The sequence below is a fragment of the Actinomadura sp. 1N219 genome (genome assembly GCF_044326405.1).
Lineage (GTDB): Bacteria > Actinomycetota > Actinomycetes > Streptosporangiales > Streptosporangiaceae > Spirillospora.
The window spans coordinates 173,015-229,206 of sequence record NZ_JBIRAY010000011.1 but is presented as its reverse complement, the minus strand read 5'-3'; the positions used below and the strand labels follow the sequence as shown (position 1 = coordinate 229,206).

Genomic DNA, 56,192 nt, shown 5'->3' with positions numbered 1-56,192 from the left:
ACCTGTATGCCCACGGCCTGGACGACGGCGAGGCCCATGTCCGCGTCCAGGCCGTGACCGGTCTCATCGCGCTGCACGCCGTCGGCCGGGTGGTCGAGGCCGCCGACGACCCGGCCCGCGAGGTCCGGGTGGCCGTGGCCGAGGGGCTGGCGCGGCTCGCGCGGCCCGAGGGGCTGCCCGCGCTGGCGTACCTGCTCACCGACCACGACCCGGTCGTCCGCATGGCCGCGCTGGACGCCGCCGCCGAGCTCGGCGTCCCGGAGGACCTGGAGCTCCGGGTGGTGGCCGCCCTCCTCGACGACACGAGCCGGCAGGTGCGCCGGACCGCCGCCGTCGCGCTGGCGCAGGGCGACCCGGACGGCGCCGTCCCGCCGCTCATCAGGGCCCTGCGCGACCGGACGGTGGACGTCCGGCGGGCCGCGGTCCGGTCGCTGGAGCAGTGGGCGGCCGAGCGCCCGGAGGTCCTCGCCGCGCTGACCGAGGCTCTGGCCGATCCGGACCCGGGCGTCCGCACGCAGATCCGCTGGGCACTCGCCTGACGCCTGCCGCCTGACGCTTGACGACACCGAATGGCAACAGCCCAGCTCGTCACGCCGTTTTCATACTTTTCCAATCTGGTTAATCGAGTAAGGAAGGTGCACGGAATGGGAGAACGGCGTGACGCCGGCGGGGCGGGTCTCAGCAGGAGGGAACTAGCCGCGGCCGGGGCCGTGGCGGCCGGGGTCGCGGCGGGCGCGGCGCTGCCGGGCGGCACCGCCTCGGCACAGGCGGCCGAGCGGGAGTTCCGGGCCGACCCCGGCCGCGGCCGGCCCGCCCGGCCCAACATCCTGGTCGTCATCGGCGACGACCTGGGCTGGGCCGATCTGAGCAGCTACGGCTCGCCCCACATCAGGACGCCCCATCTCGACCGGCTGGCCCGCGAGGGCGTGCGCTTCACCCAGGGCTACTCGGCGGCGGCCGTCTGCTCGCCCACCCGGTTCGCGCTCTACACCGGCCGCTATCCGGGACGGCTCCGCGGCGGCCTGGAAGAACCCATCGCCCGTCCGGACAAGCTCACCGGGATCCCGCCCGAGCATCCCACCCTGGGGTCGCTGCTGAAGGGCGCCGGATACGCCACAGCCATGTTCGGCAAATGGCACTGCGGCTTCCTGCCCTGGTACAGCCCCGTCAAGTCCGGCTGGGACGTGTTCTTCGGCAACCTCTCCGGAGCCGTCGACTACTACTCCAAGGTCTCCGGCACGGGCGTGGACCTGTACGAGGGGGAGGTGCCCGCCGAATCGCTCGACTACTACACCGACACCCTCGCCGACCGCGCCGCCGACTTCATCCGCCGCGACCACGACGGGCCGTGGCTGCTGAACCTCAACTTCACCGCCGCGCACTGGCCGTGGGAGGCGCCCGGCGACCGGGAGGTGAGCGCGCAGATCACCGCACGCGTCAAGGCGGGCGACTCGCGGGCGCTGTGGCACGACGACGGCGGCTCCCTGGACACCTACCGCAAGATGGTCGAGAGCCTGGACGGCGCAGTAGGGCGCGTCCTGCGCGCCCTCCGCGCCACGGGTCAGGACAGGGACACGATCGTCCTGTTCAGCAGCGACAACGGCGGCGAGCGCTTCTCCTACCAGTGGCCGCTGTCCGGCGGGAAGGGCGGGCTGAACGAGGGCGGCATCCGGGTCCCGAACATCCTGCGCTGGCCCGCCGCGATCCGTCCTGGCCAGGTCAGCCACGTGCCCGTCATCACCCACGACTGGACCGCCACCCTGCTGGACGCCGCCGGCGTGCGTCCGGGCGACGGGCATCCGCTCGACGGGCACAGCCTCGTCCCGTACCTGCGGCAGGGGGCCGGGCCGCCGCGGCGCGACCTGTTCTGGCGGACCAAGGAGGAGCGGGCGCTGCGCCGCGGCGACTGGAAGTACCTGCGCACCGCCTCCGGCGAGACGCTTCACAACCTGGCCGCCGACCCCCGCGAACAGGCCGACCTCGCCCGGCGGCACCCTTCCGTCCTCGCCGAGCTGCGCGCCTCCTGGGAGAACATCGACAGCGGCCTGCTGCCCTACCCCTAGTAGTAGCCCTCGCCCGCCAGGAGCACGCTGCTGAAGAAGGCGGCCCTGCCGACGTCGTCGACCCGGTCATGGTGTTCCCCGGCCCGCGAGAACTCCATGAACAGATCGGGCGCGATCACGGAATCGCCGTGCGCGTCCACCTCGGTCCCGGCGGTGAGCGTCTCGATGACGTCCTGGGCCGGGGTGCTGAAGACGTCGAGCCCGGAGTAGGCGACGGTGTCCCGCGCCTCTCCGGGCGCGTGGCGCGGATTGGGGTTGGCGATCTCGATCGCCACGACGCGTCCGTCCTCGTCGGCGTAGACGAACCCGGAGAGCCGTCCGGCGGGGCCGTTGAAGAACAGTGCGCCGGGCTCGTCGGGGGCGCGCCGGAAATCCTCCACGTCGAGGAAGCCCAGGCCCTGGAGCGCCGATCGAGTTTCCGCCAGGGTCGCTCCCAGCAACATGGGAGGAACCCCCTGTTCGGGACGCAGTTCGAACTCCATCGTGCTCCCCCTGTGGTCGAAGTCAAGAGCGTGGACGGGGCTCACGATAAACCGCCGCCGGTCCACGCGTGGCCTTCTTGGCGACAACCATTTCGAAACCGCCCCCACTCGCTCTGACCAGGCATTTCAAATCTCGGGCCCGGTATGGAACGGTCCTTGTCAAAAACGCGCATTGACCTGTGGTGATCAACGATTGACAGTGCTCGGGGGCGCGGTTACCATCCGGTCAGATGGTGATCTTCGTCCATTGAGCGGGCCGGAAAGGATCGGATCCGGGGCGCTCGCCTCTTTGGTCGCTCCCAATCCCCTAAGAGGAATTCGCATGCGCAAGGGCAGCGCAATTTCCGCCTTGGGTGCCGCAGCGCTCGCCGTCCTGGCCGCGGTGTCCCCCGCAGCCGCGTCCGCGCCGGGGCCCGTCCCCGGCCCCGACCCCATCTGGATCGAGATCGTGGCCATGAACGGCCCTGGCTGCCTGCCCGGTACCGCCAAGGCCGTCCTCTCGGACGACGTTGACGCCTTCACCATCACCTACGCGGACTTCACCGCCCGGGCGGGTGGCGCGTCGGCGCCGGCCGACGCACGCAAGATCTGCGCGCTGTCCCTGAAGATGAACGTCTCGCTGCGCTTCACCTACGCGATCTCGCGGACGGACTACCGGCTGGGCGCCGACCTGCAGCGTGGCGCGAAGGCCACCCAGAAGGCGGGCCGCTACTTCCATGGCTCCTCGTGGCCCTACGTCACCACGTTCGACCTGGCCGGCCCCCGGGACGGCGAGTTCCAGGTCACCGACCTGGTGCCGGAGGACCAGCTCGTGTGGAAGCCCTGCCACGTGGAGCGGAATCTCGGCATCACCACCGAGTTGCGCGTCGACCTCGGAACCTCGGACCCGTCGAAGGTCAGCTCCATCTCCATGAACGCCGACGGCGGCAGCAGGACGACGTACCACCTCGCCTGGAAGCTGTGCCCCGAGCGGCCATAGCGGCCGCCCGCGAGTAATTGGTTTGTGCCCGACGCGCTGATCACAAGCTTTTCCGCATACCTATCAGCGCTGAACACGGACCGTTGCGGCGCCAAGTCGCGGTCGGTCCCGGGACGCACGGCCACCACCCGGACGAGGTTATCCATCGGGTGGCGAAGGGCCATGTGTTCACCATGTGCATTCCGAGCCTGAACGGTCTGTTGGGGCGAATGGGTCGAGCGGGAACGGGATTCCGTCTAAGATCAAGCCGGTGTGCAGGCGGGCGGCGGATTCGCGAGTGGCGGCGGCCGGGTTCGATTGCGCGAGCCGCCGGCGGCGACCCGCGTCCACATCGGAGAACGGCCCGCTGACCAGGGATCCTTCCGTTCCCGGAGCCGGTTTAGGGGCCGGTTCGGAGGCCCCGGCACCCCGCTGGCCTGCCGGTTTGGCACGATGCAGAAAAGTTCGCGGGGCCGTGGGAGTGCGCAGGTCAATGAGGTGAAACAGTTTTCATCTGGGCTAACGGTAAGCCAGATGTTCCTTGCGCGTGGTGACCGGGCGATTAACTATGGCCTAGTCGTCCCAGAGGGAAGGGTTCCGGAGGTGGTCGACGGCTCGATCCCGCACTGGTGAATCGACATCGGCGTGCTCTTGATCGCCGGATCCTGACGACTTCCCCCGCAGTGCCAGGCCGACCTGTGAGAGCGGACACCATGACGAATGATCTCCTGTCCCTGTCGACGAACGAATTCATCGGCGGTATCGAGACGGTCGCCCCTCGATTCGATTCCGCGAGCTACCCTCAGCAGAACCTTCCCGCCGACGACTGGACGCTGCTCACGAAGGCCGGCGTGCTGCTGCCGACCCTGCCCAAGAAGTACGGCGGCCGGGACGATCACGCCGAGATGTGCGATGTCGTGGAGACCCTCTCCGAATGGAACCTGGCGCTCGGCGTCTACGTGATAGTGAACACGGCCTTGGCGCTCCTGCCCGTCGTGAAGTGGGCCGGAGAGGAGGTCAAACAGGAGATGCTGCCGCTGTTCGCCGGCAGCGATCCGATGAAGGCCGGGCTCGCCGCCACCGAACCGGGGGCCGGCTCGGCCCTGTCCGCCATGACGACCACGTTCGAGGAGGTCGACGGCGGCTACCGGATCCGCGGCCGCAAGCACTGGCAGGCCCTCAGCTCGTCCGCGCACTGGTGGCTGGTCGTCGCGAAGAACGCGCACCGCCACGAGTACGGCTACTTCGTCGTCAAGCGCAGCGAGGGGTTCCGCACCGTCGAGCTGTACGAGGCGCTCGGCCTGAAGCTGCTCGACTACGGGGTCAACGACATCGACGTGGTCGTCCCCCGGCATCGGCGGATCAACGCCGAGGAGGCGGGCCTGTCCTCCGTCGACCTGTTCATGGTGTCGCGGGCGCTGCTGGCGGCCGCGGGGTCGGGGTTCCTGCGCCGCATCAGCCGCGAGGCGCACGCCTACGCCGAGGGCCGCCGGATCGGGCGGAAGGCGCAGTCCAAGATCGGGTTCGTCGGGTACCGGCTCGCGGCCATCGACACCTCCGCCACCATCTGCGAGGCGCTCAACCACCACGTCCGGACGGCGCTGAACTTCAAGGCCGACATGACCCCCGCGTTCCCGGCGGTGCAGGCCCTCAAGACCGTCGCCACCGAGCGGATGGTCAGCGCGGCGCAGCACTACCAGCAACTGACCGGCGGCGAGGGGTACCGCTGCGGATCGCCCACCAACATCGCAGGTCAGGCCTTCCTGGACTCACGGGTCTTCACCGTTTTCGACGGCAACAACGACATGCTCAGCCAGCAGCTCGCCGCGTACTGCCTGACCCGGCGGGCCGGCCGCCCCCTCAGCGGATTCCTGGCCGAATGGCCGCTCACGGCGGCCGGCGTCGCGGCGCTCCGGGTGGACCTGCGCTTCCTCGACCAGCGCCTGGCCCAGGAACACCAGGTCCTGGCCGGCCGCGCCATCGCCTACCTGTTCGCGATCACCCGCGTCCTCGACTGGGCCGCGGCGACCGGCGCGGACCCGGGCCGGGTCTGGCCCGCCGTCGAGTTCCTCCGGAACGACATCGCCGGCGTCGCCGCGGAGTTCCGCCTGCTGGCCACCGGAATTCTCGACACCGGCGGCAACGGCGGCGGCACCGGCGGCACGGCGCGGTCGGCCGCCAACGGGCACGGCGCTCCGTCCAGGTTCCCGTTCCGGCGCGGCCAGGGCTGGGGCGAGGCGGCGGCCGCCGCCGTCGACTGACGGCGCGCCGCGCTACTGGCCCGGCAGGCCGTCGCGGAGATGGATCCGGTCGACCAGGTCGGCCGCCCGCCGCTTCATGAGGTCCAGCCCGGCCTTGCCCCACGGGCGCGGTTCGCTGTCCACGATGCAGATCGTGCCGAGAACCGTGCCCGTGCGGTCCGTCAGCGGGGCCCCGGCGTAGCTCCGGACCATGAGCTTGTCGACGATCGGGTTGCCGGCGAAACGCGGATAGTCGAGAACGTCGTCGAGGATCAGCGCCTTGCGCCGGACGACGACATGCGGGCAGTAACCGGCGTTGAGGGGGATCCGCGCCCCGAGGACCCCTTCCACGAGCGCCGCCGCGGCCGGGGGCGTGTACACGCCGCCGATGAACTGGTCGTCCCCGACGAGGTTCACGAAGGCCACCGGCGCGCTGGCCAGCCCGGCGAGTTCCTGCGCGTCCAGCGCGACCGCGTGGGCGAACTCGTCGAACTCGCTTTCCCGCGCCTGACCCAGACCGAGCTCTCGCAATCGCGCCGCGCGCTGGGGCGCCTCCTGGTCGGGCGGTACCAGGGAACGGGCGGGGAGCTCGTATGCCTGGTCACTGTACTGATACGTCACGGGGACCTCCCGGTATGGACGAGCGTGCGATGGCGAGCGTGAGCATTAGTGCGGTTCTGCGTCAGACGGAGTTGGAGGCGGCGGACGTGGCAGCGGCGGTGAGAAGGTGCCGCACCAGGGAGCGCAGCACCCTGATGGCGGAGGAGCGGTCCCGCGCGTCGCACAGCACGATCGGCACGCGCGGGTCGAGGCCGAGAGCGGAGCGCACCTCGTCGGAGTCGTAGCGGAAGGCGGCGTCGAACTCGTTCACGGCGACGAGGAAATGGGTGCCGCGGTTCTCGAAGAAGTCGACCGCCTCGAAGCAGTCTTCGAGGCGGCGGGTGTCGGCGAGCACGACGGCGCCCAGCGCGCCCGCGGACAGCTCGTTCCACAGGAACCAGAAACGCCGCTGACCGGGCGTCCCGAACAGGTAGAGGACGATCCCGTGCTGGTCGAACGTGATCCGGCCGAAGTCCAGCGCCACGGTGGTGGTGGTCTTCTCCGCCACGCCGCCCAGGTCGTCGATGCCGACGCTGGCCGAGGTGATGAGCTCCTCGGTGCTCAGCGGCTCGATCTCGCTCACCGCGCCGACGAACGTCGTCTTCCCGACGCCGAACCCGCCCGCGATGAGGATCTTGACCTGGGTGGAAGGCGCCACAGGCTCGTCGTAGGCCGGCTCGGGCTCGTTGTAGGCCGTCTCAGGCTCGTTGTAGGCCATCGAGCAGTTTCTCCAAAAGGGCTCGGTCGGTGGGATCTGCCGCGGTGTGCGCCGCCTGTCTGGTCATCGCCCGGTGGTCCATCAGATCGGCGAGCAGGATCTTGGTGACCGCGACGGGGAGCCGCAGATGCGCCGCGACCTCGGCGACGGACGTGGGGGTGCGGCACAGCTTCAGCGCCTCGGCGTGCTCCGGGTCGAGGGCCGGGGGGAGGACGCCGTCCGCCACCACCAGGGACAGCAGGTCCAGCTCGACGGTCGGGCGGGTGCGGCCGTCGGTCACCGTGTACGGGCGTACCAGCGGGCCGGCGTTGTCGTCGACCCATACCTCCTCGTCGCCCGCCGTCATGGCATTCGGTTCCGGTCGCCCGGCACGGTCGCCGCCGACCGCGCGGCGGTGTGCAGGAAGGGCCGGACGGCCTTGATCAGCCGCGCCATCTCGAAGCCGACGACGGACGGGTCGGCGTCCGCTCTCGCCAGCACCGCCAGCACCGAATTGAATCCGGCCCAGGAGATGAACAGCTGGCTGGACTTGAGCTCCGCCACCACCTGCCGCACCTCGTTGCTGTCGTCGAACTTCATTCCGGTGCTCCGCGCGATCGAGAAGAATCCCGACGCGAGCGCGGACAGCTGCTCCGCGCTGGCCCGGTCGAAGCCGTGGGCGGCTTTCAGCAGGCCATCGGAGGACAGCAGCACGCTGCCGCGTATGACCGGAACCTCCTCGCTCAGCCCCCGCAACAGCCAAGCAAGATCTTGAGCCTGGTTCGGGGAGACAGCACTCAATGGACGCTCCTTACCATTCGTGATGATTCGTCAGCTCGCGCTGTCCTGGCCGTCCGCAGTGCCGTCGTCCTCCTGGACGCTGCGGATGCCCTTCTGGAACGCCGCCATCAACCCGGGGTTGTGCTCGACTTCATCGTCCGGGTCGTCCTGCTGGAAGACCGGGGCGTCCGCCAGTTCGGGCGGGAGGTGCGTCTGCGCCTGCCGCCGCGGCAACGGCGGCCGCGCCCCGCCGTTCCCCGGAGCGGCGGGCTCGGCGGCGGCCGGAGTGGAGGCGGCCGGAGTGGGGGCGGCTGGAGTGGAGGCGGCGGGTCCGGTGGCGGTCGGTCCTGACGCGCCGGGGCCCGACTCGACGGCCGGGAGCGGGCCGGTCGAGGCGTCCGGCAGGTTCGGCACGTCCGACGCGTCCGGGGTGGGCGTGGACGGCCGCGCGTGCGCGGGACGGTGCGGGCGGCGGACCTGGCCGTCCACGGCGACCGGTCCGACCCCGAGGACGTCCCGGTCGTTCAGCGCCAGTTGCGGCCCGGTCCCTGCGCTCTGCAAGGAGCCGGCGCTCTGCGCGGTCCCGGCGTTCTGCATGGAGCCGGCGGCGGGCGCCGCCGCCCGCGCCGGAGTCGTGGCGGCCGGCGGGCGGGCGGCCCGCGCCCTCGCCGCCTCCGCCCGGCGCTGCTCCTCGGCGGCGGCCTCCTCGGCCTCGGCCGCCTCGGCCTGGCTGCCCTCCAGCTCATTGGGCACGACGACGACGGCCTGCGTCCCGCCGTAGACGTTGCCCTGGAGCTGGACGCGGACCTTGTGGCGGCGGGCGAGCGCGGACACCACGAGGAGCCCGATGCGCCCGTCCTTCAGCAGCTCGTCGGTGTCGGCGCGCTCCTGGTCGGCGAGCAGCTCGTTCAGCCGGCGCTGGTCCCCGCGCGGGATGCCGATGCCGCGGTCCTCGACCTCGATGGCCAGGCCGGCGCTGACCATCTCGACGCGGATCAGCACCTGCGTGTTCGGCGGGGAGAACTTGGTGGCGTTCTCGATGAGCTCGGCCAGCAGGTGGACGACGTCCGCGACGGCGCTGCCGTGCAGGCTGCCCTCGATGGGCGGCACGACCTTGACCCGGTTGTAGTGCTCCACCTCGGCGATGGACGAGCGCAGCACCTCGTAGACGCTCACCGGCTTCGTCCAGCGGCGGCGGGACGCGGCGCCGCCGATGACGGCGAGGCTCTCGGCCTGGCGGCGCGTCCGGGTGGTGAGGTGGTCGACCTTGAACAGGCCCTTGAGGAGGTCCGGGTCCTCGACCTGGTTCTCCAGCTCGTCCAGCCCCTGGATGGCGCGGTGCGACAGCGACTGCATCCGGCGGGCGAGGTTGACGAAGACGCCGACGCGCTGCCCGGCGCTGCCGGCGGGCTCGCGGGCCGCGGCGGCGACCACGGCGTTCCACGCCTCGCTCTGCGCCTTCCGCAGCTCGTACGCGAGCAGGATGACGGGATCGCCGGTGTCGGGCGCCGGGTAGTCCTCGCCGCGCGGCGCCGCCTTCTCGCCCGCGCTGAGCCCGGCGGAGAGTTTCTGCAGGTCACGTCGGCCGTGGGCGACCAGGGAGCCGAGCTCGCCCAGCCGCCACAGCACGTTGTCGCGGTCGCGGACGGCCGACTGCGCGTACTGCCGGTGCACCCGCCGGGTGGTGGCGTCGGCCGCCACGACGGCGGCCCCGATGGTGATCGCGGCCCCCACCGCCGCCGCGGCCAGCACCAGCCGTGTCTGCTCGGACACGGTGTGACCGCTGTACAGGACGATCACGGCGGCGACCCCGAGCAGCCCCACAATGGTCGCGGGAAGCACGGAAATGGACAGGTGATAGGTGCGTATACTTCCCTGCCGACGCGTGCCACGGGTCATTGACCTGCCGTTTTGCCGGGCACCTCGGTGCTCGGCGTCGGCAGCTGGTTCGAAGTAGTCAGGCATCGGCGTCCTCAGTGCCTCGACGGTGAAGATCACGCTACTGAGTAATACGTACTCGGATGGGTACAGTTCGTGTCTTAGGCTGGCACAACGCCTCAACCTGGAAGCGTGGATTGCAGAGATTCCCGCGACCCGAGGACGCTATCAGGGCGTCCATCCCGATATGTCCCATTCCTGGCCTATTCGCGTAAGTTGATCGTCAACACGCGTTCACCTGAGCCGGACATCAGAACTCTCTGAAAGATCCATGAGAAACGCCGGCCGGTGGTCAGGGCGCTGACCAGCGGTGCTTACGGTGAGCGCATGGAGTCTGGCATGCCGGGGCCGCCGCCCGCGCGGATACTGATCGTGGACGACGAGCCGGCCGTCCGCGAGTCGCTGGCCGGCAGCCTGGAGTTCGAGGGCTACCGCGTCACCGCCGCCGCCGACGGCGCCATGGCCCTGGAGCAGGTCGAGCGGGAGCCGCCCGACCTGGTCGTGCTGGACGTCCTCATGCCGCGGCTGGACGGCCTGACCACCTGCCGGCGGCTGCGCGCCCTCGGCGCCACCATGCCGGTCCTCATGCTCACCGCCCGCGACATGGTCGGCGACCGCGTCACCGGCCTGGACGCGGGCGCCGACGACTACCTCGCCAAGCCCTTCGACCTGGACGAGCTCCTCGCCCGCGTCCGGGCCCTGCTGCGCCGCGGCGCCATGACCGCCGCCGCGGCGTCCCGGCACGGCGAGGACGTGCTGGCCTTCGACGACCTGTCCATGAACACCCGCACCCGCGAGGTCACCCGCGCCGGCAAGCCCCTGGAACTGACCCGGACCGAGTACATGCTGCTGGAGATGTTCCTGGCCCACCCGCGCCAGGTCCTCACCCGCGAGCAGATCCTGGAGACGGTGTGGGGGTTCGACTTCGAGCCCGCCTCCAACTCCCTGGACGTCTACGTGATGTACCTGCGGCGCAAGACCGAGGCGGGCGGGCTGCCGAGGGTCGTGCACACCGTCCGCGGCGTCGGGTACGTCCTGCGGACGGCCTCCCCGTGACCGGCGCCCGGCCGTCGTCGGCGCCCGCGGCGCCCGCCGCCAGGGCGCCGGTGACCCGGCGGCTGACGCTGCGGGCCCGGCTGGCGCTGCTGACCGCGGCGGCCGTCGCGCTCGCCGTCGCCGCCTGCGCCCTCGCGAGCTGGTACCTCACCCGCGACCAGCTCTACCAGGAGCTCGACCGCCGTCTCGCCGCCCTGTCCAGCGGCCCGCCCGGCCCGGCGGACGGCGGCCCGGAGGGCGACCGGCCGCCCGGCGGCCCGTGGATGGCGCGGGAGGTCCAGGACGCGCTGGCCGCCTGCTCGCCCACCCCCACCGCCGACTACCAGAGCGTGCCGCCGCTGCCCTTCGAGATCTTTCAGGTCGTCAGCGCGCAGGGCCGGGCCTGCACCATTCCCGGCGCCGGCGTCCTCGACGTCACCGCCGAGGACGCCGCGGTGGCCCGGGGCGAACGCGACCGCGTCTCCCGCGACGGCACCGGCGTCACCGCCCGCGGGCAGGACGATCGCGTCCGCGTCCTCACCCGCTCCTTCCGCACCCGCGACGGCACCCGCGTGGCCCTGTCGTTCGCGATCTCCCTGGACGAGGTCGAGGGGCCGCTGGACAACCTCACCCTGCTGCTGGTCGCCGTCACCGCAGTCGGCGTCCTGGTCTCCGCCGGGGCGGGGCTCATGATCGCCCGCGCCGGGCTGCGCCCGGTGGACGAGCTGACCGGCGCCGTCGAGCACGTCGCCCGCACCGAGGACCTCGGCACCCGCATCCCGGAAGAGGGCACGGACGAGATCGCCCGGCTCAGCAGGTCCTTCAACAGCATGACCGCCGCGCTGGCCGCGTCCCGCGAGCGCCAGCGGCAGCTCATCGCCGACGCCGGGCACGAGCTGCGCACCCCGCTGACCAGCCTGCGCACCAACATCGACCTGCTGCTGCGCTCGGAGGCCGCCGGGCGCGACCTGCCCGAGGCCACCCACCGCAATCTGCTGGCGGGCGTCAAGGCGCAGATGCTGGAGCTGTCCACCCTGGTCGGCGACCTGCTGGAGCTCGCCCGCCCCGCCGACGCCGAACCGGTCCGCGAGACGGTCGCGCTGCACGACGTCGTCACCCGCGCCGTGGAGCGCGCCAGGCTCCGCGGCCCCGGCCTGACCGTCGAGGCCGCGACCGAACCCTGGTACGTGGAGGGCGACCCCGCGTCCCTGGAACGCGCGGTCGTGAACCTCCTCGACAACGCCGTCAAGTTCAGCCCGTCCGGCGGGACCGTCGCCGTCCGGCTCGCGGACGGCGAGCTCACCGTCCGCGACCACGGCCCCGGCATCACGCCCGAGGACCTCCCGCACGTCTTCGAGCGGTTCTGGCGGTCGCCGTCCGCGCGCAGCCTGCCGGGTTCCGGGCTCGGGCTGTCCATCGTCGCGCGGGTCGTCGCCGAATGCGGCGGACGTGTCGGCCTGGAGCCCGCTCCCGGCGGCGGCGCCCTCGCCCGCGTCCGCCTCCCCGGAACCCCGGCGCCCCGCGACTGAACCCCGCCGCATCCCGCCGCCCCGATTCTCATGCGGCGTTCATCGTCGGCTCAGGGCCCTCCCACGGACGCCGCCGAACGTCGTCACCATGAGTCACCTCACCACCGAACGGGGTGCGGGCGGCGCGCCGCCCCCGTCCCGCCCGCGGGGCCGGCTCGTCGAGGTCGTGGTCCCCGTCCACAACGAGGAACGCGTCCTGGCGGCGAGCACGGAACGCCTGCACGCCTACCTCGCCGGCACCTTCCCCTACCGGTTCAGGATCACCATCGCCGACAACGCCAGCACCGACGCGACCTGGCCGATCGCCGAGGAGCTGGCGGCGCGGCTGCCCGGCGTCCGCGCCGTCCACCTGGACGGCAAGGGGCGCGGCCGGGCGCTGCGGCACGTCTGGGGCGGCAGCGACGCCGACGTCGTCGCCTACATGGACGCCGACCTGTCCACCGACCTGGACGCGTTCCTGCCGCTGGTCGCGCCGCTGATCTCCGGGCACAGCGACCTGGCCATCGGGTCCCGGCTCACCCGCGGCTCCGCCGTCGTCCGCGGGCCGCGCCGCGAGGTCGTCTCCCGCTGCTACAACCTGCTGCTGCGCGCCGCGCTCGCCGCCCGGTTCACCGACGCGCAGTGCGGCTTCAAGGCCGCCCGCACCGAGGTCGTCCAGGCGCTGCTGCCGTCGGTCGAGGACGAGGAATGGTTCTTCGACACCGAGCTGCTGCTGCTCGCGGAGCACGGCGGGCTGCGCATCCACGAGGTCCCCGTCGACTGGGTGGACGACCCCGACAGCCGCGTCGACGTGCTGCGGACCGCTCTCGACGATCTGCGCGGCATGGCCCGCGTCGCGCGCCGCATGCTCACCGGCGCGTTCCGCGCCCCTGTCGGCGGACGGCCCCGGCCGCGGCTGCCCGCCGGGATGGCCCGGCAGCTCCCCGCGTTCGCCGTCATCGGCGCCGTCAGCACGGCCGCGCAGCTCGTCCTGTTCGTCCTGCTGCGCCTGGTCATGGGGCCGCTGTGGGCGAACGCGCTGTCCCTGGTGGTCACCACAGTCGGCAACACCGCCGCCAACCGCCGCTTCACCTTCGGCGTCACCGGCGCCCGCCACGCGTTCCGCCACCAGGTCGAGGGCGGCGCCGCGTTCCTGCTCGGCCTCGCCCTCAGCACCGGCGGCCTGGCCCTGCTGGACGCCGCCGCGCCCGGCGCCGGACGCGCCGTCGAGATCGCCGCGCTCGTCACCGCCAACGCGCTCGCCACCCTGCTGCGGTTCCTGCTGATGCGCGCGTGGATCTTCCACCCGCGCCGCGTCCCGGCGGCCGGGGAGACGGGAGGGACGCCGTCATGACCACCGTCACCGCGCCCGCCGGAACCCACCGTCCCGCCGCCCGCGACGGACGTGCCCGGCGGCTCCTCCTCGGCCCCGCCGACGATCCTCGCTGGGCCCGTCCCGCACTGTGGGCGATCATGGCCGCCGCGTGCGCCCTGTACGCGTGGGCGCTGCCGGACGCCGGACACGCCAATTCCTATTACTCCGCCGCCGTCAAGAGCGGCACCCAGAGCTGGACGGCGCTCTTCTTCGGCTCCCTGGACGCCGGGAACTACATCACCGTCGACAAGCCCCCGATGTCGCTGTGGGCGATGGGCCTGTTCGCCCGCGTCCTCGGGTTCAACAGCTGGAGCCTGCTGCTTCCGCAGGTCGTCGCGGGTGTCGCCGCCGTCGCCGTCCTGTATTCGACGGTCCGGTCGGCGTTCGGGCATGCGGCCGCGCTCATCGCGGCCGGTGTCCTCGCTCTCACCCCGATCACGGTCGCGATCAACCGCGACAACAACCCCGACACCCTGCTGGTCCTGCTGCTGGTCGCCGCCGCGTGGGCGGCCCAGCGCGCCATCGCCACCGGACGGCTGCGGCCGCTGCTGCTCGCCGCGTTCCTCGTCGGCTGCGGCTTCAACACGAAGATGCTGCAGGCGTTCCTGGCCGTCCCCGCGCTGGCCTTGGCCTACCTCATCGCCGCCCCGCCCCCGCTCGCGCGGCGCATCGGACACCTGCTCGCCGCGGGTGCCGTCCTCGCCGCGTCGTCGCTGTGGTGGGTGCTGGCCGTGGACGCGATCCCCGCCCGCGCCCGCCCCTACGTCGGCGGCAGCACCGACGGCACCGCCTGGGACCTGGTCATCGGCTACAACGGCCTCGGCCGCGTCTTCGGCGAGACCGGCGGCGGACCAGGCGGCCCCGGCGGCGGACCCGGCGGCGGACCCGGCGGCGGGCCGGGCGGGGCGGGCGGCTCTGGCGGCGGACCGGGCGGCCCCGGTGGCGGCGGCGGGTTCGGCGGGCAGCCCGGCGCGGGACGGCTGTTCAACGACGTCCTCGGCGGCCAGATCTCCTGGCTCGTCCCCGCCGCCGTCATCGCCCTCGCCGCGGGCCTGCTCCTGCTGCGGCGACGTCCCCGCGCCGACGCCGCACGCGCCGCCCTGCTGCTGTGGGGTGGATGGCTCGCCGTCCACTACGCCGTCTTCAGCTTCGCCCAGGGCATCTTCCACCCCTACTACTCCACCGCCCTGGCACCGGCGATCGCCGCGCTCATCGGCGCCGGAGCCGTCCTGCTGTACGGGGCGTACCGGCGCTCGGCGGCATGGTCGTGGGCGCCGCCCGCCGCCGTCTCCGTCACCGGGGCGTGGGCGTTCGTCCTGCTGGACCGCACCCCGTCCTGGCATCCGTGGCTGCGGTGGGTGATCGCCGCCGCCACCGTCGCAGCCGTCGCCGCCCTGCTGGGCGGACGGTTCGTCCGCCGCGCCGGTGCCCCCGCCGTCATCGCGGGGCTCGTACTCACGGCCGTCGCCGCGCTCGCCGGGCCGGGCGCCTATGCGGTCTCGGCCGCGTCCACCACGTCCAACCCCACCAACCCCCTCGCCGGACCCGCGGCGGCCCAGCGCGGCGGACCGCCCGGCATGCAGGCCCGTCCCGGCGCCATGCCGCCCTCCGCCAGGCTCGCGCCCCCGCCCGGAACCGCACCCGGCGGAGACCAGGACGGACGCGGGCGACGGCCCACCGGCCGGTCCGGACCCGGCGGCCGGGTCGACGCTCGGCTGATCTCCTACCTGGAGAAGAACCAGGGTGGGGCGACGTGGCTGGTCGCCGTTCCCAGCGCGATGTCCGCGGGCTCGATCATCCTGGAGACCGGACGTCCCGTCATCGCCATGGGCGGCTTCACCGGAGGCGACCCGGCGATGACCGTCGCCAAGCTCCAGCGCTATGTCGCGGAGGGCAAGCTCCGCCACATCCTCATCGAGGCAGGAGGCCGCATGGGGCCCGGCCGCACCGACGCGGGCGTCACCGCCTGGGTCCAGCGGAACGGGACGCCCGTCAACGCGCGCGAGTACGGCGGCTCCTCCTCCGGCTCCCTGCTCTACAGGCTCGGGTGAACAAGTATTAAGGGCCGTCAGACCGGTCGGTCTGACGGCCCTTTTCGGCCGGTTCATGGTCAGGACTTGTTGTAGGTCCGCTTGGCCCAGAGGTAGGACGCGACGCCGATGCCGGCGCACCAGGCGATGGCGATGACGGCGTTGTTGTCGATCGGGGTGCCGAGCATGAGGCCGCGGACGGTCTGCATGATCGGGGTGAAGGGCTGGTACTCGGCGAACCAGCGCAGGGCGGTGGGCATGGAGTCGGTGGGGACGAAGCCGCTGCCCAGGAAGGGCAGGAAGACCAGGGGCATCGGGGCGTTGCTCGCGGCCTCGGGCGTCGGGGACTTCAGGCCGAGCGCGACCGACAGCCAGGTGATGGCGACGACGAACAGGGTGAGCAGCCCGGCGGCGGCCAGCCACTCGACGGCCGTCGCGTTGGGGCGGAAGCCCATCGCCAGCGCGACGCCGACGACGACGGCCATGCTGAGCAGCTGCTGGACGACGCTGGCGACGACGTGCCCGGTCAGGACCGAGGCCCGGGAGATCCGCATGGTCCGGAACCGGGCGATGATCCCCTCGGTCATGTCGGTGGCGACCATGACGGCGGTTCCGGTCGCGGCCGTGGTCGCGGCCATCAGCAGGATGCCGGGGACGACGTAGTTCACATAGGTGCCGCGGTCGCCGCCGATGCCCGCGCCGAGGGTGCTGCCGAAGACGTAGACGAACAGGAACAGGAAGATCACGGGCATGGCGACCAGCTGCACGGTCATGGACGGGTAGCGGACCAGCCGCTTGAGCTGGCGCCGGACCATGGTGGAGGAGTCGCGGGCGTCGAGGGCGAGGGTGTTGGCGCTCATCGGGGGGTCTCCGTGTTCTGGTCGGCGGCGGTGTTCTGGCCGGTGAGGGTGAGGAAGACGTCGTCGAGGTCGGGGGTGTGGACGCCGAGGTCGGCGGGTTCGACGCCCGCCGCGTCCAGCCGGGCGAGCAGGTCGCGCAGTGCCGCGACGCCGCCGTCGGACGGGACCTGCAGCGTGAGCCGGTCGTCGTCGGACGGGTCCAGGAAGCCCTGGCCGAGGGCGGCGAGCGCGGTCTTGAGCGCGTCGTCGTCGGTGAACCGGAGGGAGACGTGGCCGCCGGGGATGAGCCGCTTGAGCTCGTCGGCGGTGCCTTCGGCGATCAGCCGTCCGTGGTCGAGGAGGGCGATGTGGTCGGCGAGCTGGTCGGCCTCCTCCAGGTACTGGGTGGTGAGGAAGATCGTGGTGCCGGCGGCGACGAGGTCGCGGACGATGCCCCACATGGTGCGGCGGCTGCGCGGGTCGAGTCCGGTGGTGGGCTCGTCCAGGAAGATCAGGCGGGGGTCGCCGACCAGCGTCATCGCGAGGTCGAGCCGCCGCTGCATCCCGCCGGAGTAGGTGCCGGCCGGCTTGCGGGCCGCGTCGACCAGGTCGAAGCGCTCCAGCAACTCGGCGGCCTTGCGCTTGCCCGCCCGCCGGGGCAGGTGCTTGAGGTCGGCCATGAGGAGCAGGTTCTCCTCGCCGGTGAGCAGCTTGTCGACGGCCGAGTACTGCCCGGTGACACCGATCGCGCCGCGCACGTCGTCGGCCTGGCGGTTCAGGTCGTGTCCCGCGACCCGGACCTCGCCGCCGTCGGCGCCGATCAGGGTGGACAGGATCTGGACGGTGGTCGTCTTGCCGGCGCCGTTGGGCCCCAGCAGCGAGAAGATCGTTCCTTCGGGGACGGCCAGGTCGATGCCGTCGAGCACGACCTTGTCGCCGTCCTTGCCGGGATAGGACTTGCGCAGCCCGGTCGCCGCGATGGCCAGGTTCGTCATGGTTCTGCTCCTTCAGAGGCTGCGGGCGGTGATGTCGCCGTGGGAGGTGGTGGCGCGGATGTCGAGGTCGTTGGCGCCGTCGTTCTTGAGGGCGTTGCTGACGCGTCCGTGGAAGGTGCCGGCGTCCAGGGCGGCCGAGACGCCCGCGGCGGCGGCGACCGAGATGTCGCCGGACTGGGTGCGCAGGACGATCGTCCCGCCCGTGGCCTCGGCGATCTGGATGTCGCCCCGCTGGGTGCTGATGTCCGCGGGGCCGTCCAGGCGGCCGATCTCGACGTCGCCGTCCATCGCGGTGAGGCGGACGCCCGCGGCCTCGTCGATCTTGATGTTGCGGTAGGCGCCGGCGAAGGCGACCTCGCCGAGGCGGCCGACGGTCCGGAGCTCGGCGCCGGACGTGGTCGCCTCGCCCCGGGAGCCGGCGGGCAGCTTGACCGTCACCGCGACGGCCCCGGACGGGCCGAAGGGTCCGCTCCCGGGCGGCGTCGTGATCCGCAGGACGCCGTCGCCGTAGTGGACCGCGGTCTGCTCCGCCGCCTTCACGTCGCGGCCCTTGGCGGCGTTCGCGGGCCGGACCTCGACCGCGGTGTCGGCCCGGTCCGCGGCGATGATCTCGACGCGTCCGGCGGGGATGTCCACGACGGCGGAGATCGGGGCCGGGGTGGGGAAGGTCTGCATCGTGCTCTCCTTTGCGTTCACTGTTTCTGACATTCGAAACGCTACGTTGCTTTCCAAATCTCTGCAACAAGTACGTTGCACTGGAGCAGCATCTACGCAGGTGAAAGCAGATAAATCATTGCAACGGTCTTCGCGAGTAATGCAACGACTGATGCTCACACATTGCAATGAAGGGAGGTCAACGCTATGGTGGGACGGGTCGCACACCGCCACGAGGACCATCGAGGAGATCGCGAATGCCCGGAGGCAGGCTCACCCAGCAGGACCGGAGGCAGATCGCGCTGGGGCTGGCCGACAACCTCCCCTACGCGGAGATCGCCCGCCGCCTCGACCGTCCGACCTCGACGATCACGCGCGAGGTGATGCGCAACGGGGGCCCGGTCGGGTACCGCGCCGACCTGGCCCACCGCACCACCGAACAGCGCGCCCACCGGCGGCGGCAGGCCGCCCCCCGCGGGGTGGAGGCGGAGCCGCAGCCCTACGGGCGCGACGCCGAGGCCGTGCGCGAGGCCGCGGAGAAGCTGACCACCGTCCTCATGGTCGGGGGGTTGCCCAAGATGATGGCCCGGGTGCTGGCCTGCCTGTACACCACCGACTCGGGCAGCCTCACCGCGTCCGAACTCGCGCAGCGGCTGCAGGTGAGCCCGGCCTCCATCTCCAAGGCGATCACGTACCTGGAGGGCCTGGAGCTCGTCCGCCGGCAGCGGGACGAACGCCGCCGCGAGCGCTACGTCGTCGACGACGACCTGTGGTACCAGTCGATGATCCGCAGCGTCCGCTCCAACGAGGAGTTCGCGCAGGCCGCGCGCCAGGGCGTCGCGGCCCTCCGGCCCGGCACCCCGGCCGCCGCCCGCCTTGAGAACGCCGCCCGCTTTCTCGACTTCGTCGGCGAGAGCCTCCTCCGCGCCGCCGAGCAGGCCCGCGACGTCCTCTACACCCCCACCGAGACCACCTCGGAAGCCACCGCCGAACCACCTCCCGCCCCCCAATAGCCAGCCGCCCACGCTTCGCCGCCGCTCAGGCGTCGTGGCTCAGGGGTCGTGGCTCAGGCGTCGCGGAGGAGGTTCGCGATCTCGGTCTGGCCCTTGCGCTCGGCGTGCCGCAGCGGCGTCACGCCCTCGCGGTCGGCGAGGGCGGGGTCGGCGCCCGCTTCGAGGAGGAGGGCGACGACCCGCTGGTGGTCCGCGCCGCCGTCGCCGAGGATGACCGCCTCCAGCAGCGCGGTCCAGCCGAGGTCGTTGACGTGGTCGACCTTGACGGACGTCGTCCGCAGCACCTCCCGCACGTACGCGGCGTGCCCGCGCTCGGCGGCCGGGATCAGGGACGTCCCGCCGAACCGGTTCACCACCGTGTAGTCGGGCTTCGCCGGGATCAGGATCCGGGCCATCTCGACGCTGCCGGTGACTCCGGTCACGAGCCAGGCGCTGTCCTTGGTGTCGTCCTGGGCGTCCGGGTCCGCGCCCGCCTTGACCAGGACCTTCGCGGCTTCGACGTGGTCGCCGCGTGCCGCGAGGAGCAGCGGGGTGCGGCCCTGACCGTCCCGCACGGACGGGACGGCCCCGGCGGCGAGCGCGGCCTTTACCGCCGTCGCGTCACCCCGTCCGGCGGCGTCCAGCAGATCCTTCCCCGCGCGGGATGTGCCGGCCGGGGCCGCCGGCGCCGACGCCGAACCGGACGGTGAGCCGGACGCCTTGGGCGGCGGGCCGGAGCCGCAGGCCGTCGCCACCGCCAGGCCCACGAGAAGGACGGCGGCCGCCGCACCCCGTCCGCCCCCGAGACCGTTCATGCTCTCCTCCTCGCCGATGGCCGTCGGATTCGCTCAGCCGAGCTGCCCCTGGACGGCGCGCAGCCCGGCCTGCGCGATGCTCTCGTCGATGTCGCCCTGCGGTGCGCCGCCGACGCCGATCCCCGCGATCGGCGAGCCGCCGGAGGCGACCGGGACCCCGCCCGCGAGGAACAGCGTGCCCGGGATGTCGCGGACGGTGGGCCCGTTGCCGGTCGCCCCGCCGGTGAGCCTGGACGTCGGCTGCCCGAACGACACCGCCGTGAACGCCTTGCGCTTGGCCGACTCCACGGTCTGCGGCCCGGCGCCGTCGCCCTTGACCAGGACGCGCAGGTCACCGGAGCGGTCCACGATCGCCACCGCGACGCGCTGCTTCTGCTTGGCGGCCTCCTTCTGCGCGGCGTCCGCGATGGCGGTCGCGGCGGCGGTGTTCAACGTCCGGACCTCCTGGACGGCCTGCGGCGCACGCCCCGCGGCCGAGGCGTCCGGGGCGGCGGACGCGGTGCCTGCCGAGAAGGCGACCGCCCCCGCGACCACGGCGAGCCCGGCCGCCGTCCCTGCGACCGTGCGAACCCGGATCCTCGGCCTGCGCTGCATGTCGTTCATCGTGTTCCTTCCCTGGTGATCGCCGATGTCTTCAAGCCTCGCGGGGGACGCGGCCCGCGCCATCGCGGGAGCGGTTGAGCCGGGCGAATCCATCGATGGACGGCCGGATCAACCGATCGGGCGATGCGCGGCGCGCCGGTGCGAGGAAGGCTTGCGCCGATGCGGTGAGGGGAGACAGCAGACGTGACCAGGACCGAAGGCCGGATCCGCCTGGCGATGCACGCGGGGTTCTTCCTGCTGCTCGCCGCGTCGGCGTCCCGCCTGGTGGTCAGGCACGGGCTGGACGGTTCGACCCCGGCGCTGCTCGCGCTGTGCGGGGTGCTCGGCGTCGGCTACGCGGTGGGCGTCGTCCTGTGGGACGTGCTCGGCCGCCGCGGCCGCCTCGCCTGGCTGGCCGCCGTGGTCGTGTGCTGGCTGGCCCTGGTGATCGCCGCCCCGAGCTTCGCCTGGTGCGCGGTGCCGCTGTTCTTCGTCGCGCTGCGGCTGCTGTCGCCGCGCGCCGCGCTCGCCGCCGTCGTGGTGCTCACCGGCGCGGTGATCTTCGCGGGCGTCTACCTGGCGGACCGGGTGGACCCGAGCCTGGTGCTCGCCCCCATCGCGGTCGCCGCGATGGCGGCCGTCATCTTCCTGGAGCTGCAGCGACTGATCGACGAGCTGGTCCGCACCCGCGGCGAGCTGGCGGACACGCAGCGCGCGGCCGGGGTGCTGGAGGAGCGCGAACGGCTGTCCCGCGAGATCCACGACACGCTCGCGCAGGGCCTGACCAGCATGGGGATCCTGCTCCAGGCGGCCGACCGGCAGTGGGACGCGGCGCCGGACGATGCCCGCCGCCATCTGCGGCAGGCCGCCGACGCCGCCGCGGCGAACCTCGACGAGGCGCGCCATTTCGTCCGGGCGCTGGCCCCTCCCGCGCTGGCGTCCGGGTCCCTGCCCGCGGCGCTCGCGGACCTGGCGGGCGAGGAGGCCGAGGGCCCGCGGGTACGGTTCCGGACGGAGGGGGACGAGTTCCCGGTGGACGCCGACGCACAGGCGGCGCTGCTCCGCGTCGCGCAGGCCGCCGTCGCCAACGCGCGCGAGCACGCCGCCGCGGCCACGGTGATGATCACGCTGACCTATCTCGACGACGCCGTGTCCCTGGACGTGGCCGACGACGGCTCCGGCTTCGACCCCGGGACCGCCACGTCCGCCCAAGGACGCGGGTACGGGCTCCGCGCCATGCAAGACCGGCTGGCCGAGGTCGGCGGCTCCCTCGCGGTCGAGAGCGCCCAGGGGTCCGGGACCGTCGTCGCCGCCACGGTCCCCCGGGAGACGGCGCCCGCGCCGGGGCCGGAGGACGGGAGGTGACCGTGGTACGCGTGACGATCGTGGACGACCATCCCGTCGTCCGGGCCGGGCTGCGCGCCCTGCTCGGCGGCGAGCCGGACATCGAGGTGGTCGCCGAGGCGGTGGACGGCGAGGACGCGGTCCGGCGGGTCGGGCTCGTCCCGACCGACCTCGTCCTGATGGACCTGCAGCTCGGCGAGGGCATCGACGGCGTCGAGGCCACCCGGCGGATCCTCGCGCTGCCGGACCCGCCGCGCGTCCTCGTCCTCACCACCTACGACTCCGACGCCGACATCTCCCGCGCGGTCGCGGCCGGCGCGGCCGGCTATCTGCTCAAGGCCGGCCCGCCGGACGAGCTGTTCCGCGGCATCCGCTCGGCCGCGCGCGGCGAGACGGCGCTGTCGCCGCGCGTCGCCACCCGCCTGATGGACCGGATGCGCGAGCCCGCCCCCGCGCTCAGCCCCCGGGAGATCGAGATCCTCGAACTGCTCGCCGAGGGCCTGTCCAACCAGCGGATCGCGCGGCGCCTGTTCATCAGCGAGGCCACCGTGAAGACCCATCTGGTGCACATCTTCGCCAAGCTCGGCGTCGACACCCGCACGGCCGCCGTCACCGCGGCCGTCGAGCGCCGCCTCATCCGCCTCCCCGGCTGACCCGGTCAGTCGCGTCCCCCGGCTGACCCGGCCGACCGCCTCGACGGCTGACCCGATCAACCGCCTCGACGGCTGACCCGGTCGACCGGCTCGACGGCGATGGTGACGCGGAGGCCGAGGACGTCCGCGACGCGTTCCAGCGCCGGCAGCGGCGGCAGCCGGGAGCCGGACTCCAGCCGGGAGATCACCGGCTGCTTCAGCCCGGTCAGCTCGGCCAGCCCGGCCTGCGTGAGCCCGAGGGCGCGGCGGCGGACGCGGATCGCCGCCCCGATCGTCTCGTCCACGGAACACCTCCTTCCACCTCACACGGTCGCCGCGCACCGCCCGCGTCCCATCGGCCGATCGTCGCGAAAGGACGCGCCGTCCGGCCGACCCCCGCATCAACCCATCGGTTGATGCCGCAGACCCGGCGCATGAGAACGGCGGCCCGCGAACCCCGTGCACGCCACGGAAAGCAGGCCGTCGGCCGCTCGCCTTACGCATAATTTATTTGCCATTCTGATTTGCCGCCGCTCATTTCCTGTGTTTAGTCTCCGCTGCACCGGTCGAAATCCGGCCGGACGCCGAATCCCCGAAAAGGGGAGCCGGGGACCCAGGTTCGTTAGGGGTGAATCCGCTGGACGCCAGCGGTAGGGCCGTCTCCTGGCCCGAACCCGTCAGCTAACCCGGCAGGCGAAAAAGGAGAGGTGGACGCCGGTGCGAACGGGCATCCAGAAAACGATCAGAACGCGCGGCCGCCGGAGAACGCTGCTGGTGGGCACGGTGGTCGCCGCCGGGGTGATCACACCCCTGGCCGTCACCGCCGGGACCGCGGACGCGCCCGAGACCAAGACCCCGGCCAGGACCGCCGCCGCGCCGGTGATCGAGAAGGCGCCCGCGGCCGAGGCGCCGCCCGCGGCCAAGTCCCGCCCCTACGGGGTGGACGTCTCGCACCACGACCGCGGCTTCGACTGGAGCCAGCGGAAGCTCGGCTTCGGCATCGCCAAGGCCACCGAGGGCACCGAGCACAAGGACACGACCTTCATCCGCAACTGGACGCAGATCAAGCAGAACGGCCTGGTCAGGGGCGCCTACCACTACGGGCGTCCGGAGAACGATCCCGTCCGGGAGGCCGACCACTACCTCCGGGTGGTGACGTCCGCCGGGCTGCAGAAGGGCGACCTGCTCATCCTCGACCTGGAGACCACCGACGGCCGCTCGACAGACCAGGTGAACGACTGGGCCAAGCGCTGGCTGGAACGCGTCCAGCAAAAGACCGGCGTCAAGCCGTTCTTCTACAGTTCGCGTTCATTCGCGGAGGAGCACGGCAAGGGCCTTGGCGAATATCCGCTGTGGGTCGCGCATTACGGAAGGGCCCCTGGCAAGGTAAGCGCGCCTTCGCCGTGGAAGCAGTGGGCCATTCACCAGTACGCGTCCACCGACCATGACCACAACGTGGCCCGCCTGTCGGGAGACCAGCTCCGCCGGCTCGGCTACAACGCCGCCTGAGCCTCTGAGGATGGACGCGGGCGGGGCTCGACTCACCGGACCAGTGGGCGCCTTCCCCGGGGTAGAGCCCCGCCGTCCTCCTCTTCGGCGGCCGTTGTCTGGAGGAGGCGGTAGCGGCCCGGCGGTTCGCCGTACTCGCGGCGGAACGCCTTGGCGAACGCGAAGTCCGAGGCGTAGCCGACCCGGTCCGCGACGGAGCGCAGCGGCAGGTCGGTGGTGCGCAGCAGCCGTGCCGCGCTGGTCATCCGCCACCAGGTCAAGTAGGACAGCGGCGGGGTTCCGGCGAGTTCGGCGAACCGGCGCGCGAACGCCGCGCGGGACAGCTGCGCCAGATCGGCCAGGGACTGGACGGTCCACGGCCGTTCCGGCTCGTGGTGGATGCCGCGCAGCGCCGCCGCGACGGCCGGATCCCGGAGCGCCGCCGTCCAGCCGGTCGCCTCGCCGGAGGGCCGGTCGTCGAACCAGGCGCGCAGCGTGTAGAGGAGCAGGATGTCCAGCAGGGCGGGCAGCGCCGCGCCGAAACCCGGCCGCTGCCCCGCGCCGAGTTCCCGTTCGAGCAGCTCGACCGCGCCGCGCAGGGACGGGTGCCCGCCGCCTCGCGCCGGGATGTGCACGACGTCCGGAAGCTCGGCGAGCAGCGGATGGGACCGTGACCGGTCGAGCAGATAAGCGCCGCAGAGCATGTCCGCGCGCCTGCCGTCCATGCACGGGTCGGTGCCGTCGCTCAGGACGTCCTGGAGCGGGAAGCGCGCGGCGGTCAACGATCTGTGCGGGACGTCGGCGACGCCATGGCTCATTCCGCGCGGCAGGAGCACCACGTCCCCGGTGTCGAGGACGACGGGCGTCCCGCCGGAGGGGATCAGCCAGCACGAGCCTCGCAGGATCATGTGGAGGCCCGCGCCCGGAAACGCGGGGAAACGGAGGCCGAACGGCGCCTCCAGGACGGTGCGGGACGAGTAGGGCCGCCCGAGCCGGACGCTGGCGATCGCGTCGCTCAGCACGTCCAGCGACCCCGGCCCCGGCCCCGGCGACGGCGACGGCGACGGAGACGGGGGCGCCCCGCTGAGGGACGCCCCCATGCCGGTCCGGTCTAGAGAAATGTGCATGGATGTGAGACAGGTGAGCGGCCGGAATCGTGACCGGAATCCGGGGTCTTCGGTCAGGTCGTACCGGACACGTGATGGCTGCAATCCAGGATCGTCCGCGGGTTCCAGATACCGGTGCAGACCTGCAGGTCGACCTTCAGCCCTTCGGGGAAGTCGAGGTACGAGGTATGTGAGGTACCGCTTCCGTTGAGGGCCCACGACTGGTAGAGCCTGCCGTTGACTCCGAGAAAGGCAACCACGGCCTTGCCGTCGGGGTAGCCGTCATAGGCCGTCAGGTTGTCGCCGTTCGTCCAGAATCGCGCCGAGCCGACCTGGTGGTCGTAGTTGTCCCAGATGTGGGTCACGGCGTCGGCCATCGCGGTGCCCATGGACGCCCCGAGCATCACGGTGGCGGCGGCCGCCACGGTCGCCGCCCGGCGTGCTGACTTCCAGCGCATCAAGCTCCTCCAGAATTCAGATGATCTTCCAGGTCACGGTAGGAGCGGGGCGTGCGGGCCTGCCATGTCCGAGAATCCACCCGCCATGTCCATCCGTCTCAACAGCCCCGGCGGCGTACTGCGATTTGAGTAGTCGGGTGTCAGCAGGCGCACGACGACGGGGACCGGGCGGAGGGACGAGGGTTGGGGGGAACCGATCCCGATGTGGAGGCCCTGTCCCGTGGCTCTGTTTCTCTACCGCCTAGGTCGCCTCGCCGCCCGGCTGCGCTGGTGGGTCGTCGTGGCGTGGGTGGCCGTCCTGTGCGGGGTGGGCTTCGCGTCGACGACCGCGTCCGCGCTGCCGGAGGACTCCGGGGCCATGCCCGGCATCGAGGCGAGCGACGCGCTGAACCTCATGGAGCAGCGGTTCCCGGGCGGCGCGGAGAACGCGACCGCACGGATCGTGTTCGTCGCGGACGACGGGCAGCGCGTCACCGATGCCGGCAACCGCGCGATCATCGACCGGCTGGTCGGCGAGGCGTCGAAGGGCGACCAGGTCGCCGCCGCGGTCGGGCCGTTCATGTCGAAGGCGGTGAGCAAGGACGGCTCCACCGCGTATGCGACCGTCCAGTACACGGCGTCGAAGAACGACCTCTCCGACGCCGCCAAGCAGGATCTGCGGGCGGCCGTCGGCAAGGCCCGGTCGGCGGGGCTGACGGTGGAGGTCGGCGGCCCGGTGCTGGCCGACAAGCCCAAGGTCGGTGGGCCGAGCGAGGTCGTCGGCGTCGGGCTCGCCGCGCTGGTGCTGCTGATCACGTTCGGTTCGCTGGTGGCCGCCGGGCTGCCGCTGCTGACCGCGATCCTCGGCGTCGGCATCAGCATGCTGGCGATCCTCACGGTCGGCGAGGGCTTCGGGCTGTCCACCACCAGCAGCACTCTGGCGATCATGCTCGGGCTCGCGGTCGGCATCGACTACGCCCTGTTCGTCGTGTCCCGCTATCGCGAGGAACGGGGCAAGGGGCATCCGGCCGACGAGGCCGCGGGCCTGGCCGTTGGGACGGCGGGCTCGGCGGTGGTCGTCGCCGGGCTGACCGTGGTGATCACGCTGGCCGGGCTCACGCTGGTCGGCATCCCGACGGCGGCGCGGATGGGCCTGAGCGCCGCCGGGGCGGTCGTGGTCGCCGTGCTCATCGCGTTGACCCTGGTACCCGCGCTCCTCGCCTTCTGCCCGGACGCCGTGCTCGCCCGCCGGGTGCGGCGTCCGAAAGTCCCGGCTGACCCGGCCGGGGCGGAGGAGGCGCCGGACAACGCGGGGACGCGGTGGGCACGGTTCGTCCGGCGGCGTCCGGTGGTGGTGCTGGTCGCCTCGGTCGCCTGCCTGGTGGTGCTCGCCGTCCCCGTGGCGAGCCTGCGGCTGGGCATGCCGGGCGACGAGGCCAAGTCCACCGAGACGACCGAGCGCCGCGCCTACGACGCGCTCGCCGAGGGCTTCGGGCCCGGCTTCAACGGCCCGTTGACGATCATCGTGGACGCCCGCGGCGCGGCCGATCCGCGGACGGCGGTGAAGACCATCGCGGGCCGGATCCGCGCGACGCCCGGAGTGGTGGCCGTGTCCCCGCCCCGGTTCAACCCGGCGCGGGACACCGCGCTGTTCACCGCGACGCCGTCCACCGCTCCCACGAGTGAGGAGACCAAGGACCTCGTCGGGCACATCCGGGACGGACGGTCCGCGACGCAGGCCGGCACCGGGGCGGCGTTCCTGGTCAGCGGGACCACGGCGGTGGACATCGACGTCGCGCAGAAGGTGCCGGGCGCGCTCATCCCGTATCTCGGGGTCGTGCTCGGCCTGGCCTTCCTGCTCCTTCTGGTGATCTTCCGTTCGCTGCTCGTGCCGCTCAAGGCCGTGTTCGGCTTCCTGCTGTCCGTCCTCGCCTCGCTCGGCGCGGTCGTCGCCGTGTTCCAGTGGGGCTGGGCCGCCGACCTGATCGGCCTCCAGCAGACCGGCCCGATCATCAGCATGATGCCGATCGTGCTGGTCGGCATCATCTTCGGACTGGCCATGGACTACGAGGTGTTCCTGGTCTCCCGGATGCGGGAGGCGCACACCCACGGCGAGTCCGCCGGGGACGCGGTCGTCACCGGCTTCCGGCACAGCGCCCGGGTCGTGGTCGCCGCCGCGCTGATCATGATGGCGGTGTTCGCCGGGTTCGTCGGCGCCGACCTGGCCATGATCAAGATGATCGGGTTCAGCCTGACGGCCGCCGTCCTCTTCGACGCCTTCGTCGTCCGCATGGCCCTCGTGCCGGCCTTCCTCGCCCTGCTCGGTGAGCGGGCGTGGTCGCTGCCGCGCTGGCTGGACCGGCTGCTGCCGCGCCTCGATCTCGAAGGCGAGGCCCTCACACGTCGGCACCACGGTATCGCTGCCCCCGTAGGTACCGTGGTGCCGACCGCCGGTCGACGGACGGGATGACGCCGCGACGCCCCGGAGCGTGCCATGACGATCAGCTGGCGCCACTACGCCAAGGACCACCCCGGCATCGTCGACGCGGCGATCACCCTCCTGATGATCTGCGCCGCGTCCGGCCCGGCGATGCTCAACAGCGACCTGTCCGACACCGACGCGCTGAGCTGGCGGTCGGCCGTCCCGCTGACGGTGGTCGGCGCGCTGGCGCTGCTGTGGCGGCGCAGCCATCCCCGCACCGTGGTCGTGCTCACGGTCGTCGGCGCGAGCGCGGCGGGCGGGTTCGGTTACCTCATCACGCCGGTGCTCCTCGCCCCGGTCATGGTCGCGCTCTACGAACTGGCCGTACGGGTGCCCGGGACGACGACCCGCGTGTACTACGCGGCGGCCACGGCGGCGGTCGCCGTGTCGGCCCTGGTCGGGGACGAGTACGGCTATCCGTGGCCGCTGGCCGTCCTGAACCCCGTCCTGTTCCTCCTGCTGCCGGTCGCGCTGGCCGAGTACACCCGCCTCCGGCACGACTACCTGGCCGCCGTTACGGCACGCGCGGAGTACGCCGAGCGGCACCGCGAGGAGGTGGCCCGCCAGCGCGTCACCGAGGAGCGCGCACGCATCGCCCGGGAACTGCACGACGTCGTCGCGCACCACATGTCCCTGGCCAACGCCCAGGCGGGGGCGGCCGCCTACCTGGCACGCGGCCATCATGACGATCTGGTCCAGAAGATCCTCGCCGACCTGACCGGCACGACGTCCGCCGCGTTGCGCGAGCTCAAGGCCACCGTCGGCCTCCTGCGGCAGCCCGACGACACGAACTCCCCGCTCGAACCGACCCCCGGGCTGGCGCGGCTGCCGGAGCTCACCGCCGCGTTCGCCTCCGCCGGGCTGGACGTCGACGTCACCGTCGAAGGAGAGGAGCGGCAGCTTTCACCGGGCGTGGACCTGACGGCGTTCCGCATCCTGCAAGAGGCCCTCACCAACGTCACCAAGCACGCCACCACTGGCAACGCCTCCGTCCGGCTCGCCTACGGCGAGGACCGGCTGACCATCACCGTCACCAACGCCGCCGGGCCCACGACGCCGGCCCCCAAGAGCCCGGACGACGGCTTCGGTATCGTCGGCATGCGGGAGCGCGCCCGGTCCGCCGGCGGCCGGTTCCACGCCGGGCCCCTCCCCGAAGGCGGGTTCACCGTCGTCGCCGAACTGCCGATCCGGCTCTGACCTCCGATCGAGAGCGACCGTGACCATCCGCATCCTCCTCGCCGACGATCAGGAGCTGCTGCGCGCGACCTTCCGGATGCTCATCGAGGCCAACCCGGACATGGAGGTGGTCGGCGAGGCCGCCGACGGCGACGAGGCGGTCGAGCTGACCCGCGCCCACAACCCCACGCTCGTCCTCATGGACATCCGGATGCCCCGCACCAACGGCCTCGACGCCACGACCGCCATCTGCGCCGATCCGGAATTGTCCGCCACCCGCGTCCTCATCCTCACGACCTTCGAGACCGATGAATACGTGGCCAGGGCGCTACGCGCGGGCGCCAGCGGGTTCCTCGGCAAGGACGTCTCCGCGGACGCGCTGCTCGACGGCATCCGCACCATCGCGGCCGGCGACGCGCTCCTGTCGCCCACGGCCACCCGCGCGCTGATCACCCGGTTCCTCGCCACCGCGGAACCCGACGTGCCCGCCGAGGACGTCGCGCGGCTGGACGCCCTCACCGCACGGGAACGCGAGGTCATGGTGCTGGCGGCCGAGGGCAGGTCCAACGCGGAGATCGCCCGCGAGCTGGTCATCAGCCCGCTGACCGCGCGCACCCACGTCCAGCGCGCCATGACCAAGCTGCAAGCCCGGGACCGCGCGCAGCTGGTCGTGATCGCCTACCAGACCGGGCTCGTCCGGCCCCGGCCGTCGTCCGCGTACTGACGGCCGTCAGGTGGCGGCCGTCAGGTGGCGGCCCGCGCTTCGGCGAGGGCGTCGATGTGGCCGGTCGTGTGCGTCGCCGAACGGAACTCGGGGGAGTCGATCAGCTCGTCGAGGAACCCGGCCGTGGTGTGGACGCCGTCGCCCCGCGCCGACGTCTCGCCCAGGGCGCGGCGCATGCGGGCGATCGCGGTGTCCCGGTCGGGCGCCCAGGAAATGATCTTGGCGATCATCGAGTCGTACTCGGGGGCGATCAGGTATCCGGGGTGGGCGTGCGTGTCGACCCGGACGAACGGGCCCGCGGGCAGGCTCAGCTCGGTGAGGACGCCGGGCGTCGGGGCGAACTGGCGGCGCGGGTCCTCGGCGTTGATGCGGCACTCGATCGCCGTCCCGTTCAGGACGACGTCCCGCTGGGTCAGGCGCAGCCGCTCGCCCGCCGCGACGCGGATCTGCTCCGCGACGAGGTCGATGCCGGTGACCATCTCCGTCACCGGATGCTCGACCTGGATCCGGCAGTTGACCTCCATGAAGTAGAACTCGCTCGCCTCCCCGGCGCTTTCCACGAGGAACTCGAACGTGCCCGCGCCCTCGTAGCCGGCGGCGCGCGCGCCCGTGACGGCGGCGTCCCGGATCCGGGCGACGAGGCCGTCCGGCAGCGCGGGCGCCGGGGACTCCTCGACGAGCTTCTGGTGGCGGCGCTGCAGGCTGCAGTCCCGCTCCCCGAGGTGCAGGACGTTCCCGTGCCGGTCGGCCAGGACCTGGACCTCGACGTGGCGGGCGCGGGTGAGGTAGCGCTCCGCGTAGACCCTCGGGTCGCCGAACAGCGTGGCGGCGGCGGCCTGCGTGGAGCGGAAGACGTCCGGCAGCGCGCCGGCGTTCCAGGCCACGCCCATGCCTCGTCCGCCGCCCCCGGCCGCCGCCTTGATCAGCAGCGGGAAGCCGATGCGCTCGCCGAGTTCGGCGGCGGCGGCCAGGTCGAGCGGCTCGGTGGCGCCCGGCAGCAGCGGCAGCCCGGCGTCCGACATGAGCCTCCGGGCGCTGACCTTGCTGCCGAGCACGGCCATGACGTCGGCCGGGGGGCCGATGAGGGTGATTCCGGTGGATCGGCATGCGTCGGCGAAGTCGGCGTCCTCGGAGAGGAAGCCGTAGCCGGGATGGACGGCCTGCGCGCCCGTGCCGACGGCGGCCTGCAAGATCGCCGCGGCGTTCAGGTAGCTGCGCCTGGCCGCGGGCGGTCCGACGCACACCGTCTCGTCGGCGAGCCGCGCCGGGAGGCTGTCGGCGTCGCGGGCCGAGTGCGCCAGGACGGTGCGGACGCCGAGGTCGCGGCAGGCACGGATCACCCGCAGCGCGATCTCGCCCCGGTTGGCGATGAGGATCTTGTCGAACACGCTCAGGCCTCCGGGTCGATCCCGAAGAGGGCCTGGCCGTACTCGACGGGCTGCCCGTCGTCGGCCAGCACCTCGGTGATCACCCCGTCGTGGTCGGCCTCGACGGGGATCATCAGCTTCATCACCTCGAGGATCGCCACCTGCTGACCGGGCTTCACCCGGTCGCCCACCTGGACGAACGGCTCCGCTCCCGGTTCGGGGGAGCGGTAGAACGTCCCGACGGTGGGCGCGGTGACGCGGGCACCGGCGGACGCCCCACTGTCGGCGGCGTTGCTGGATTCGGCCGGGTTCGCTCCGGGGCCGTACGGGGGCGGCCCCGGAGCAGGCGCGGGAGGAGCGGGGGACGGCGAGGCCCAGTCCAGCTCCAGTTCGATGTCCCCGGCCCTGATCCGCAGCCGTTCCGGGGCGCCGGGCAGATCGGCGAGGAGCGTCGCGACGGCGTCCCGCACCTGCTCAAGCCGAATGATTTCGCTGGGGCCGGGGCCGGGGTGGACGGTGGTCACGACGCCTCCCATTCCGGGGTGTACTCATCGGCGGAGGTGACGAACTCGCTCCCGTAGCGGGAGAAACGCGCGTGGCGGTCGGCGCGCAGCTTGGCGTCCCCGAGTCCGTCCAGGTCGTCGAGGAATGCCGAGATCGCGAGCCCGAGCCTCCGCGCGGCCTCCACCGGATCGGCGTCGACGCCGCCGGACGGTTCGAGCAGGACGCCGTCCACCACGCCGTGCTCCAGCAGATCCCGCGACCGCAGCTTGAGCGCCGCCGCCGCGCGTCCCGCTGCGGCGGGGTCCTGCCACAGGATCGCCGCGCACCCCTCGGGGCTGATCACGGAGTAGACCGCGTCCTGCCACATCAGGACCCGGTTGGCCACGGCGAGGGCGAGCGCGCCGCCGCTGCCGCCCTCACCGGTGACCACGGCGATCATCGGCACCGGCAGCTGCGCCATCAGCTTGAGGTTCTCCGCGATGGCGGTGGCCTGCCCCTGCTCTTCGGCCTGCCTGCCGGGATAGGCGCCGGGCGTGTCGATCAGCGTGACCACTGGCACGCGCAGCTTGGCGGCGAGCCGCATCAGCCGGGCCGCCTTGCGGTAGCCCGCCGGGAGCGGCATGCCGTAGTTCCGGCGGGCCAGCTCGGCCGGATCGTGGCCCTTCTGGTGGCCGATCAGCATGACGGGGCGTCCGTGGAGACGTCCGAGGCCGCCGACGATGGCCGGGCAGTCGCCGGACACCCGGTCGCCCGCCAGCTCGCGGAACTCGTCCAGCAGCAGGGCGGCGTAGTCCAGCGTGGTGGGCCTTTCGATCCGCCTGGCGCGCCGGACCATGCCGTGCGGGTCCTCGTCGGGCAGCCGCGCCGGGTCACGCACGACGAAACCGTCGATCTCGTGCGGGTCGCTCCTGTGGGCGCGCAGCCGCACCGGCTCCGGCCCGCGAGGACGTCCGGATCGCCCGGACCTCAGCAGCTTCGCCAGCTCGGCGCGGAGCGCGTCGCGCGGGGTGATGAGATCGACGAAGCCGCGCTCCAGCAGGAACTCCGCCGTCTGGAAGTTGGACGGCAGGGTCTCCTTGATGGTCTGCTCGATGACCCGGCGGCCCGCGAATCCCAGCCGGGCGCGCGGCTCGGCGATGGTGACGTCGCACAGCGTGGCGAACGAGGCCGCCACCCCGCCGAACGTCGGATCGGTGATCAGGGAGATCGTCAGGAGGCCGGCCTCGTCCAGCCGGGCGAGCATCGCGCTGGTCTTGGCCATCTGCATCAGGGACAGCGCGCCCTCCTGCATCCGCGCTCCGCCGGACGTGGTGACCAGCAGCAACGGTGTGCGGCGGGCCAGCGCGACGTCCCCGATCCTGGTGATGACCTCGCCGACGACCGAGCCGAGGCTGCCGCCGAGGAACCGGAAGTCCATGCACGCGACCACCACCGGGCCGCCGTCGATCTCACCGGCCGCGCCCACCACCGCCTCCGGCAGTCCCGTGCGGGTCCGGGCGTCGGACAGCCGGCGGCCGTAGGGCTTGCTGTCGGAGAAGCCGAGCGGGTCGGCCGGTGTGATCGTGAAGCGCAGCGGTTCGATCGAACCCGGGTCCAGCAGGAACCGCAGCCGCTCCATCGCGGTGAGGGTGTCGTGGCGGCCGCATTCCAGGCAGCATTTGAAGTTCCGCAGCCAGCGTTTCCCGTAGGTCGTCGCGCCGCAGCCGCTGCACGCCACCCATTCCGGAGCCGTCGCCTCCGGGATCGTGGCGGGGTAGGTGGCATTCTCGTGTGGCATTGCCGGCATCTCGTCGATACTCCCTGTCTCCTGCGGCCCCGGGGCGGTCAATTCGGCAGGCCCGCCTCCAGGAGGTGCAGGTAGGAGTTCACCGGCTGCATGTTCACGACCTTCAGCCCGGCGCGGCGCACCACCGCGGTGATGGTCTCCGTCGTGTGCTTCCTGCCGTCGGAGTTCAGCAGGAACAGCAGGTCCGTCCCGGTGGTGAACTTGATCTCCGGACTGCCGTCGATCATGTTGGTGATGATGAATATCCGGCTGTCCTTCCGGCCCGCCTTGGCGGCGTTCCGCAGCGCGGTCACGGATTTCTCGTCCGCCCATTCGAGAATGTTCTTGAAGAGGTAGACGTCGGCCTCGACGGGGATCTCGCGAAGGCAGTCTCCGCCGATGACCCGGGTCCGCGAGGCCAGCGATCCGCCGACCCGGAGGCGGCTGTCGGCCTCGGCGACGACGGGTGGCAGATCGAGCAGGATTCCCTGCAAATCCGGGTTCTTTTCCAGAAGGGTCGCCAGGGTGAAGCCGTGGCCGCCGGCGACGTCCGCGAGCGTGCCGACTCCCCGCAGATCGAGCGCCTCGGCCACCGCGTTCGTGGCCAATCGGCTCAGCTCGGTCTGCGCCCTGTTGAACACCTCCGCCGACTCCGGCCACACCTTGTGCAGGTGCGTGAAGAAGTCGGCGCCGTACTTCTCCTCGAATTTACCGCTCCCGTCCCGGGCGGCCTCGTCGAGGTTCGGCCACAGCTCCCAGGTCCACGGCTCGGTGACCCACAGGACGTAGTGCTTGAGGCTGTTGGGGTCGTCCTCCCTGAGCAGCCGGGACGTGGACGTGTGCGCGTGCCCCTCAGGCGCCGGGGTGAAGACGCCGTGCTGCGCGAGCGCGCGCATCAGCCGTCCCAGCACCTCCGCGTCGACCTTGAGCGCGCGGGCCAGCTCCTCCGTCGGCACCGGCCGGTCGCCGATCTCCTCGGCGATCCCGAGGCGCACCGCGGCCCGGAGCGCCGAGGCGCCCGCCGCGCTGAGGGCGAGCTCGCGCACACCGATGACCGCGTCATGATCGGCGATATCCTTTTCTTGAATCGTCATCGATAGCTCCGTTCAGGACGAGTTGGACAATTAGCGGCCGAGTTCGACGGCTACCAGGCTCAAGGTAGAGGTCCGGCTCTTGAGAACCGGTTGAGAAACTTTTGAGCAGTCGGCTTGAGACGCCTTCCACGATTGTTCGAGGCGCCGACCGGACGATTGACAGTCATGAGCCCGCGAAAGGCTCGCCGGCGGTTCTGAAGTCTTCTCGCGCCGAGCCGGCTCATGGGAATCGTCAACACGTTCGGAGGACGGGATGTCAAAGGAGCACGGCCGGGTCGCGCTGATCACGGGCGGGACGAGTGGAATCGGGCTCGCCTCGGCGGAACGCCTGGCCCGCAGCGGTCACCGGGTGTTCATCTGCGGCCGCGACCTCTCGGCGGTCGAGAAGACGGTGGAGGGTCTCCGGAGCGCGGGCCATCAGGCCGACGGCACCGGCTGCGACGTTTCCGACGTCGCGCAGATCGAGCACCTGGTGAATACGGTGAAGGACCGTTTCGGCCCCATCTCGGTTCTGGTCAACAATGCCGGACGCAGCGGCGGCGGCATCACCGCGGAGATTCCGGACGAGCTGTGGCTCGACGTCATCAACGTCAATCTCAACAGCGTTTTCCTGGTGACCAAGCGCGTCCTGTCGGACGGTGGAATGCTCGGCCTGGGCCACGGGCGCGTCATCAACATCGCGTCGACCGGCGGCAAGCAGGGCGTGGTTCTCGGCGCCCCGTACTCCGCGTCGAAACACGGCGTCGTCGGGTTCACGAAAGCGCTCGGGCTTGAGCTGGCGAAGACCGGTGTCACCGTCAACGCCGTCTGTCCCGGATATGTCGAGACCCCGATGGCGCAGCGGGTGCGCGAGACCTACGCGAACATCTGGAAGATGTCCGAGGACGAGGTGCTCGCCAAGTTCAACACGAAGATTCCGATGGGCCGCTACGGCAATCCCGAAGAGGTCGCCGCGATGGTGGACTATCTGGCGAGCGACGACGCGGCCGTGGTGACCGCTCAGGCGATGAACGTCTGCGGCGGGCTCGGCAACTACTAGCGTCGCAGGGAGAAAGACTGCCTTTGCGGCCGCGCCCGCAAAGGCAGTCGTCCCTGGGGAGACAGGCTCCGGTGTTCCTGGTGGACGTTGGTTTCGTCAGCATGGCCGCCGTGTGGTCGCCCGCCCGGCGCGCGGGGCCGACCGTGGTCTCGTGATGTCTGCGAGGGAGCGAGAAAGGGAGCGGTCGAGGACGGCATGCGGAGAAACTTTACGGCCACCCGGATCAGTACGGGCTCATCGGACGCTCATCGAACGCCGGTGGCCCGGCTCACCACGCGGCGAATTCGATCGATTGGAAATTCCTGAATGAGTCGCGCTGGCCGGCGGTTTCCTCTTCCCTGGCACTGGCCGTCCAACCGCCGCTGAGTTCGTCGAGCTCGGGAGCTCCGGTGAGCAGGGCATGGTGTAACTGCTGCAGGCGGGGGGACGGCTCGATTCCCAATTCTTCGATCATCCACGCGCGCAGCTCGCGGTAGATTTCCAGCGCCTTGCTCCGAAGGCCGGAACGGTAGAGCGCGAGCATGTAAAGCGCGTGCAGGTTCTCGTTGTAGCTGTAACGCGCGGTGAGCGACGTCAGCTCGCTCAGCGATTCGCGGTGCCGGCCGCGCCGCAGCTCCGCCTCGAGGCGGGACTCCACGATCGTCAGCCGGGACCGTTCGAGCCTCGCGACCTCGGGCTCCAGCACGCGGCCGAGCTCGACGTCGGCGAGCGCCCGGCCCCGCCACAACGCGAGGGCCTGGTCGAAGACGCGGACCGCCTGCTCGTCGTCCCGCATCTCCAGGGCGGTCATGCCGGCCCGCTCCAGCGACCTGTACTCGTACAGGTCGACGGTCGCGCCGTGCAGTTCGAGCGTGTACCCGCCGTTCCGGGTGATGAGGACCTCGCCGGCGATCTCGGCGGCGGGAGTCCGGAGCGCCCGCGAAAGGTGCTTGCGCACCTGCATCACATAGGTCTGCAATGTGGTCTGCACGCTTTTCGGCGGCCGGGTGTCCCAGATCTCGCTGATCAGCGCGTCCGTCGACACCACCTCGCCCTCGCTCAGCAGTAATGCCGAGAGCACTTGTCGCGGTTTCCGGGCCGATGGCACGGCGGTACGGTCGCGATGCGTCACCGCCAGCGGTCCCAGAATTCGGATGTCCATTCATGCTCCCCTAACTCGTGTGCGGGATCGAACCTTTCCTGCCGGAGGACGGCAGCCTCCTCGATTCGTCGAACGGAGAAAGGCGAGCAGGCCGCCGCCGCGGGGCGGCGAAGGCCGGCTCGACGTCAGGAGCTCACCTGGACAGAGTTGCCCCAAGAGTTCGCATAAGGACCTGATTCCCCCGGTTCTTGATCACTGTATTCGCGCCGTTGTGCGACCGTTCGCTGCTTGGAGCGGAGGGACGGTCGGCCCCGTTGGGTGGCCGCGTGGGGCCACGGTCGGCCAGATGCGTCGGAGCGGCGGAGAGGGGCGCCATAGCGGCGCCGGCCCTCTTGGCCGCAATCCCCGTCAACGCTGAAGATCTTGCCTTGAGATTCTCGAAACCCCCGTTTCGATCAATAGCCCTCAGTCACGACCATATCATCAGATCCACCGATGGATTTCACATAACAATACTTTTACCCGGCCGACTCGGAGGGGCGTCTCCGCCCTTCGCCGGAGGGACTCCTTCGGCCTTCGCGGGAGAGGCGCCCTCGCCCTTCGCGGGAGAGGCGCCCTCGCCCTTCGCGGGAGGGACGTTGAGGTTGCAGCGGAACATGTTCTCGGGATCGTGAACGGCCTTCAGCGCGGCCAGCCTGTCGAAGGTGGCCGGTGCGTAGTACTCCCGGGCTTGTGCGCCGGCGTCCCGCTCGCCTTGCAGGAAACTCGGCGAGCGACCCAGCGCCCACGGGGCCACGGTCTCCGTCACTGTTCGCGCGGTCTCGTGAGCCACATCACGGTCGGGCCCCTGGGGGAGCGTCACGACGCGCAGCACGTGGGAGGCGTCCCGGTGGTCCACGGCGTTCGGTGTCGCGGGCGGCCGCGCCAGCGCCGCGCCAAGGTGGTTGAACTGCACCACCGCGAACACGTCGGCGCCGGGCCCGACCAGGTCGAGCACGGCGCCCGGGACCGACGCGTCGAACTTGCCCATCATCGCGTTCGCGCAGTAGAAGTTGCGCGGCTGCTTCGGTTCGTTGTGGATCGTTCCCGATGCCGTATAGGGCATCTCGCCGACGTTCTCGACCAGACGCGGTCCCAGCGCCCGCAGCGGAGCGACCAGCTCCTCGCCGCTCTCGACCGTGCCGGCATAGGCGATGCGGACATGTGCGACGTGCCGCCCGCGCAGCGGCGCCGGCACGGCGGGCACGTCCGGCAGCGGGATCAGCCCGATGCTGGAGGACATCCGGTCCGGGACGGTCTCGGTCCACTCCCGGTAGGTCTCCAGGACGGACGGGATCAGGTCGGTGTCGAAGTACAGGCCGCCGCCGTAAAACCGGGCGACCGGGAACAGGTCGAACTCCAGCCCGGTGACGACGCCGAAGTTCCCGCCGGCACCGCGCAGGGCCCAGAAGAGATCGCGATGGCCGCCATCGTCGTCCGGCGTCACGGAACGGAACTCGCCGTCGGCGGTGACCAGGTCCACCCGCCGCACGTGGTCCGCGGCGAAGCCGAACGTCCGGCTCAGCAGCCCGAGCCCGCCGCTGAGGGTGTAGCCGACCACGCCGACGTCGGGGGACGACCCGCTCAGCGGCGCCAGGCCGTGCTCGGCCGCGGCGGCGATCACCTGCTCCCACCGCGTCCCCGCCGCCGCCCAGGCCGTGCGGGACGCCGGGTCCACGCGGACGCTCGCCATCGGCGTCGTGTCGATCAGCACTCCGCCCTCGGTGGGCGCGTTCAGGCCGTGTCCCGTGGCCTGCACCGCGACGGCGTGGCCGTGCTCGGCGGCGTACCGGACCGCGAGCCGCACGTCCTCCACCCCGCCGGCCCGCACCGCCACGGACGGCTCGTGCAGGTAGGCGCGCTGGACGCCGCTCCGGGCCTCCTCGTAACCGGCGTCCCCGGGACGCACCGCCACGCCGTCCAACCGCGCCGCCAGCGTCTGGAAGGAAGTCGTGCGCGTCACGACTTCGCCAGGAGGTCGTCGCGCGTGACGGTGCGGTGCCGCACCAGCAGGCCGTCGTCCGAACTGACCAGCTCGTCGCGCATGACGGTGCTCGTGGTGAGGTTCGTCACGCCGTCGATGGTGTCGAAAACCGGGACATAGCACGTCGTGCGCAGCACGCCTTCCGACGACGGCTCGACGATGACGTTGAACACGAAATGGCGGCGGATGGCGCCCTGGTCGTTGAGCCGCGCCACCGTCTTCTCGCCCAGTTCCGTCAACTCCTCCCTGCCCTCGACCGGGTCCGGGAGGCCGTTGGACGCGAAGACCCCGTCGGCGGTGAAGGTCTCGGCCCATATGGCGATATCGCCGTCATCCAGCGCCTGCATCTGCATCGCATAGAACTGGTCGACACGGCTGTAGATCTCTGCCGGCACGGCCGAACCCGCGGAGGTGACCGTTTTCCCCATGACTCTCTCCCTCTCTCATCTGTTTTCTCATCTGTGTTCTCTCAGCCGACCGGAAGGCTCGACATCTCGGTGTTCAGCCGGCCGAGGTCGTCGCGTTCTATCTCGCGGGATATCACCCGCCAGGTCGTCCCCGACCTCCGCAGCACGTCGTAGATCATCGCGGCCGACTGCAGGCAGGCGCCGCGCTCGGCGTCGATGACCAGGAAGAGCCCGTAGAACCTCGCGTGGACCAGGCCGCCGCGGGCGGTGAAGGTGAAACCGTGCACGCAATGGCGGCGCTGGATTCCCTTCTCCTGGAAGGAGGCGTCCAGTTTCCAGACCGCGGGCTCGAAGTCCGCCTTCTTCACCGGCGAACCGTGACCGAGCACCTTGGTCGTCATCGTCGCGTCCTCGTCGAAGACGTCCAGCCATTCCTGGGTGCGGCCCCGGTCGCGGGCGTCCAGCTGATCCAGGTAGAACCTTCTCAGCTCGTAATACCTCGCCGGGGACACCGTGCGCTCCTGCCGGGAGTCGACCGGCATCATCGTTCCCCTTCCTCGGAATACTGGGTTCAGGCTCGTCATTTCCCGGCTACGCCAGGCAGTCCGGCAGGCGCCCGCCGTTGAACTCGACCATTTCTCCGAACACGCCGGGAACGTCCATCTCCGCGCCGAGCGGCAGCTCAGGACGCTCGATCTCCAGATAGGCCCGGTGCAGGTTCCCGACCAGCCGCTCGGGGTCGAGCAGGCCGCCGAAGTCGCCGAGCCCGTGGGAGCGGGCGGTCTGGAGCGGGGAGATCCCCGCGGCGACGCCGTCGCGGGCAAGGTCGAGGATCCGCCGCAGGTAGCGCTCCGTCTCGTCGAAGACCTCGGGCCCGCTGACCTCGCCGTGCCCGCCCACGACGGTCTCCGCCCCGAAGGCGCGGAGCCGGTCCAGCGCCGCGAGGGAGCCGCGCACCGAGCCCATCAGGCAGAACGGGGTGCAGCCGGGGAGCGCCACGTCGCCGGTGAAGAGCACCCGCGCGTCCGGCACCCACACCACGACGTCGCCGGTGCTGTGCGCGGGGCCGACGTGGTGCAGCTCGACGGGCCGGTCGCCGAGCAGCAGCGTCATGCTCCGCGCGAACGTGACCGTCGGCGGCCGCAGGGTCAGCTCGCCCCACTCGACGTCCGGCCACAGCGACTGCAGCCCCATGCCGACCGCCGTCATCTCCGGCCCGGTCAGCTCGTGGGCGATGATCGTGGCGGACGGATCGAAGACGCAGTTCCCGAAGACGTGGTCGCCGTGGCTGTGGGTGTTGATCACGGTCCTGACCGGTCCCCGTCCGAGCCCCTCGGCCGCGGCCCGCAGCGCCTCGGCGCGCGACCTGGTCGCGGCCGTGTCCACCAGGACCGGTCCGTCGGGCCCGACGATCGCGCCGGCGTTGCTGAGGCACCAGCCGCCCGGCGGCTGGAGGAACGCGTGCACGCCGTCCGCCACCTCGTGGAGCCGCCCCAGCGGGGCCCGGAGCGCGCCGGCCCGGAGCGCGGCGGTGCTCACCGGGGCGCGCTGATCGACGCGGCGTGGCGGGACGCGTGCTCCATCGTGACCCGGCTGTTGGCCGACAGCGCGGCGCGGATGCGGTCCGCCGCCTCGTCCGGCTGGACGGACGGGCCGTACACGTCCGCCACCCCGGCGGGGTCCATCAGGAACGTGTGCGTGGACCGGATCGACGACCCCGACTGGTCGGCGTGGAACGCCCAGGAGCCGCTGTGCCCGAGCAGCACCCGGGGCGGCCGGGTCTGCTTGTAGACGATCGAGCCGTCGGGCATCGGCACCCGGATCGACCGCGTGGTGTGGGTCGAACCGTCCGGCGCGCGCGTCCGCATGGTCATGTCCTGCGTGCCGCCCGTCCCCTTGACCAGGTCGAGGCCGGCGACGTGGGGGAGGCGCTCCGGCCAGCGGTCCGCGTCCCAGATGAAGTCGCGTGCGGCCTCCGCCGGCCCCTCCAGCTCGATCGACTCGGTGAACGTCCGCAGCCAGGCGCGCACGCCGCCGGGGAGGGCCGCGACGGTCCGCAGCGCCTCCAGCTCCGCCGCCCCGTTGTGGTCCAGCTCCCGGGCGATCCGCTCGCGCGCGCCGGCCTGGTCCGGCGGCGGGTTGAAGCGGTGTTCGAGCACCACCCTCGTCCGGCCGCCGTCGAGCGGGTGGAAGGTCCAGCCGCCGCCCATCAGGCCGAACAGCGGGTTGTCGTGGTCCTGCCTGAACGAGACCCGCAGGCCGGCCGCGTCGAACTCGCGGCGGGACCGCCAGGTGTTCACCTCGCCGTCGGACACGGTCGCCCAGATGTGGAAGCGATCGCCCTCCGCCGAGCGCTCCAGCACCCGCGTGTGGACCGTGGGACGGAAGATCACCGGCCACAGCGAGACGTCCGTGATCAGCTCGTGAACCGTCGACGGCGGCGCGTCCACCACCGTCTCGTGATGGGCGTGAATCTCCGACGATGCCGTTCCCATCAGGCGGTCGCCTCGGTCGCCTCGGCCGCCTCGCTCGTGGAGTTCACGCGGTCGAGGATGTGGCGAAGGGTGCGCAGATCGGTCACCTCTTCGTCCGGGATGTCGACGTCGAACTGCTCCTTGATGCGCGCCGCCATCTCCATCAACGCGAGCGAGTCGTATCCGAGGTCGTACAGATCGGCGTCGATGATCTCCTGCCCGTCGTCCAGCTGCTGCACCGAGCCGGCCGCCTGGACGAGAATCGACTGCAGATCACCGTATTTCATTCGGTCGCCCATGATCTCCCCTCTTTCTCTCTACTGGGACACTGTCGGTGTATCGGCGTCAGGACGGCACGGCCACGACGACGCTCGACGGCGACGCCAGGCCGACCGTTTCGCTCAGCCGCAGACCGGCCTTTTCGAAGACCTCGACGAATTCCTCTTCCGTGCGGTCCCGGCCCTCGCTCAGCGCCATCATCGTGATGTCCATGAACTTCCCGGGATGGGGCGCGTCGCCCTCCGGGAGCAGCGGGTCGATCACCAGGACCCGGCCGGACGGGGACATCGCGCGGCGGACGTTCGTCAGCACGGTGATCGCGTCGGCGTCGCTCAGCTGATGCAGGACGTGGGAGATCGTGTAGACGTCCCCGCCCGCGGGCACCGACCGCCGGTAGTCGCCGCCGACGAGCTCGGCCCGGTCGAGGACGCCCGCGTCCTGGAGCACCTGCTCAGCGCCGGGCACCACGTGGGGCTGGTCGAACACCACGCCCTTCATGTCGGGGTACTTGGTCAGGATCGACGCGAGCAGATGCCCGTGCGCGCCGCCGATGTCGACCAGCTTGCGCGCCCCGGTGAGGTCGTATGCCTCGATGGCGGCCTGCTGCGTCTGCCCGGCCGCGTTCCCCATCGCACCGCTGAACAGTTCGTTCATTTCCGGATGCCGGGACAGATAGGTGAACAGCTCCTCACCGTTCACGTAGTCGAAAGCGGGCTTCCCGGTGCGAATGGAGTAGCCGATCTCCGCGTAGGCGTTCCGCATGAACGACTTGCCTTGCAGGCGGAACACGTCGCGTAGCGAATTCGACGTGTCCGACCGCAGGATCTCCGCCAGCGGGGTGAGCCCGAAAGTGCGTCGGGACGTCTCGGTGAAGACGCCCTTGCTCGCCATCGCCCGCAGGACCCTGTACAGGCCGCTCGGGTCGCTTCCGGTGCGCTGCGCCAATTCGTCGACGGAAAGGGGGCCGTCCACCAGTTCGTCGGCGATGCCGATCTCCGCGATCGCGGAGAGCATGAAGCCCATGCGCAATCCGCTGTGGAAGTCCCACATCTTGCTCAGCACGGCGTCCTCGCCATCGGCCCCGGCCGTGCCGCTCGCTGTCTTCTCGGGCATGTTCGATCCGTTCCGCTGCAGGGGGGAGATCGGCGAATCCGACCTTCGCCGATCACCTTCCGCGCCAGGTCGGTGGCGTCTTCCTCAGGCCGGCGTCGCGACGACCACGGCCGACGGCAACGCGCGTCCGTGCACGGCGTCCTGCCGCAGCCCGGCCTTCTCCAGGAGCCGGCCGAGCTCGGCCTCCGTCCGGTCCCTGATCGGGCCGAGCAGGAGCATGGTGGCGTCCAGGACCTTCGCCAGATGCGGGACGTCGCCCTCCGGCAGCACCGGGTCGATGATCAGCACCCGTCCGGTCGGCGGCATCACCCGCCGGATGCTCGTCAGCAGGGCGATCGCCTCCTCGTCCCCGATCCGGTGGAGGACCTGGGGGAGCAGGTACACGTCGGCGTCGCCCGGCAGTTCCGACTCCAGGTAGTTCGCGCCGACCAGCTCGGCCCTGTCGGCGACGCCGGCCTCGCCCAGCACCTGCTCCGCGCGCGGGACGATGAACGGCTGGTCGACGTACACGCCCTGCATTTCCGGGTACTTGCTCAGAATGGTCGCCAGCAGACGGCCGTGCATCTCCCCGATGTCGACCAGCTTGCGCACCCCGGTCAGGTCGTAACCCTCCAGGGCCGCGTGCTGCATTCGCCGGGCCGCCGTACCCGTGAAGCTCTCGAAAAGGTCCTTGGTCTCAGGACGGTGCGCGAAGTACTGGAACAGCGGCATGCCGTTCGCGTACTCGAACGCCGGTGTGCCGGTGCGCAGCGTGTGCCCGACCTCCGCGAAGGTGTCCCGCATGCACTTCTGGCCGTGCATCCGGAAGGCGTCGCGCAGCGAGTTCGGCAGGTCGGACCGCAGGATCTGCGCGAGCTGGGTGAGGCCGAACGTGCGGTGCGACGTCTCGGTGAACACGCCGCGGGTCGCCACGGCGCGGAGCATCCGGTAAAGGGCGTCCGGGTTGCTTCCGGTGCGCTCCGCCAGTTCGTCCACGGAGAGCGGGCCGTCCACCAGCTCGTCGGCGACGCCGATCTCGGCGATCGCCTGCAGCATGGCCGCGAGCGGCATGCCGCTGAGCAGCCAGATCATCTCGCTGAACAGCGAGTCGCTGTGCAGCTCCGCCCTGGCGCTCATCGTCGCCTGCCCCTGGACGCCGCCGGGAATGGTGCCCGTTGCCTGATCAGTCATGATGGTCCTCCATTTCCTGTCTGATTCGTCGCTGGTACCGAATGGCAGTGGCCCGTCGAAAAGCAGTGACCCGTCGAAAAGCAGTGCCCTGCCGATTAGGCGGTGACCTGTCGATTAGGCGGTGACCACCAATGCCGAATTGAAGCCGCCGCGGCCGCGCGCCAGCACGAGCGCGACGCCGACCTTCGCCTCCCGCGGTTCCGTGACCACGTCGACGGCGTACTCGTCCGGGACGGCCCGGGTGTGCGGGGTCGGCGGGATCACGCCGTCCCGAATGCTCAGCAGCGCGGTGACGACGTCCAGCGGCCCGCCGCCTGCGAGCAGCCGTCCGACTCCCGACTTGGGCACGGTGACGGGGACGCCCTTCGGGCCGAAGACCTCCGCGATGCCGTCCGCCTCGCTCCGGTCCTTCTCGGGGACGCCCGCGCCGTCGGCGAACACGACGTCCACCTGGCCGGGCTCGACCCCGGCGTCGGCGAGCGCGAGCCGGATGGCCCGCGCCAGGTTGGACGGACGCCCGCTGCCCGGCGGCGGATCGAACGTCGAGGCGTGCCCGGCCACCCGTCCGTACCGCGCGGCGGGCGGACGCTCCGGGTCGCCGTGTTCGAGCACCAGCATCGCGCCGCCCTCACCGGGCACGTAGCCGCGGGCGGCGGCGTCGAAGGGCAGGTAGGCGTCCGACACGTCCTCGGCGGTGCTCACCTCGCCGCCGGAGACGTGCGAGAGCCACCCCCACGGATCGAACGCCGAGTCGAGGCCGCCGGTCACCATCAGCTTGGCGCCGCGGCGCAGATTCCGCCGCGCCTGGCCGATCGCGTCCAGGCCGCCCGCCTGGTCGGCCACCAGGACCCCGCTGGCGGCGCGCATGCCGTTGCGAATGGATATCTGCCCGGTGTTCGCCGCGTAGAACCAGGCGAACGACTCGTACACGCTGACCTGAGAGGGTCCCTGCGTCCACAGTTTCTTGAACTCGTGGTGCGTGAATTCCCAGCCGGCCGACGCGTTGGACGTGACGACGCCCATCTCGAAATCGTCGTAATCGCGATCGGCGATTCCGGCGTCCGCCAGCGCTTCGTCACCCGCGACGAGCGCAAGCTGCGTCACCCTGTCCGTCTGCGGAATGAGGCGGCTCGGCAGATGCTTCGAGACATCGAAGCCGACGATCTGCCCGGCCAATTGCGCGCTGTAGCGGGACGCGTCGTACCGCTGGATCGGACGGATCCACGTGCAGCCGTCGAGAACGGCTTTCCAATGCGCTTCCACGCCGGCGCCGTCCCCCGCCATGACCCCGATTCCGGTCACGATGGGGGCGACCCGAGCCCCCCGGTTCGCTTCGCTCATGCCGCGACCTCGGGCGCCCGCAGCACAACGGCACTCTGGAATCCGCCGAACCCGCTGCCGACCGACAGGACATTGTTCACCCGGAGTTCGCGCGCCTCGTTCGGGACGTAGTCCAGATCGCATTCGGGGTCAGGCTCGTGCAGGTTCGCCGTCGGCGGCACCACGTTGTTGTCGATCGCCAAGGCGCACGCGGCCACCTCGATCGAGCCGATGGCGCCCAGCGAATGGCCGACCATGGATTTGATCGAACTGACCGGAACGCGATATGCGTGCTCGCCGAGCGCGTCCTTGAACGCGGCGGTCTCGTGGCGGTCGTTCTGCCGCGTTCCAGAACCGTGCGCGTTGACGTAGTCGATGGACTCGGGCGCGCACCTGGCGTCCGCCAGCGCGTGCCGGATCGCCTCGGCCATCTCGCGGCCGTCCGGCCGCAGACCCGTCATGTGGTACGCGTTGCAGCGGGTGGCGTGCGCCGCGACCTCGGCGTAGATCCGCGCGCCGCGCGCCATGGCGTGCTCGCGCTCCTCCAGCACCATCATCGCGGCGCCCTCGGCCAGGACGAACCCGTTCCGCGTCCCGTCGAAGGGGCGGGACGCGTGCTCCGGGTCGTCGTTCCGCGGGGTCGTCGCCTTGATCGCGTCGAAGCACGCCACCACGATCGGCGAGACGGGAGCGTCGGTGGCGCCGGCGAACATCACGTCGGCGTCGCCGTCCATGATCTTCTCGTAGGCGCGTCCGACCGCGTCCAGGCCGGCCGTGCAGCCGGTCGCGACCAGCGAGACCGGCCCCTCGGCGCCGGTCCGCCACGCGACCTCCGCGGCCGCCGCGCTGGGCACCATGTAGTCGTACATGTGCGGCGAGAGGTGCCGCTCGTCCATGAACCACTCGCGCCCGCTGTCGGACAGCACGAGATATTCGCGCTCGATGCTGGTGGTCGCCCCGACCGCGCTTCCCAGGCTCACTCCCACGCGGCCGGGATCGACGCCGTCCAGGTCGAGTCCGCTGTCGGCGAGCGAGCCCTTGGCGCACGTCACGGCGAACTGCGTCGCCCGGTCCATGCGCCGGATCTCGCGCGGCTGCAGGCCGACGGCGGCCGGATTGAAATCACATTCACCGGCTATGCGCGAACGAAAAGGACTTGCGTCGAAAAAGGAAATGTGCCTGGTCGCAGTGCGCCCCGCGGTGAGCAGATTCCAAAATTCCTTCCTACCTGCACCCCCTGGCGCGATCACATCGATACCAGTGATCACCACACCCCGTTGCACAACGTCTCCCCTAGGGTCTGTCGAGCCAGTCGCCGCTCTATCGAAGGCAATACTTCAACAGCGGGCTTGAGAGGCCCTTGAACGAGACTCGCGCTCAGTACCAGACGGTGCGCACGCACTTCATCGACGGGCTGCGCAGGCAGTTCGCCGCACCCAGAGAACGGTATCGCCCCTGTACAAGCGAACAGTTAGCCGAGCCGCTCCCGGCATACAACATGGCGCCCGATTGATCATTCGCCATTGGATCGGCAGTATTTCAGTTTCCGCAAAGAGAAGATTATCGGCGCCCACGCTCGGACGATGAACGGCGGGAACGCCTGCTCAACCAGTACGGCTACACCAGAGGATTCGATGGCCGGTGGTCGGCGCGTGGCGGCCGCCGTCCAGCGGTCGGGATCCTGGACGGCGGCGAGCCGGCGGCGAAGTCGGCGGACGGCGGCGTCATCAGCCAGTCGACGACGAACAGGCGCGGCACCCGCGCCGTGCCGCTCGTCCGCTCGTCCGGTTGTCGGGTGTCGGGTGTCGGGTGTCGGTTGTCGGGTGTCGGGTGTCGGGACGTGGGGCTGGGCCGGTCAGGAGTCGCGGGGGCCGAACGCCTGGTCGAGGACGTCGCGGGCGACGGTCGCGCCCAGCTGCTTTCCGTCGATAGAGGCGAAGCGGTAGTGCACTCCGGCCCAGACTCTGGCGTTGAGCAGTTCGGCCAGGGCCTTGGAGAGGCTGTCGTAGTGGCGGGTCGTGCCGGAGTCGGCGCTGGAGGCGCTGAACGAGAGGTCGTCGCGACCGAAGAACGTCCGCAGGCCCGTCGTGACCGCCGTGGTGAAGCAGGCGTGGCCGGACGGGTACTCCGCCGACGGAGCGGTGATCCGCAGCGGCGCCCAGTCCGGATCGCCGTGGGTGGCCGGGTTGCCGTCGTCGTCCGCCAGCGGGATCGCCGTCACCGGACGCCAGAAACGCCAGCGCTTCTTCTCCTTGTAGCAGGCGATCAGCGAGTCGGCGGCCGCGATGTCCACCATCGCGAACATGCGGGCCGTCTGCAGGGCGCTGAGCCGGTGGGTCTCGGCGAGCTGGCGGACGATGGCCCACTCCACCAGGCGCGGGTCGTCCCACCAGGTCGCCGCCTCGGTCTGCTCGGGCGTGCGCACGGTGCTGGTCGCCGAGCCGAGGGCCTTGACCTCGTTCAGGCCGCGGGCGTAGGCGGGGCCGGCAAGGGCCGGCGGGCCCGGGGAGCGGTAGTCGCCGAGGTCGCGGACGACGAACGGCTTCAGGGTGGCGAACCAGGCGCCGACCTGGAGGTGGTCCGGCGGGGTCGGCCGCCACTGCCCCGGCGCAGTGCCGACGGGCCATTTCGCGTCGGAGAACGCGCCGTCGTCTCGGCGGGCGTCGATCATGGCCGCGGCCGTGGCCTCGCCGACGGCGACGCCGCCGCGCTTGGAGCGGCCGTCCGGGATCGCGTCGAGCGACTCGCGGTATTGCGCGCGCAGGGAGTCGGCCTGTTTCGGGAACAGCCAGAGGAGCACGCGGTGGGCAGCGGTGGCGACGGCCGCGGGGGTCGAGTCGTCTCGCCGGGCGCGCGGGGCGACCAGGTACGGCTCGTACGGGGCGCCGGCGATCGCGTTGACCGCGTCGTACACGGCGCCCTGCACTATCGCGAAGCTGCGCGCGGCCGTGGTCGGCGACTGCCGGCCGACCTCGTAAATGGCGGTCTGGGCGTGGACGTCCCAGGTGATCACGGCGTTGGACGAGACGACCGGCCGTGCCTGCGCCTGCGCCGCGGTGGTCGTGGACACCGCCGGCAGGGTGAGAGTGAACGCGGTCATGATCGCTACGCCGCGCAATCTTCCAGATTTACGTGCATGGTGTTTCAAGGCATCCCCCAACAGCGCATCGGTTCCGGCTCACACGAGAAGATTCCAGTGTCCGTCCACGGTGGAGGCCGGGCAACGAGGTGATCTGACCGAATTACGCCGATGGCCGTGTTCAAAATGGGGCTCGATGAGTGCGGTCAGGCAACATGTTCAAGGTGCGCGGCTGAAATCTATGCGGTAAATTTCGATGTTGCGGCCCCGCCAGGCCAGAATGGGCCATTCATGGAGTTGGGTAAACCATCTCTTGGACATATGCGTCGTCGAACACCTCGGAGCCGCTGTAACAGCCCGGCACCGCCCTCGAACGGCTGGTAGCCGGAAACCCTGATTCAGCAAGTCAGCGACCCGCCCACAGCTTGCAGGCACGGCGACCGGATCATCCACCTAGGTGCCGGAATCGGCCATCCGGCCTTCGGGTGCCGGATCCCGTCCACGTCGAGGACGTCCCTGTTCACAGGCGGACTGGCCGGTTGCGGCGCGCCTACGGCCGCCCTGACAAGCGCCTGGACCACTGGCCCACACCCTGACCTGCCCAGGCATACCCGGTTGCGACCAGGCCCGCCGGGATCGCGGCCGGCGACTTTAAAGAGCGATTCAAAAGCGATGTGAATTGTGAATAAATGGGCAATGGCAGAGTGTTGACGGTAAGCGGGGTGAAGAATAGCCTCCGAAACGGATTCTCCAAACCGAGAGGATCGCCATTCAGCCCCGGCCGTCGAAGTCTCCGTGAGCCCGCCGGTCACGGCCGGCGGATTTGCGCGCGACGACAGGCCGCGGCCACCCCCTCCTGAGAGACCCGACCATGATGAACACCAGACGTCTGGGGATCGTGGTAGGTGCCGCCGTGCTCCTGCCCGCCCTGGCGACGGCCACCTACGCCGCCGCCTCCGCCTCCGAGACCAACCCCGAGACAGGCACCGAGTCCCAGTCGGTCCAGCCGCCCGACGGGGTCGGCATGGAGGTCGTGACCGTCCTCGGCTCGGGCTGCCCGGCCGGCTCGGCCAAGGTCACCCCGTCCGACGACGGCGAAGGGTTCACCGTCACCTTCGACAAGTACCTGGCCTGGGGCGGCGGCGACGCCCCGCCGACCGAATTCCGGAAGAACTGCCAGCTCAACGTGCGGGTCAAGCACCCGGAGAACTATACGTACGCCGTCGTCGGGATCTCGTCCCGCGGCTTCGCCCACGTGGAGGCCGGAGCCAGCGCGGTGCGGCGGACGAGCTACTACTTCCAGGGCAGCTCCGAGACGCGGTCGGTGACGCACACGATCGAGGGGCCGTCCAACCGGAGCTGGCGGCTCAACGACCGGATCCCCCGGGACGAGCGCGTCTACAAGCCGTGCGGCGAGGACCGCAACCTGAACATCAACACCGAGGTGCGAGTGAGCGCGGGCGACTCCGAACAGCCCAGTTTCATCGCGGTGGAATCCGCCAACGCCAACGCCGCCTACCACCTGGCCTGGCGACGTTGCTGATGCGTTGACCACGAACGTCCACCGGGCCTCACCACGCGAACTCGTGGCGGGGCCCGGCCCCTGCCCGCTGCCACCCACTCCGGGCGGACGCGTTAACGACGCTCGGACGTCCCACACCGGCTAACGCCACACCGAAGTCCGGCCACCCGGCCCAAGGCTTGGGTTGCCCGACGCGTTGGTTCTGCTCCTTACACCGGCTGTCTCGGATCGCGACCAACCGATGCCTGAAGGCGCTGCGGCCGGCCAACCGGTCGGGGTGTTCGGGAAGTCTCTCTTGAGGTATTCCTACTTAAAAGGTAGGATTTACATGAAATCGAACGGGAGGAGGCCGTCGACATGCCGTATGCGTCTGAAGGGCCGCGCCTCACCGTCCGGCGGCATGTCGACCTGGTCCGGGTGGCCAGCGCGGTCTGTCGCGTGCGGAGCCCCCTCGTCCGGCCAACTCCCTGAGCCGGGGCCGCCCCGACGATCCTGAGCGGCGCCCCGGCCCCCAGCGGCACGCCTCGTCGCACACCGGGTCCGCGGACCCGTGCCTCGCCGTGCCGCCAGGTGTCCGACTCCTGCAGGAGGCGACCATGCATCCACGACTCCCCGGCCGCGCGTTCACGGCGTTCGGCGCGGCGCTGACACTGCTGGCAACGCTGGGCATCACCGCGGCCTGCGGCGGTTCCGGTGTGGACCGCGCGGGCGAAGGCGGGCTCGCGCTGACCGCCGCGCTGCCCAAACGGGTCCCCGACAATGCCAAGCTGGTCATCGGCGATCCGAAAACGCAGCGAGCGCTTGAGCTGTCCGGCCTGATCGACGACCTGCCCTTCGAGGTCGAATGGGCGAACATCTCCGGCGGACCCAAGACGTCCCAGGCCTTCCGCGCCGGCGCGCTCGACGTGGGAGCCGTCGCGGACATCCCGCCGCTGCACGCCCGCTGGACGGGCCTCAAGGTCCGCATCGTGGCGGCGGCGGGCCGCGAAGACCCCGTCCGGCACCCCATCTACGAGTTCGGCGTCGCGCCGGGCGTGAACATCAAGCAACTGCCGGACCTGCGCGGCAAGCGCATCGCCTACAGCCCCGGACAGGCGCAGGGCGCGCTGGTGCTGCAGGCGCTCAAGAAGGCGGGTCTGCGGAAGAACGACGTGACCCTTGTGGAAATGGCCAGCACTGACGACGACTACGTCAACGCGCTGGCCGGCAAGCAGGTGGACGCCGCGCCCCTCGGCGGAGTGCTCATCAAGCGGTACCTCACCAAGTTCGGACGGGACGGCGCGACCACCGTCCCGCACGGGCTCCGGGACGACCCGTCCCACCTGTACGTGGCCGAGTCGAGCCTCAGCAGTCCCGCCAAGGCCGCGGCGATCCGCGCCTACGTGGAGTTGTGGGCGCGCGCGTCCCGCTGGATCAACGAGCACCCGCGCGAGTGGGCCAAGGGCTTCTTCGTCGAGCACGAGCGGCTGAGCCCGGCGGACGCCGCGTTCCTCGTCCGCCGCGACGGCCGGATCGCGATCCCGGCCACGTGGAACGAGGTCATCGCGCGGCACCAGGAGACCGCCGACCTGCTCGCCAGGGAGCAGGGGCACCCGAAGGTGGACGTCCGCGCCGAGCTCTACGACCTGCGGTTCGAGTCGGTCGGAGGGGCGGCGTTCGCATCCGGAGGGGCGGCGGTCGCGTCCGGGGAGGGATCGTGAGCATCGAAACCGGAATCCGGGGCATCGGCGCCGAACGTCCGGCGGAAACGCCTCCGGACGGCTCCGGTAGGACGGCGGGGAAGCCGCCGGGCCGGTGGTCCGGAGGTCCCGCCGGCGGCGCCGCGCGCGCGAAGCGGCTCGGACCCGGCGACAAGATCCCCTTCGGGCTGGCGATCGGCCCGGCACTGCTCCTGCTGACCTGGAGCGTGGGGGCGGCCCTGGGCTGGATCGACCCGCGGGTGCTGTCGGCCCCGTGGACGGTCGTCGGCACCGCCCGGGACCTGATCGCCGGGGGCGAGCTCCAGAACCACCTGGTCACCTCCGCGACCCGCGCGCTGCTCGGCCTGGTGACCGGTGTCGCCGCGGGCCTGGTGCTGGCGGTGGTGGCGGGGCTGAGCAGGGTGGGGGAGGGGCTGGTCGACGGGCCGATGCAGATCAACCGGGCCGTGCCCAACCTCGCGCTGCTCCCGTTGCTGATCCTGTGGTTCGGCATCGGCGAGCAGATGAAGGTCATCACGATCGCGCTGGCGGTGGTGGTGCCCATCTACATGCACACCCACAACGGGCTGCGTGCGATCGACAAGCGCTACGTCGAGCTGGCCGAGACGCTGCGCGCCGGGCGGGCGGAGTTCCTGCGGCGGGTCGTGCTGCCCGGTGCGCTGCCGGGGTTCCTGCTGGGCATGCGGTTCGCCGTCATGTCGGCCTGGCTGTCGCTGGTCGTGGTGGAGCAGGTCAACGCCACCAGCGGGATCGGCTACATGATGACGCTGGCCGGCACCTACGGGCAGACGGACGTGATCATCGTCGGGCTGGTGGTCTACGCGGCGCTCGGCCTGCTCCTCGATGGAACGGTCCGGCTGGTGCAGAGGAGGGCGCTGTCATGGCGGCTGACACTGGACGACTGACACCCGGCCCGGCGCCGTCCGGCCCGGCGGTCGGCGCGGCGCAGGGCGTGCCGCGTATCGGGGCCGCGGTCGAGGTTCGCGGTCTCAGCAGGAGCTTCGCCGGACACCGGGTCCTGGACGGCGTCGACCTCGCCATCGCCGAGGGCGAGTTCGTCGCCCTGCTCGGGCGCAGCGGTTCGGGGAAGAGCACACTGCTGCGCGCGCTCGCCGGGCTCGACCACGGGGTGGACGGCTCGGGCACGCTGGTCAAGCCGGACCGGATCTCGATGGTCTTCCAGGACTCCCGGCTCCTGCCCTGGCAGCGGCTGCTCGCCAACGTCACGTTCGGGCTGCGTTCGCGCGACGGCCGCGCGCGGGGGTCGGCCGCGCTGCGGGAGGTGGGGCTCGGCGGGCGGGAGTGCGCCTGGCCCCACGAGCTGTCCGGCGGCGAGCAGCAGCGCGTCTCCCTGGCGCGCTCGCTGGTCGGCGAACCCGAACTGCTGCTCGCCGACGAGCCGTTCGGCGCCCTGGACGCCCTCACCCGGATCCGGATGCACGCGCTGCTGCGGCGGCTGTGCGAGCGGCACCGTCCGGCGGTCCTGCTGGTGACCCACGACGTCGACGAGGCGATCACGCTGGCCGACCGGGTGCTCGTCCTCGACGAGGGCGTCATCCGCACTGACCTCGCCGTCGATCTGCCGTCCCCGCGCAAGGTCACCGACCCCCGATTCGCCCGGATCAGAAGCACGCTCCTGACCGACCTCGGTCTCGCCGAGGTCGGCCAGGACGACGAACGACTCCCCGACGCCGAACGACTCCCTGACAAGGAAGGAGCGGGCGGACGATGACCACGCGACGGCTGCACCTCAACGCCTTCTTGATGAGCAACGGACACCACGAGGCGGCATGGCGGCTCCCGGGCGCCGACCCCTTCGTCAACCACGACGCCGCGTACTTCACCCGGCTCGCGCGGACCGCCGAGCGCGGCTTGCTGGACTCGGTGTTCTTCGCCGACAGCCCCTCGATCATGGGGAACGTGGGACGGCGCCCGTCGAGCGTCCTGGAGCCGACCGTCCTGCTGGCGGCGATGGCGACCGCGACCACCCGCATCGGGCTCATCGCGACGGCGTCCACCACCTACAACGACCCGTACAACCTGGCCCGCAGGTTCGCCTCGCTGGACCACGTCAGCGGCGGCAGGGCCGGCTGGAACATCGTGACCACCGCGACGCTGGACGCCGCCCGCAACTTCGGCCTCGACGAGCTGCCCGCGCACCGGGACCGCTACGAGCGCGCGGCCGAGTTCGTCGACGTCGCGCGCAAGCTGTGGGACAGCTGGCGGGACGACGCCCCCATCGGCGACAAGGCGTCCGGCACGTGGGCGGTCCAGGACCGGGTGCGGGCGATCGAGCACTCCGGGCGCCACTACCGGGTGCACGGGCCGCTGAACACCGCGCGCTCTCCGCAGGGGCATCCGCTGCTCGTCCAGGCGGGCTCGTCGGAGCACGGCCGGGACTTCGCCGCCCGCCACGCCGAGGCGATCTTCACCGCGCAGCAGACCCTGGCAGGCGCGCAGGCGTTCTACGCCGACGTCAAGCGCCGCGGCGCCGCGGCGGGACGGGACCCCGCGCAGATCAAGGTGCTGCCGGGGATCGTCCCGGTGATCGGGAGCACCGAACGGGAGGCGCGGGCGCTCGACGAGGAGCTGGACCGGCTCATCCTCCCCGAGTACGCGCGGGCGCAGCTGGCCAGGACGCTGCGGCTGGACCCCGAGCGGCTGCCGCTGGACGCGCCGCTCCCGGCCGACCTGCCCGCCGAGGACGAGATCGAGGGCGCCAAGAGCCGGTACACGCTGATCGTCAAGCTGGCCCGGGACGAGAACCTCACGGTGCGCCAGCTCATCGGCAGGCTCGGCGGCGGCCGCGGGCACCGCACGTTCACCGGCACGCCCGAGCAGGTCGCCGGGACCATCGAGCACTGGTTCGCCGCCGGCGCCGCCGACGGCTTCAACGTCATGCCGGCGGTGCTGCCGTCGGGGCTGGAGGCGTTCGTGGACCACGTCGTCCCGCTGCTGCAGGCACGGGGCCTCTTCCGGACCGAGTACAGCGGCACCACGCTCCGCGAGCACTACGGCCTGTCCCGTCCCGCGGACGGCCGGACGCGCACCGCACCTCTCCCCGGCGACCGCCACGCGACGGCCCTGACCAGCGGAAAGGCGGGTCGATGAGCGGCGACCGGCAGCTGCACCTGAATCTGTTCATCTACCCGGCCGGCCACCACGAGGCGGCCTGGCGGCACCCGCGGTCGTCGCCCGAGCGCGTCCTGGACATCGGCTACTACCAGGACCTGGCCCGCCGGGCCGAGGACGCCGCGTTCGACGCGATCTTCCTCGCGGACGGGCCGTCGCTCGCCGACAACATCCGCTACGCGGCGCGGTTCCGGCTGGAGCCGTTCACCTGGCTGTCCGCGATCGCGGCGGCCACCGAACGGATCGGCCTCATCGCGACGGCGTCCACGACCTACACCGAGCCCTACAACCTGGCCCGGCTGTTCGCCTCGCTGGACCACCTGAGCCGCGGCCGCGCGGGCTGGAACATCGTCACGACCGGAGCCCCGGGCGCGGCCCGCAACTTCGGGCTCGACGCGCACCCCGTGCACGCCCACCGGTACCGCCGCGCGCACGAGTTCGTGGACGTCGTCACCCGCCTCTGGGACAGCTGGGAGGACGGCGCCCTTGTCTCCGACGCCGGCAGCGGGGTGTTCGCCGACACCGGCCGCATCCACCCGATCGCGCACGCCGGTGAGCATTTCCGGGTGGACGGCCCGCTGAACACGCCGCGCTCGCCGCAGGGCAGGCCCGTGTACGTGCAGGCGGGGTCGTCCGAGGACGGCAGGGGCTTCGCCGCCCGCCACGCCGAAGCGATCTTCACCGCGCACCAGACCCTGGAGAACGCCAAAGAGTTCTACGCCGACGTCCGCGCTCGCGCCCGCGCGCTCGGCCGCGCCCCCGACGGCATCAGGATCCTGCCCGGCCTCAGCCCGTTCATCGGGTCGACCACCAAGGAGGCGAAGGAACTGGAGGACGAGTTCAACGCGCTGACCCAGCCCGAGTACTCGCTGGAGCAACTCCACCGGCTCCTCGGCATCGACCTGTCCGGGCACGACCTCGACGCCCCGTTCCCGGCCGACCTCCTCAAGCGTGAACCGGCGCCCGACAGCAGCCGCGCCCTGCTCGTCCTGGACATCGTGGAGCGGGAGCGGCCGACGATCCGGCGCCTCCTGCACCGGCTGGCCGGCGCGCGGGGCCACCGCGTCGTCGCCGGGACCCCCGAGCGGATCGCCGACGAGATGCAGCGCTGGTTCGAGGACGGCGCCGCGGACGGGTTCAACATCATGCCC

53 protein-coding genes and 1 riboswitch (2 of these 54 running past the window's edge) are annotated in these 56,192 nt (G+C 71.5%); of the genes, 23 read left to right on the top strand and 30 right to left on the bottom strand.

What is annotated here, in order from left to right:
• Positions 1 to 539 carry the 3' portion of a HEAT repeat domain-containing protein gene (locus ACH35V_RS30210; protein ID WP_395977435.1) on the top strand. Its footprint begins 394 nt before the window's first position, so 539 of the gene's 933 nt are visible here — the last part of the coding sequence; its start codon lies beyond the left edge, outside the window; its stop codon occupies positions 537 to 539.
• Between the two features lie 105 nt (positions 540 to 644).
• Positions 645 to 2,063 carry a sulfatase-like hydrolase/transferase gene (locus ACH35V_RS30205; RefSeq protein ID WP_395977433.1) on the top strand — a complete coding sequence of 473 codons (1,419 nt, stop codon included), beginning with the start codon at positions 645 to 647 and terminating at the stop codon, positions 2,061 to 2,063.
• On the opposite strand, the gene ACH35V_RS30200 is transcribed toward ACH35V_RS30205, so the two are convergent.
• Positions 2,060 to 2,545: a hypothetical protein gene (locus ACH35V_RS30200; RefSeq protein ID WP_395977431.1), complete on the bottom strand. Its 486-nt coding sequence runs from the start codon at positions 2,543 to 2,545 to the stop codon at positions 2,060 to 2,062. The two genes, ACH35V_RS30205 and ACH35V_RS30200, sit on opposite strands and share 4 nt — an antisense overlap.
• 322 nt (positions 2,546 to 2,867) lie before the next feature.
• Between ACH35V_RS30200 and ACH35V_RS30195 the strand changes: the two genes are divergently transcribed.
• Both ACH35V_RS30195 and ACH35V_RS30190 read left to right on the top strand, forming a co-directional pair.
• The gene (locus ACH35V_RS30195) at positions 2,868 to 3,524 is read left to right on the top strand and encodes a DUF4360 domain-containing protein (RefSeq protein WP_395977429.1); all 657 of its coding nucleotides are present in this window, start codon (positions 2,868 to 2,870) and stop codon (positions 3,522 to 3,524) included.
• A 692-nt stretch (positions 3,525 to 4,216) separates the two neighbouring features.
• Positions 4,217 to 5,764: an acyl-CoA dehydrogenase family protein gene (locus ACH35V_RS30190; RefSeq protein WP_395977427.1), complete on the top strand. Its 1,548-nt coding sequence runs from the start codon at positions 4,217 to 4,219 to the stop codon at positions 5,762 to 5,764.
• 12 nt (positions 5,765 to 5,776) lie between these two features.
• On the opposite strand, the gene ACH35V_RS30185 is transcribed toward ACH35V_RS30190, so the two are convergent.
• From ACH35V_RS30185 to ACH35V_RS30165, 5 genes are all read right to left on the bottom strand, one after another.
• Positions 5,777 to 6,364, bottom strand: a complete 588-nt coding sequence (locus ACH35V_RS30185; protein ID WP_395977425.1) for a GAF domain-containing protein — start codon at positions 6,362 to 6,364, stop codon at positions 5,777 to 5,779.
• Positions 6,365 to 6,425: 61 nt separating this feature from the next.
• On the bottom strand, positions 6,426 to 7,061 hold the full coding sequence (locus ACH35V_RS30180) for a GTP-binding protein (RefSeq protein ID WP_395977423.1): 636 nt from the start codon (positions 7,059 to 7,061) through the stop codon (positions 6,426 to 6,428).
• Entirely contained in the window at positions 7,042 to 7,407 is a 366-nt protein-coding gene (locus ACH35V_RS30175; RefSeq protein ID WP_395977421.1) for a DUF742 domain-containing protein, read from the bottom strand. The genes ACH35V_RS30180 and ACH35V_RS30175 overlap by 20 nt, the downstream gene beginning before the upstream one ends.
• Entirely contained in the window at positions 7,404 to 7,841 is a 438-nt protein-coding gene (locus ACH35V_RS30170; RefSeq protein ID WP_395977419.1) for a roadblock/LC7 domain-containing protein, read from the bottom strand. Before ACH35V_RS30170 ends, ACH35V_RS30175 begins: the two co-directional genes overlap by 4 nt.
• Before the next feature lie 30 nt (positions 7,842 to 7,871).
• Entirely contained in the window at positions 7,872 to 9,662 is a 1,791-nt protein-coding gene (locus ACH35V_RS30165) for a sensor histidine kinase (protein ID WP_395977417.1), read from the bottom strand.
• 423 nt (positions 9,663 to 10,085) lie between these two features.
• Between ACH35V_RS30165 and ACH35V_RS30160 the strand changes: the two genes are divergently transcribed.
• From ACH35V_RS30160 to ACH35V_RS30145, 4 genes are all read left to right on the top strand, one after another.
• Positions 10,086 to 10,814 carry a response regulator transcription factor gene (locus ACH35V_RS30160; RefSeq protein ID WP_395977415.1) on the top strand — a complete coding sequence of 243 codons (729 nt, stop codon included), beginning with the start codon at positions 10,086 to 10,088 and terminating at the stop codon, positions 10,812 to 10,814.
• Positions 10,811 to 12,322, top strand: a complete 1,512-nt coding sequence (locus tag ACH35V_RS30155) for a sensor histidine kinase (RefSeq protein ID WP_395977413.1) — start codon at positions 10,811 to 10,813, stop codon at positions 12,320 to 12,322. Before ACH35V_RS30160 ends, ACH35V_RS30155 begins: the two co-directional genes overlap by 4 nt.
• Before the next feature lie 88 nt (positions 12,323 to 12,410).
• Positions 12,411 to 13,655, top strand: coding sequence for a glycosyltransferase (locus ACH35V_RS30150; protein WP_395977411.1), 1,245 nt, complete (start codon positions 12,411 to 12,413; stop codon positions 13,653 to 13,655).
• The gene (locus ACH35V_RS30145; RefSeq protein WP_395977409.1) at positions 13,652 to 15,727 is read left to right on the top strand and encodes a glycosyltransferase family 39 protein; all 2,076 of its coding nucleotides are present in this window, start codon (positions 13,652 to 13,654) and stop codon (positions 15,725 to 15,727) included. Before ACH35V_RS30150 ends, ACH35V_RS30145 begins: the two co-directional genes overlap by 4 nt.
• A gap of 59 nt (positions 15,728 to 15,786) precedes the next feature.
• Here ACH35V_RS30145 and ACH35V_RS30140 read toward each other — a convergent pair whose 3' ends face one another.
• The 3 genes from ACH35V_RS30140 to ACH35V_RS30130 are packed head-to-tail and all read right to left on the bottom strand — an operon-like array spanning position 15,787 to position 18,215.
• Positions 15,787 to 16,566, bottom strand: a complete 780-nt coding sequence (locus ACH35V_RS30140) for an ABC transporter permease (RefSeq protein WP_395977407.1) — start codon at positions 16,564 to 16,566, stop codon at positions 15,787 to 15,789.
• Positions 16,563 to 17,540: an ATP-binding cassette domain-containing protein gene (locus ACH35V_RS30135; protein ID WP_395977405.1), complete on the bottom strand. Its 978-nt coding sequence runs from the start codon at positions 17,538 to 17,540 to the stop codon at positions 16,563 to 16,565. Before ACH35V_RS30135 ends, ACH35V_RS30140 begins: the two co-directional genes overlap by 4 nt.
• A gap of 12 nt (positions 17,541 to 17,552) precedes the next feature.
• Positions 17,553 to 18,215, bottom strand: a complete 663-nt coding sequence (locus ACH35V_RS30130; protein WP_395977403.1) for a DUF4097 family beta strand repeat-containing protein — start codon at positions 18,213 to 18,215, stop codon at positions 17,553 to 17,555.
• A gap of 236 nt (positions 18,216 to 18,451) precedes the next feature.
• Between ACH35V_RS30130 and ACH35V_RS30125 the strand changes: the two genes are divergently transcribed.
• Positions 18,452 to 19,207, top strand: coding sequence for a helix-turn-helix domain-containing protein (locus ACH35V_RS30125; RefSeq protein ID WP_395977401.1), 756 nt, complete (start codon positions 18,452 to 18,454; stop codon positions 19,205 to 19,207).
• A 53-nt stretch (positions 19,208 to 19,260) separates the two neighbouring features.
• On the opposite strand, the gene ACH35V_RS30120 is transcribed toward ACH35V_RS30125, so the two are convergent.
• Positions 19,261 to 20,001: an ankyrin repeat domain-containing protein gene (locus ACH35V_RS30120; RefSeq protein ID WP_395977399.1), complete on the bottom strand. Its 741-nt coding sequence runs from the start codon at positions 19,999 to 20,001 to the stop codon at positions 19,261 to 19,263.
• Between the two features lie 33 nt (positions 20,002 to 20,034).
• Positions 20,035 to 20,604, bottom strand: a complete 570-nt coding sequence (locus tag ACH35V_RS30115) for a heme-binding protein (RefSeq protein ID WP_395977397.1) — start codon at positions 20,602 to 20,604, stop codon at positions 20,035 to 20,037.
• A gap of 183 nt (positions 20,605 to 20,787) precedes the next feature.
• Between ACH35V_RS30115 and ACH35V_RS30110 the strand changes: the two genes are divergently transcribed.
• Together ACH35V_RS30110 and ACH35V_RS30105 are read left to right on the top strand one after the other, a co-directional pair.
• Positions 20,788 to 21,948: a sensor histidine kinase gene (locus ACH35V_RS30110; RefSeq protein ID WP_395977395.1), complete on the top strand. Its 1,161-nt coding sequence runs from the start codon at positions 20,788 to 20,790 to the stop codon at positions 21,946 to 21,948.
• Positions 21,949 to 21,950: 2 nt separating this feature from the next.
• Complete coding sequence (locus ACH35V_RS30105; RefSeq protein WP_395977699.1) at positions 21,951 to 22,580, top strand: response regulator; 630 nt, start codon at positions 21,951 to 21,953, stop codon at positions 22,578 to 22,580.
• Between the two features lie 56 nt (positions 22,581 to 22,636).
• Here ACH35V_RS30105 and ACH35V_RS30100 read toward each other — a convergent pair whose 3' ends face one another.
• Positions 22,637 to 22,864 (bottom strand): helix-turn-helix transcriptional regulator, encoded by a 228-nt coding sequence (locus ACH35V_RS30100; RefSeq protein WP_395977393.1) that lies wholly within the window; start codon positions 22,862 to 22,864, stop codon positions 22,637 to 22,639.
• Between the two features lie 267 nt (positions 22,865 to 23,131).
• Positions 23,132 to 23,271: riboswitch (cyclic di-AMP (ydaO/yuaA leader) on the top strand.
• A 5-nt stretch (positions 23,272 to 23,276) separates the two neighbouring features.
• Here ACH35V_RS30100 and ACH35V_RS30095 point away from each other — a divergent pair.
• The gene (locus ACH35V_RS30095) at positions 23,277 to 24,068 is read left to right on the top strand and encodes a glycoside hydrolase family 25 protein (RefSeq protein ID WP_395977391.1); all 792 of its coding nucleotides are present in this window, start codon (positions 23,277 to 23,279) and stop codon (positions 24,066 to 24,068) included.
• A 32-nt stretch (positions 24,069 to 24,100) separates the two neighbouring features.
• Here the strand turns inward: ACH35V_RS30095 and ACH35V_RS30090 are convergent, their stop codons facing one another.
• On the bottom strand, positions 24,101 to 25,147 hold the full coding sequence (locus tag ACH35V_RS30090; RefSeq protein WP_395977389.1) for an AraC family transcriptional regulator: 1,047 nt from the start codon (positions 25,145 to 25,147) through the stop codon (positions 24,101 to 24,103).
• Positions 25,148 to 25,227: 80 nt separating this feature from the next.
• Positions 25,228 to 25,611: a hypothetical protein gene (locus tag ACH35V_RS30085; protein WP_395977387.1), complete on the bottom strand. Its 384-nt coding sequence runs from the start codon at positions 25,609 to 25,611 to the stop codon at positions 25,228 to 25,230.
• A 220-nt stretch (positions 25,612 to 25,831) separates the two neighbouring features.
• Here ACH35V_RS30085 and ACH35V_RS30080 point away from each other — a divergent pair, with 220 nt between their 5' ends.
• From ACH35V_RS30080 to ACH35V_RS30070, 3 genes are read left to right on the top strand one after another with little or no spacing between them, the layout of a single operon-like run.
• Positions 25,832 to 28,060, top strand: a complete 2,229-nt coding sequence (locus tag ACH35V_RS30080) for an MMPL family transporter (RefSeq protein WP_395977385.1) — start codon at positions 25,832 to 25,834, stop codon at positions 28,058 to 28,060.
• Positions 28,061 to 28,084: 24 nt separating this feature from the next.
• Positions 28,085 to 29,269, top strand: coding sequence for a sensor histidine kinase (locus tag ACH35V_RS30075; protein WP_395977383.1), 1,185 nt, complete (start codon positions 28,085 to 28,087; stop codon positions 29,267 to 29,269).
• A 19-nt stretch (positions 29,270 to 29,288) separates the two neighbouring features.
• Complete coding sequence (locus tag ACH35V_RS30070) at positions 29,289 to 29,972, top strand: response regulator (protein ID WP_395977381.1); 684 nt, start codon at positions 29,289 to 29,291, stop codon at positions 29,970 to 29,972.
• 20 nt (positions 29,973 to 29,992) lie between these two features.
• Here ACH35V_RS30070 and ACH35V_RS30065 read toward each other — a convergent pair whose 3' ends face one another.
• The 4 genes from ACH35V_RS30065 to ACH35V_RS30050 are packed head-to-tail and all read right to left on the bottom strand — an operon-like array spanning position 29,993 to position 34,702.
• Positions 29,993 to 31,360, bottom strand: a complete 1,368-nt coding sequence (locus tag ACH35V_RS30065; RefSeq protein WP_395977379.1) for an acetyl/propionyl/methylcrotonyl-CoA carboxylase subunit alpha — start codon at positions 31,358 to 31,360, stop codon at positions 29,993 to 29,995.
• Positions 31,361 to 31,362: 2 nt separating this feature from the next.
• On the bottom strand, positions 31,363 to 31,863 hold the full coding sequence (locus ACH35V_RS30060; protein ID WP_395977377.1) for an acetyl-CoA carboxylase biotin carboxyl carrier protein: 501 nt from the start codon (positions 31,861 to 31,863) through the stop codon (positions 31,363 to 31,365).
• Positions 31,860 to 33,620, bottom strand: coding sequence for an acetyl-CoA carboxylase, carboxyltransferase subunit beta (gene accD, locus ACH35V_RS30055; protein WP_395977375.1), 1,761 nt, complete (start codon positions 33,618 to 33,620; stop codon positions 31,860 to 31,862). Before accD ends, ACH35V_RS30060 begins: the two co-directional genes overlap by 4 nt.
• 47 nt (positions 33,621 to 33,667) lie before the next feature.
• Positions 33,668 to 34,702, bottom strand: a complete 1,035-nt coding sequence (locus ACH35V_RS30050) for a methyltransferase (protein WP_395977373.1) — start codon at positions 34,700 to 34,702, stop codon at positions 33,668 to 33,670.
• A gap of 253 nt (positions 34,703 to 34,955) precedes the next feature.
• Here ACH35V_RS30050 and fabG point away from each other — a divergent pair, with 253 nt between their 5' ends.
• On the top strand, positions 34,956 to 35,741 hold the full coding sequence (gene fabG / locus ACH35V_RS30045) for a 3-oxoacyl-ACP reductase FabG (RefSeq protein ID WP_395977371.1): 786 nt from the start codon (positions 34,956 to 34,958) through the stop codon (positions 35,739 to 35,741).
• A gap of 268 nt (positions 35,742 to 36,009) precedes the next feature.
• On the opposite strand, the gene ACH35V_RS30040 is transcribed toward fabG, so the two are convergent.
• The 12 genes from ACH35V_RS30040 to ACH35V_RS29985 all read right to left on the bottom strand — a co-directional run bounded on the left by ACH35V_RS30040 (position 36,010) and on the right by ACH35V_RS29985 (position 48,708).
• Entirely contained in the window at positions 36,010 to 36,852 is an 843-nt protein-coding gene (locus tag ACH35V_RS30040) for a BTAD domain-containing putative transcriptional regulator (RefSeq protein ID WP_395977369.1), read from the bottom strand.
• 472 nt (positions 36,853 to 37,324) lie between these two features.
• On the bottom strand, positions 37,325 to 38,824 hold the full coding sequence (locus ACH35V_RS30035; RefSeq protein ID WP_395977367.1) for an FAD-binding oxidoreductase: 1,500 nt from the start codon (positions 38,822 to 38,824) through the stop codon (positions 37,325 to 37,327).
• Positions 38,821 to 39,273 (bottom strand): nuclear transport factor 2 family protein, encoded by a 453-nt coding sequence (locus tag ACH35V_RS30030; RefSeq protein ID WP_395977365.1) that lies wholly within the window; start codon positions 39,271 to 39,273, stop codon positions 38,821 to 38,823. Before ACH35V_RS30030 ends, ACH35V_RS30035 begins: the two co-directional genes overlap by 4 nt.
• Before the next feature lie 41 nt (positions 39,274 to 39,314).
• On the bottom strand, positions 39,315 to 39,797 hold the full coding sequence (locus ACH35V_RS30025) for a nuclear transport factor 2 family protein (protein ID WP_395977363.1): 483 nt from the start codon (positions 39,795 to 39,797) through the stop codon (positions 39,315 to 39,317).
• Between the two features lie 46 nt (positions 39,798 to 39,843).
• Entirely contained in the window at positions 39,844 to 40,791 is a 948-nt protein-coding gene (locus tag ACH35V_RS30020) for an MBL fold metallo-hydrolase (protein WP_395977361.1), read from the bottom strand.
• Entirely contained in the window at positions 40,788 to 41,747 is a 960-nt protein-coding gene (locus tag ACH35V_RS30015; protein ID WP_395977359.1) for an aromatase/cyclase, read from the bottom strand. Before ACH35V_RS30015 ends, ACH35V_RS30020 begins: the two co-directional genes overlap by 4 nt.
• The gene (locus ACH35V_RS30010) at positions 41,747 to 42,025 is read right to left on the bottom strand and encodes an acyl carrier protein (RefSeq protein ID WP_395977357.1); all 279 of its coding nucleotides are present in this window, start codon (positions 42,023 to 42,025) and stop codon (positions 41,747 to 41,749) included. The genes ACH35V_RS30015 and ACH35V_RS30010 overlap by 1 nt, the downstream gene beginning before the upstream one ends.
• A gap of 46 nt (positions 42,026 to 42,071) precedes the next feature.
• Complete coding sequence (locus ACH35V_RS30005) at positions 42,072 to 43,118, bottom strand: methyltransferase (protein WP_395977355.1); 1,047 nt, start codon at positions 43,116 to 43,118, stop codon at positions 42,072 to 42,074.
• Positions 43,119 to 43,202: 84 nt separating this feature from the next.
• A complete protein-coding gene (locus ACH35V_RS30000; RefSeq protein WP_395977353.1) occupies positions 43,203 to 44,288 on the bottom strand; it encodes a methyltransferase in 1,086 nt (361 codons plus the stop codon).
• Between the two features lie 114 nt (positions 44,289 to 44,402).
• A complete protein-coding gene (locus ACH35V_RS29995; RefSeq protein ID WP_395977351.1) occupies positions 44,403 to 45,629 on the bottom strand; it encodes a ketosynthase chain-length factor in 1,227 nt (408 codons plus the stop codon).
• Positions 45,626 to 46,891 (bottom strand): beta-ketoacyl-[acyl-carrier-protein] synthase family protein, encoded by a 1,266-nt coding sequence (locus ACH35V_RS29990; protein WP_395977349.1) that lies wholly within the window; start codon positions 46,889 to 46,891, stop codon positions 45,626 to 45,628. Before ACH35V_RS29990 ends, ACH35V_RS29995 begins: the two co-directional genes overlap by 4 nt.
• A 572-nt stretch (positions 46,892 to 47,463) precedes the next feature.
• Entirely contained in the window at positions 47,464 to 48,708 is a 1,245-nt protein-coding gene (locus tag ACH35V_RS29985; RefSeq protein WP_395977347.1) for a hypothetical protein, read from the bottom strand.
• 892 nt (positions 48,709 to 49,600) lie between these two features.
• Between ACH35V_RS29985 and ACH35V_RS29980 the strand changes: the two genes are divergently transcribed.
• The 7 genes from ACH35V_RS29980 to ACH35V_RS29950 all read left to right on the top strand — a co-directional run.
• Positions 49,601 to 50,230 carry a DUF4360 domain-containing protein gene (locus tag ACH35V_RS29980; RefSeq protein WP_395977345.1) on the top strand — a complete coding sequence of 210 codons (630 nt, stop codon included), beginning with the start codon at positions 49,601 to 49,603 and terminating at the stop codon, positions 50,228 to 50,230.
• Between the two features lie 336 nt (positions 50,231 to 50,566).
• A complete protein-coding gene (locus ACH35V_RS29975) occupies positions 50,567 to 50,680 on the top strand; it encodes a putative leader peptide (RefSeq protein ID WP_395977343.1) in 114 nt (37 codons plus the stop codon).
• 125 nt (positions 50,681 to 50,805) lie between these two features.
• Positions 50,806 to 51,909, top strand: a complete 1,104-nt coding sequence (locus ACH35V_RS29970; protein WP_395977341.1) for an ABC transporter substrate-binding protein — start codon at positions 50,806 to 50,808, stop codon at positions 51,907 to 51,909.
• Positions 51,906 to 52,814, top strand: coding sequence for an ABC transporter permease (locus tag ACH35V_RS29965; protein WP_395977339.1), 909 nt, complete (start codon positions 51,906 to 51,908; stop codon positions 52,812 to 52,814). The genes ACH35V_RS29970 and ACH35V_RS29965 overlap by 4 nt, the downstream gene beginning before the upstream one ends.
• Positions 52,790 to 53,641: an ABC transporter ATP-binding protein gene (locus ACH35V_RS29960; RefSeq protein WP_395977337.1), complete on the top strand. Its 852-nt coding sequence runs from the start codon at positions 52,790 to 52,792 to the stop codon at positions 53,639 to 53,641. The genes ACH35V_RS29965 and ACH35V_RS29960 overlap by 25 nt, the downstream gene beginning before the upstream one ends.
• Complete coding sequence (locus ACH35V_RS29955) at positions 53,638 to 55,020, top strand: LLM class flavin-dependent oxidoreductase (RefSeq protein ID WP_395977335.1); 1,383 nt, start codon at positions 53,638 to 53,640, stop codon at positions 55,018 to 55,020. Before ACH35V_RS29960 ends, ACH35V_RS29955 begins: the two co-directional genes overlap by 4 nt.
• On the top strand, positions 55,017 to 56,192 hold the 5' portion of the coding sequence (locus ACH35V_RS29950; protein WP_395977333.1) for an LLM class flavin-dependent oxidoreductase. The gene runs 231 nt beyond the window's last position; only the first 1,176 of its 1,407 coding nucleotides appear in the window; its start codon is at positions 55,017 to 55,019; the stop codon falls past the right edge of the window. Before ACH35V_RS29955 ends, ACH35V_RS29950 begins: the two co-directional genes overlap by 4 nt.

Bases quoted from the DNA above. Each gene is read 5' to 3' on its own strand.
- ACH35V_RS30205 (WP_395977433.1), top strand. From the start codon at position 645: ATGGGAGAACGGCGTGACGCCGGCGGGGCGGGTCTCAGCAGGAGGGAA.
- ACH35V_RS30200 (WP_395977431.1), bottom strand. From the start codon at position 2,545: ATGGAGTTCGAACTGCGTCCCGAACAGGGGGTTCCTCCCATGTTGCTG.
- ACH35V_RS30195 (WP_395977429.1), top strand. From the start codon at position 2,868: ATGCGCAAGGGCAGCGCAATTTCCGCCTTGGGTGCCGCAGCGCTCGCC.
- ACH35V_RS30190 (WP_395977427.1), top strand. From the start codon at position 4,217: ATGACGAATGATCTCCTGTCCCTGTCGACGAACGAATTCATCGGCGGT.
- ACH35V_RS30180 (WP_395977423.1), bottom strand. From the start codon at position 7,061: ATGGCCTACAACGAGCCTGAGACGGCCTACAACGAGCCCGAGCCGGCC.
- ACH35V_RS30175 (WP_395977421.1), bottom strand. From the start codon at position 7,407: ATGACGGCGGGCGACGAGGAGGTATGGGTCGACGACAACGCCGGCCCG.
- ACH35V_RS30160 (WP_395977415.1), top strand. From the start codon at position 10,086: ATGGAGTCTGGCATGCCGGGGCCGCCGCCCGCGCGGATACTGATCGTG.
- ACH35V_RS30150 (WP_395977411.1), top strand. From the start codon at position 12,411: ATGAGTCACCTCACCACCGAACGGGGTGCGGGCGGCGCGCCGCCCCCG.
- ACH35V_RS30145 (WP_395977409.1), top strand. From the start codon at position 13,652: ATGACCACCGTCACCGCGCCCGCCGGAACCCACCGTCCCGCCGCCCGC.
- ACH35V_RS30140 (WP_395977407.1), bottom strand. From the start codon at position 16,566: ATGAGCGCCAACACCCTCGCCCTCGACGCCCGCGACTCCTCCACCATG.
- ACH35V_RS30135 (WP_395977405.1), bottom strand. From the start codon at position 17,540: ATGACGAACCTGGCCATCGCGGCGACCGGGCTGCGCAAGTCCTATCCC.
- ACH35V_RS30130 (WP_395977403.1), bottom strand. From the start codon at position 18,215: ATGCAGACCTTCCCCACCCCGGCCCCGATCTCCGCCGTCGTGGACATC.
- ACH35V_RS30125 (WP_395977401.1), top strand. From the start codon at position 18,452: ATGCCCGGAGGCAGGCTCACCCAGCAGGACCGGAGGCAGATCGCGCTG.
- ACH35V_RS30120 (WP_395977399.1), bottom strand. From the start codon at position 20,001: ATGAACGGTCTCGGGGGCGGACGGGGTGCGGCGGCCGCCGTCCTTCTC.
- ACH35V_RS30115 (WP_395977397.1), bottom strand. From the start codon at position 20,604: ATGAACGACATGCAGCGCAGGCCGAGGATCCGGGTTCGCACGGTCGCA.
- ACH35V_RS30090 (WP_395977389.1), bottom strand. From the start codon at position 25,147: ATGGGGGCGTCCCTCAGCGGGGCGCCCCCGTCTCCGTCGCCGTCGCCG.
- ACH35V_RS30085 (WP_395977387.1), bottom strand. From the start codon at position 25,611: ATGCGCTGGAAGTCAGCACGCCGGGCGGCGACCGTGGCGGCCGCCGCC.
- ACH35V_RS30075 (WP_395977383.1), top strand. From the start codon at position 28,085: ATGACGATCAGCTGGCGCCACTACGCCAAGGACCACCCCGGCATCGTC.
- accD (WP_395977375.1), bottom strand. From the start codon at position 33,620: ATGCCACACGAGAATGCCACCTACCCCGCCACGATCCCGGAGGCGACG.
- ACH35V_RS30050 (WP_395977373.1), bottom strand. From the start codon at position 34,702: ATGACGATTCAAGAAAAGGATATCGCCGATCATGACGCGGTCATCGGT.
- fabG (WP_395977371.1), top strand. From the start codon at position 34,956: ATGTCAAAGGAGCACGGCCGGGTCGCGCTGATCACGGGCGGGACGAGT.
- ACH35V_RS30030 (WP_395977365.1), bottom strand. From the start codon at position 39,273: ATGGGGAAAACGGTCACCTCCGCGGGTTCGGCCGTGCCGGCAGAGATC.
- ACH35V_RS30025 (WP_395977363.1), bottom strand. From the start codon at position 39,797: ATGATGCCGGTCGACTCCCGGCAGGAGCGCACGGTGTCCCCGGCGAGG.
- ACH35V_RS30015 (WP_395977359.1), bottom strand. From the start codon at position 41,747: ATGGGAACGGCATCGTCGGAGATTCACGCCCATCACGAGACGGTGGTG.
- ACH35V_RS30010 (WP_395977357.1), bottom strand. From the start codon at position 42,025: ATGGGCGACCGAATGAAATACGGTGATCTGCAGTCGATTCTCGTCCAG.
- ACH35V_RS30005 (WP_395977355.1), bottom strand. From the start codon at position 43,118: ATGCCCGAGAAGACAGCGAGCGGCACGGCCGGGGCCGATGGCGAGGAC.
- ACH35V_RS30000 (WP_395977353.1), bottom strand. From the start codon at position 44,288: ATGACTGATCAGGCAACGGGCACCATTCCCGGCGGCGTCCAGGGGCAG.
- ACH35V_RS29995 (WP_395977351.1), bottom strand. From the start codon at position 45,629: ATGAGCGAAGCGAACCGGGGGGCTCGGGTCGCCCCCATCGTGACCGGA.
- ACH35V_RS29985 (WP_395977347.1), bottom strand. From the start codon at position 48,708: ATGACCGCGTTCACTCTCACCCTGCCGGCGGTGTCCACGACCACCGCG.
- ACH35V_RS29975 (WP_395977343.1), top strand. From the start codon at position 50,567: ATGCCGTATGCGTCTGAAGGGCCGCGCCTCACCGTCCGGCGGCATGTC.
- ACH35V_RS29970 (WP_395977341.1), top strand. From the start codon at position 50,806: ATGCATCCACGACTCCCCGGCCGCGCGTTCACGGCGTTCGGCGCGGCG.
- ACH35V_RS29960 (WP_395977337.1), top strand. From the start codon at position 52,790: ATGGCGGCTGACACTGGACGACTGACACCCGGCCCGGCGCCGTCCGGC.
- ACH35V_RS29955 (WP_395977335.1), top strand. From the start codon at position 53,638: ATGACCACGCGACGGCTGCACCTCAACGCCTTCTTGATGAGCAACGGA.